At 60.8% G+C, this 57,671-nt stretch carries 46 protein-coding genes and 1 pseudogene; 28 read left to right on the top strand and 19 right to left on the bottom strand.

Going from position 1 to position 57,671, the window contains the following annotated elements; translation table 11 throughout:
* Nucleotides 1–160: 160 nt before the first annotated feature.
* The 4 genes from efeU to efeO (J1G37_RS12750) are packed head-to-tail and all read left to right on the top strand — an operon-like array spanning nt 161 to nt 4,369.
* Nucleotides 161–994, top strand: coding sequence for an iron uptake transporter permease EfeU (gene efeU / locus J1G37_RS12765; protein WP_207042125.1), 834 nt, complete (start codon nt 161–163; stop codon nt 992–994).
* A 10-nt stretch (nt 995–1,004) separates the two neighbouring features.
* On the top strand, nt 1,005–2,207 hold the full coding sequence (gene efeO, locus J1G37_RS12760) for an iron uptake system protein EfeO (protein WP_207042123.1): 1,203 nt from the start codon (nt 1,005–1,007) through the stop codon (nt 2,205–2,207).
* A gap of 14 nt (nt 2,208–2,221) precedes the next feature.
* A complete protein-coding gene (gene efeB, locus J1G37_RS12755; protein ID WP_242551561.1) occupies nt 2,222–3,523 on the top strand; it encodes an iron uptake transporter deferrochelatase/peroxidase subunit in 1,302 nt (433 codons plus the stop codon).
* A 27-nt stretch (nt 3,524–3,550) separates the two neighbouring features.
* The gene (gene efeO / locus J1G37_RS12750; RefSeq protein WP_207042119.1) at nt 3,551–4,369 is read left to right on the top strand and encodes an iron uptake system protein EfeO; all 819 of its coding nucleotides are present in this window, start codon (nt 3,551–3,553) and stop codon (nt 4,367–4,369) included.
* Nucleotides 4,370–4,415: 46 nt separating this feature from the next.
* On the opposite strand, the gene J1G37_RS12745 is transcribed toward efeO (J1G37_RS12750), so the two are convergent.
* Together J1G37_RS12745 and pssA are read right to left on the bottom strand one after the other, a co-directional pair.
* On the bottom strand, nt 4,416–7,895 hold the full coding sequence (locus J1G37_RS12745) for a hypothetical protein (RefSeq protein ID WP_207042117.1): 3,480 nt from the start codon (nt 7,893–7,895) through the stop codon (nt 4,416–4,418).
* A 355-nt stretch (nt 7,896–8,250) separates the two neighbouring features.
* Nucleotides 8,251–9,594 carry a CDP-diacylglycerol--serine O-phosphatidyltransferase gene (gene pssA, locus J1G37_RS12740; RefSeq protein ID WP_207042115.1) on the bottom strand — a complete coding sequence of 448 codons (1,344 nt, stop codon included), beginning with the start codon at nt 9,592–9,594 and terminating at the stop codon, nt 8,251–8,253.
* Nucleotides 9,595–9,719: 125 nt separating this feature from the next.
* On the opposite strand from pssA, the gene J1G37_RS12735 reads away from it, so the two are divergent.
* Together J1G37_RS12735 and J1G37_RS12730 are read left to right on the top strand one after the other, a co-directional pair.
* Entirely contained in the window at nt 9,720–10,271 is a 552-nt protein-coding gene (locus tag J1G37_RS12735) for a TetR/AcrR family transcriptional regulator (protein WP_124524505.1), read from the top strand.
* A gap of 55 nt (nt 10,272–10,326) precedes the next feature.
* Nucleotides 10,327–10,806: a nuclear transport factor 2 family protein gene (locus J1G37_RS12730; RefSeq protein ID WP_207042113.1), complete on the top strand. Its 480-nt coding sequence runs from the start codon at nt 10,327–10,329 to the stop codon at nt 10,804–10,806.
* A 43-nt stretch (nt 10,807–10,849) separates the two neighbouring features.
* Here the strand turns inward: J1G37_RS12730 and J1G37_RS12725 are convergent, their stop codons facing one another.
* The 4 genes from J1G37_RS12725 to J1G37_RS12710 form a co-directional block, all read right to left on the bottom strand.
* Nucleotides 10,850–12,007, bottom strand: coding sequence for a PQQ-dependent sugar dehydrogenase (locus tag J1G37_RS12725; RefSeq protein ID WP_207042110.1), 1,158 nt, complete (start codon nt 12,005–12,007; stop codon nt 10,850–10,852).
* An 11-nt stretch (nt 12,008–12,018) separates the two neighbouring features.
* The gene (locus J1G37_RS12720; RefSeq protein ID WP_207042109.1) at nt 12,019–12,333 is read right to left on the bottom strand and encodes a hypothetical protein; all 315 of its coding nucleotides are present in this window, start codon (nt 12,331–12,333) and stop codon (nt 12,019–12,021) included.
* A 117-nt stretch (nt 12,334–12,450) separates the two neighbouring features.
* Nucleotides 12,451–13,350: a lipid A hydroxylase LpxO gene (gene lpxO / locus J1G37_RS12715; RefSeq protein WP_207042107.1), complete on the bottom strand. Its 900-nt coding sequence runs from the start codon at nt 13,348–13,350 to the stop codon at nt 12,451–12,453.
* Between the two features lie 212 nt (nt 13,351–13,562).
* Nucleotides 13,563–14,846 carry a Wzz/FepE/Etk N-terminal domain-containing protein gene (locus J1G37_RS12710; RefSeq protein WP_347402344.1) on the bottom strand — a complete coding sequence of 428 codons (1,284 nt, stop codon included), beginning with the start codon at nt 14,844–14,846 and terminating at the stop codon, nt 13,563–13,565.
* A gap of 317 nt (nt 14,847–15,163) precedes the next feature.
* Here J1G37_RS12710 and J1G37_RS12705 point away from each other — a divergent pair, with 317 nt between their 5' ends.
* Entirely contained in the window at nt 15,164–15,550 is a 387-nt protein-coding gene (locus tag J1G37_RS12705) for a TIGR03067 domain-containing protein (protein WP_207042104.1), read from the top strand.
* 112 nt (nt 15,551–15,662) lie between these two features.
* On the opposite strand, the gene J1G37_RS12700 is transcribed toward J1G37_RS12705, so the two are convergent.
* Nucleotides 15,663–16,469, bottom strand: a complete 807-nt coding sequence (locus J1G37_RS12700; RefSeq protein ID WP_207042102.1) for a class I SAM-dependent methyltransferase — start codon at nt 16,467–16,469, stop codon at nt 15,663–15,665.
* A 155-nt stretch (nt 16,470–16,624) separates the two neighbouring features.
* On the opposite strand from J1G37_RS12700, the gene J1G37_RS12695 reads away from it, so the two are divergent.
* A complete protein-coding gene (locus tag J1G37_RS12695) occupies nt 16,625–17,863 on the top strand; it encodes an MFS transporter (protein ID WP_207042101.1) in 1,239 nt (412 codons plus the stop codon).
* 76 nt (nt 17,864–17,939) lie between these two features.
* Nucleotides 17,940–18,266, top strand: coding sequence for a DUF2388 domain-containing protein (locus J1G37_RS12690; RefSeq protein ID WP_207042100.1), 327 nt, complete (start codon nt 17,940–17,942; stop codon nt 18,264–18,266).
* 875 nt (nt 18,267–19,141) lie between these two features.
* On the opposite strand, the gene J1G37_RS12685 is transcribed toward J1G37_RS12690, so the two are convergent.
* Nucleotides 19,142–19,744, bottom strand: a complete 603-nt coding sequence (locus J1G37_RS12685; RefSeq protein WP_242551560.1) for a hypothetical protein — start codon at nt 19,742–19,744, stop codon at nt 19,142–19,144.
* Nucleotides 19,745–20,094: 350 nt separating this feature from the next.
* Entirely contained in the window at nt 20,095–21,090 is a 996-nt protein-coding gene (locus J1G37_RS28995) for a fimbrial protein (RefSeq protein ID WP_242551559.1), read from the bottom strand.
* A 748-nt stretch (nt 21,091–21,838) separates the two neighbouring features.
* Here J1G37_RS28995 and J1G37_RS12675 point away from each other — a divergent pair.
* Nucleotides 21,839–23,425, top strand: a complete 1,587-nt coding sequence (locus tag J1G37_RS12675) for an ABC-F family ATPase (protein ID WP_026137136.1) — start codon at nt 21,839–21,841, stop codon at nt 23,423–23,425.
* Nucleotides 23,426–23,571: 146 nt separating this feature from the next.
* Entirely contained in the window at nt 23,572–24,747 is a 1,176-nt protein-coding gene (locus J1G37_RS12670; RefSeq protein ID WP_207042099.1) for an MFS transporter, read from the top strand.
* Here the strand turns inward: J1G37_RS12670 and J1G37_RS12665 are convergent.
* The gene (locus J1G37_RS12665) at nt 24,741–25,778 is read right to left on the bottom strand and encodes a dienelactone hydrolase (protein WP_207042098.1); all 1,038 of its coding nucleotides are present in this window, start codon (nt 25,776–25,778) and stop codon (nt 24,741–24,743) included. The two genes, J1G37_RS12670 and J1G37_RS12665, sit on opposite strands and share 7 nt — an antisense overlap.
* A 211-nt stretch (nt 25,779–25,989) precedes the next feature.
* Entirely contained in the window at nt 25,990–26,601 is a 612-nt protein-coding gene (locus J1G37_RS12660; protein ID WP_207042097.1) for an FMN-dependent NADH-azoreductase, read from the bottom strand.
* 124 nt (nt 26,602–26,725) lie between these two features.
* Here J1G37_RS12660 and J1G37_RS12655 point away from each other — a divergent pair, with 124 nt between their 5' ends.
* Both J1G37_RS12655 and J1G37_RS12650 read left to right on the top strand, forming a co-directional pair.
* Nucleotides 26,726–27,634: a LysR substrate-binding domain-containing protein gene (locus tag J1G37_RS12655; protein ID WP_207042096.1), complete on the top strand. Its 909-nt coding sequence runs from the start codon at nt 26,726–26,728 to the stop codon at nt 27,632–27,634.
* Nucleotides 27,631–27,987 carry an MmcQ/YjbR family DNA-binding protein gene (locus J1G37_RS12650; RefSeq protein WP_207042093.1) on the top strand — a complete coding sequence of 119 codons (357 nt, stop codon included), beginning with the start codon at nt 27,631–27,633 and terminating at the stop codon, nt 27,985–27,987. Before J1G37_RS12655 ends, J1G37_RS12650 begins: the two co-directional genes overlap by 4 nt.
* Here the strand turns inward: J1G37_RS12650 and J1G37_RS12645 are convergent.
* On the bottom strand, nt 27,976–28,359 hold the full coding sequence (locus tag J1G37_RS12645; protein ID WP_207042091.1) for a DUF1294 domain-containing protein: 384 nt from the start codon (nt 28,357–28,359) through the stop codon (nt 27,976–27,978). The two genes, J1G37_RS12650 and J1G37_RS12645, sit on opposite strands and share 12 nt — an antisense overlap.
* Nucleotides 28,356–29,186: an undecaprenyl-diphosphate phosphatase gene (locus J1G37_RS12640; protein WP_207042090.1), complete on the bottom strand. Its 831-nt coding sequence runs from the start codon at nt 29,184–29,186 to the stop codon at nt 28,356–28,358. Before J1G37_RS12640 ends, J1G37_RS12645 begins: the two co-directional genes overlap by 4 nt.
* A gap of 198 nt (nt 29,187–29,384) precedes the next feature.
* On the opposite strand from J1G37_RS12640, the gene J1G37_RS12635 reads away from it, so the two are divergent.
* The 3 genes from J1G37_RS12635 (at nt 29,385) to J1G37_RS12625 (ending at nt 32,329) form a co-directional block, all read left to right on the top strand.
* Complete coding sequence (locus J1G37_RS12635) at nt 29,385–31,019, top strand: methyl-accepting chemotaxis protein (protein ID WP_207042088.1); 1,635 nt, start codon at nt 29,385–29,387, stop codon at nt 31,017–31,019.
* Nucleotides 31,020–31,244: 225 nt separating this feature from the next.
* Nucleotides 31,245–31,808, top strand: a complete 564-nt coding sequence (pnuC, locus tag J1G37_RS12630) for a nicotinamide riboside transporter PnuC (protein WP_207042085.1) — start codon at nt 31,245–31,247, stop codon at nt 31,806–31,808.
* Nucleotides 31,805–32,329 (top strand): AAA family ATPase, encoded by a 525-nt coding sequence (locus J1G37_RS12625; RefSeq protein WP_207042084.1) that lies wholly within the window; start codon nt 31,805–31,807, stop codon nt 32,327–32,329. The genes pnuC and J1G37_RS12625 overlap by 4 nt, the downstream gene beginning before the upstream one ends.
* A gap of 109 nt (nt 32,330–32,438) precedes the next feature.
* Here the strand turns inward: J1G37_RS12625 and ggt are convergent, their stop codons facing one another.
* Nucleotides 32,439–34,163 (bottom strand): gamma-glutamyltransferase, encoded by a 1,725-nt coding sequence (ggt, locus tag J1G37_RS12620; protein WP_207042083.1) that lies wholly within the window; start codon nt 34,161–34,163, stop codon nt 32,439–32,441.
* Between the two features lie 165 nt (nt 34,164–34,328).
* Between ggt and J1G37_RS12615 the strand changes: the two genes are divergently transcribed.
* Nucleotides 34,329–35,474 carry a PatB family C-S lyase gene (locus J1G37_RS12615; RefSeq protein ID WP_207042082.1) on the top strand — a complete coding sequence of 382 codons (1,146 nt, stop codon included), beginning with the start codon at nt 34,329–34,331 and terminating at the stop codon, nt 35,472–35,474.
* A gap of 62 nt (nt 35,475–35,536) precedes the next feature.
* Here the strand turns inward: J1G37_RS12615 and J1G37_RS12610 are convergent, their stop codons facing one another.
* The gene (locus J1G37_RS12610) at nt 35,537–39,967 is read right to left on the bottom strand and encodes a hypothetical protein (RefSeq protein WP_347402342.1); all 4,431 of its coding nucleotides are present in this window, start codon (nt 39,965–39,967) and stop codon (nt 35,537–35,539) included.
* Nucleotides 39,968–40,286: 319 nt separating this feature from the next.
* On the opposite strand from J1G37_RS12610, the gene J1G37_RS12605 reads away from it, so the two are divergent.
* Nucleotides 40,287–44,690 (top strand): DUF6543 domain-containing protein, encoded by a 4,404-nt coding sequence (locus J1G37_RS12605; protein ID WP_207042081.1) that lies wholly within the window; start codon nt 40,287–40,289, stop codon nt 44,688–44,690.
* Between the two features lie 49 nt (nt 44,691–44,739).
* Here the strand turns inward: J1G37_RS12605 and J1G37_RS12600 are convergent, their stop codons facing one another.
* The 4 genes from J1G37_RS12600 to J1G37_RS12585 all read right to left on the bottom strand — a co-directional run bounded on the left by J1G37_RS12600 (nt 44,740) and on the right by J1G37_RS12585 (nt 47,537).
* A complete protein-coding gene (locus J1G37_RS12600) occupies nt 44,740–44,955 on the bottom strand; it encodes a TOBE domain-containing protein (RefSeq protein ID WP_003173733.1) in 216 nt (71 codons plus the stop codon).
* Nucleotides 44,956–45,103: 148 nt separating this feature from the next.
* The gene (locus J1G37_RS12595; protein ID WP_207042080.1) at nt 45,104–46,012 is read right to left on the bottom strand and encodes a FecR domain-containing protein; all 909 of its coding nucleotides are present in this window, start codon (nt 46,010–46,012) and stop codon (nt 45,104–45,106) included.
* A complete protein-coding gene (locus J1G37_RS12590) occupies nt 46,009–46,515 on the bottom strand; it encodes a sigma-70 family RNA polymerase sigma factor (protein WP_026137138.1) in 507 nt (168 codons plus the stop codon). The genes J1G37_RS12595 and J1G37_RS12590 overlap by 4 nt, the downstream gene beginning before the upstream one ends.
* 92 nt (nt 46,516–46,607) lie before the next feature.
* The gene (locus tag J1G37_RS12585; protein ID WP_207042079.1) at nt 46,608–47,537 is read right to left on the bottom strand and encodes a LysR family transcriptional regulator; all 930 of its coding nucleotides are present in this window, start codon (nt 47,535–47,537) and stop codon (nt 46,608–46,610) included.
* Between the two features lie 117 nt (nt 47,538–47,654).
* Here J1G37_RS12585 and J1G37_RS12580 point away from each other — a divergent pair, with 117 nt between their 5' ends.
* From J1G37_RS12580 to J1G37_RS12535, 10 genes and pseudogenes are all read left to right on the top strand, one after another.
* Complete coding sequence (locus J1G37_RS12580) at nt 47,655–48,950, top strand: MFS transporter (protein WP_207042078.1); 1,296 nt, start codon at nt 47,655–47,657, stop codon at nt 48,948–48,950.
* 16 nt (nt 48,951–48,966) lie between these two features.
* Nucleotides 48,967–50,151, top strand: coding sequence for an L-rhamnonate dehydratase (gene rhmD / locus J1G37_RS12575; protein ID WP_207042076.1), 1,185 nt, complete (start codon nt 48,967–48,969; stop codon nt 50,149–50,151).
* An 11-nt stretch (nt 50,152–50,162) separates the two neighbouring features.
* The gene (locus J1G37_RS12570; RefSeq protein WP_207042075.1) at nt 50,163–50,963 is read left to right on the top strand and encodes an HpcH/HpaI aldolase/citrate lyase family protein; all 801 of its coding nucleotides are present in this window, start codon (nt 50,163–50,165) and stop codon (nt 50,961–50,963) included.
* A 10-nt stretch (nt 50,964–50,973) separates the two neighbouring features.
* Entirely contained in the window at nt 50,974–52,407 is a 1,434-nt protein-coding gene (gene aldA / locus J1G37_RS12565) for an aldehyde dehydrogenase (RefSeq protein WP_207042074.1), read from the top strand.
* A 70-nt stretch (nt 52,408–52,477) separates the two neighbouring features.
* On the top strand, nt 52,478–53,353 hold the full coding sequence (locus tag J1G37_RS12560; protein ID WP_207042073.1) for an amidohydrolase family protein: 876 nt from the start codon (nt 52,478–52,480) through the stop codon (nt 53,351–53,353).
* On the top strand, nt 53,353–53,673 hold the full coding sequence (gene rhaM, locus J1G37_RS12555) for an L-rhamnose mutarotase (protein WP_207042072.1): 321 nt from the start codon (nt 53,353–53,355) through the stop codon (nt 53,671–53,673). The genes J1G37_RS12560 and rhaM overlap by 1 nt, the downstream gene beginning before the upstream one ends.
* Nucleotides 53,674–53,713: 40 nt before the next feature.
* Nucleotides 53,714–54,772, top strand: coding sequence for an L-rhamnose/proton symporter RhaT (gene rhaT, locus J1G37_RS12550; protein WP_207042071.1), 1,059 nt, complete (start codon nt 53,714–53,716; stop codon nt 54,770–54,772).
* Between the two features lie 28 nt (nt 54,773–54,800).
* Entirely contained in the window at nt 54,801–55,571 is a 771-nt protein-coding gene (locus J1G37_RS12545) for an SDR family NAD(P)-dependent oxidoreductase (RefSeq protein ID WP_207042070.1), read from the top strand.
* Between the two features lie 191 nt (nt 55,572–55,762).
* The gene (locus J1G37_RS12540) at nt 55,763–57,064 is read left to right on the top strand and encodes a carbohydrate porin (RefSeq protein ID WP_207042069.1); all 1,302 of its coding nucleotides are present in this window, start codon (nt 55,763–55,765) and stop codon (nt 57,062–57,064) included.
* A 240-nt stretch (nt 57,065–57,304) separates the two neighbouring features.
* Nucleotides 57,305–57,671 (top strand): annotated as a pseudogene (locus J1G37_RS12535) (ribonucleotide-diphosphate reductase subunit beta); the annotation flags it as partial.

The raw sequence follows: 57,671 nt of genomic DNA, 5'->3' as shown, positions 1-57,671 counted from the left end.
GGGCGTTCCGGCGGCACACAAGATGGCGTGCATCATAAGGGCGGTTGCCCTTCGCCACCACCGTTCAGCCACTGTTCAGCAAACGTCAAGAATTGTTGTTTAGCAATGAGTATCATTATGTTACAACTTAGCCTCCTATCTAGTTGCGACGCGGTGCCGAATGCTTGTTCCTTTTCTCATCATGTTGCGCGAAGGCATTGAAGCCGCACTGATCGTTGGCATCATCGCCAGCTACCTGCAACAGACCGGCCGTGGCCAGTGGATGCCGGCGGTATGGGTCGGGGTATTCCTCGCCGCTGCCCTGGCGTTGCTGGTGGGTGGTGGCCTGGAGTTGGTCAGCGCCGAATTCCCGCAAAAGCAGCAGGAATTGTTCGAAGGTGTTGTCGGACTGGTCGCCGTAGCCATCCTCAGTTCCATGGTGTTCTGGATGCGCAAGGTGGCGCGTTCCATCAAGCATTCCCTGCATGAGTCCCTCGACCACGCCCTAGCCGGCTCCAAGCATCAGGTCACGGCGCTGATCCTCATGGTGTTTTTCGCCGTGGCCCGTGAAGGCCTGGAAACCGTGTTCTTCCTGCTGGCCGTGTTCCAGCAAAGTGAAGGCCCGGGCGCACCGATTGGTGCCCTGCTCGGCTTGATCCTGGCGATCATCGTCGGCTTCCTGATCTACAGCGGCAGCATGCGCCTGAACCTCGGTGCGTTTTTCCGCTGGACCGGCCTGTTCATCCTGGTGGTGGCCGCCGGCATCCTCGCCAACTCGGTGCAGGCCCTGCATGAAGCCGGCGTGTGGAACCACCTGCAAGCCGTGCTGTTCGATTTCAGCGCCGTATTGCCGATGGACAGCCCGCTGGGCTCGGTACTCGCCGGCATGTTCGGCTATCAGGAAGCACCGACCGTGAGCACCCTGGGTGCCTACCTGATTTATCTGGTGGTGGCGCTGGCGATGTTCTTCCTACCCTCGCCCGTCGCCCAACCTTCCTCCGTTTCCAGCCAGTAAGGACCGCCCCTTGTCCAACCCAACTCCCCAACCGGCCCTGCCGCCCCGCGCCCTGCGCTGGGCCGTGGCGGGCTCGGTGGTCGTGATGATCGCCGCCGGTGGCCTGTTCTACTATGCGTCGCAACTGGCCGCGAGCAAGCGCCAGGCCAACCACAATGAAATCGCCGTGACCATTCACGGCCACGCCTGCGAGCCGAATGCGCTGACCGTACCCGCTGGCCGTGCGAGTTTTCGCATCATCAACCGCTCCGACCGGGCGGTGGAATGGGAAATCCTCGATGGCGTGCTGGTGGTCGAAGAACGGGAAAACATCGCCCCCGGCCTGAGCCAGGTGATCAACGCCAACCTGCTGCCGGGCGACTACGCGATCACCTGCGGCTTGCTCAGCAACCCGCGCGGCACCTTGCATGTGACGCCGACGGCGGAGTCGGATGCGCAAGCCAAGGCCAAGCCATCGATGGTGGCATTTATCGGCCCGCTGTCGGAGTTCCGCGTGTACCTGAGCAGCCAGGGCAGCGCGCTGGTCAAGGCGGTGACTGCGTTGCAGCAGGCCATCGACGCCGGTGACCTGGCCCAGGCGCAAGCGCTGTACATTCCGGCCCGTGAGGCCTACCAGCGCCTCGCCCCGGCGTCCCAGCGCCTGGCGGAACTGGATAACGCGATCAACGCCCGTGCCGACTACTTTGAAAAACGCGAGCAGGACCCGGCCTTCAGCGGCTTCCACCGCATCGAATACAGCCTGTTCCAGCAGCGCAGCCTCGATGGCCTGGCGCCGATTGCCCAGCGCTTGCTGACCGACGTCAGCACGCTCAAGCAACAGTTGCTGGCCCAATCGCTGCCACCGGAACAGTTGGTCAGCATCGTGGTGCGCAATCTCAACAGCCTGGCGGATGTGCGCGCCCTCAGCGGTGAAGAAGAACGTTACAGCCACATCGACCTGAACGGTTTCGCCGCCAACCTGGAGGCCGCGCACAAAGTGGTCGACTTGATGCGCCCACTGCTGGGCAAATCCGCCGCCGAGCTGTTGCCAAACATCGACAGCGCCCTCGCTGCCTTTGCCAGTGAACTCGCCGGATTCAAGACGAGTACTGGTTATACCCCCTACGACAGCGTGACCGCCGATCAGCGCAAGCAGATCGCCGACAAGGCCAAGGCTCTGGCCGCCGCACTCGATGGAATCGATCCCGCCCTTGGCCTTTCCCGCCTGCAGTGAAGACGACCGCACACATGAGTGATTCCGCACACACCAACCTCCAGCGCCGCCGTGTCCTGCTGGGCATGGCCGCCACCGGCGTCGCGCTGGCGGGCAGCAGCCTGAGCTGCCCGGCCATGGCCGCTGCCGAGCAAGTCACCAGCGCACCGCGCAGCGACAAGACCCAGGACCACCACGACTTCTTTGGCCAGCACCAAAGCGGCATCGTCACCCCGCGCCCGGCCTGCGGCATGCTGGTGGCGTTCGACGTGCTGGCCAGCGACCGCGCAGACCTGGAGCGGCTGTTTCGCACCTTGAACGAACGCATCAGCTTCCTGATGACCGGCGGCGCCGTGGCGCAAGTCGATCCAAAGCTGCCGCCCACCGATTCGGGGATCCTCGGCCCGGTGGTCACGCCGGACAACCTGACCATCACCGTGTCCGTCGGCGAGTCGCTGTTCGATGAGCGCTTCGGCCTCGAACACGCCAAACCCAAGCGCCTGAGCCGCATGGTGGGTTTTCCCAATGACGCGCTGGAACCGGCGCAATGCCACGGCGACTTGAGCCTGCAATTTTGCTCCAACACCCCCGACACCAATATCCACGCCCTGCGCGACATCGTGAAAAACCTGCCCGACCTGCTGCTGGTGCGCTGGAAACAGGAAGGCAGCGTGCCGCCCCAGGCGCCGAGCAAACCCGGCGAGCCGGCGCAGAGCGCGCGCAACTTCCTCGGCTTCCGTGATGGTTCGGCCAACCCCAACTCCAACGACAACAAGGCCATGGACCAGATCGTCTGGGTCCAACCGTCCAGCGACGAACCGGCCTGGGCCGCCCAAGGCAGCTATCAGGCGGTGCGCATCATCCGCAACTTCGTCGAACGCTGGGACCGCACCCCGCTGCAAGAACAGGAAAGCATCATCGGCCGCGTCAAGACCACGGGCGCGCCCATGGGTGGCCAGCAAGAAAGCCAGGTCCCCGACTACAGCCAGGACCCCGAAGGCAAGTTGACCAAGCTCGATGCCCACATCCGCCTGGCCAACCCGCGCACGCCGCACACCCAGGGCAACTTGATCTTGCGCCGGCCGTTCAACTACTCCAACGGCGTCAATAAAAACGGTCAGCTGGACATGGGGCTGTTGTTCATCTGCTACCAGGCTGACCTGGAGAAAGGCTTTATCAGCGTGCAAACCCGGCTCAATGGCGAGCCCCTGGAGGAATACCTCAAGCCGGTCGGCGGCGGGTATTTCTTCACCTTGCCGGGGGTCACGGGCCCCAAGGATTTCATTGGCCGCACGCTGCTGGCCGCCACGCACCCGCACACCACTGCCAACACCTGAAACCCACCCCACAGCGGAAACCGTCCCATGAAGAAGTCGACTCTCGCGTTGTCGTTGCTACTGACCCTTTCGCCGTTGGCTGCGTTTGCCGCCACGGCACCGCTGGACCTGGTAGGCCCGGTGTCGGACTACAAGATCTACGTCACCGAAGAAATCGCCGAGTTGGTTACCCAGACCCAGGCGTTTACCGATGCGATCAACAAGGGCGACCTGGCCACGGCCAAGAAGCTCTACGCGCCAACCCGCGTGCACTATGAGTCCATCGAGCCGATCGCCGAGCTGTTCAGCGACCTCGATGCGTCCATCGATTCGCGCGTGGACGACCATGAAAAAGGCGTGACCGCCGAAGACTTCACCGGCTTCCATCGCATCGAGTACGCGCTGTTCTCGCAGAACACCACCAAAGGCCTGGAGGCGCTGACCGCCAAGCTCAACACCGACGTCAACGACCTGAAAACCCGTGTGGATGGCCTGACCTTCCCGCCAGTAAAAGTCGTCGGCGGTGCCGCCGCGTTGCTGGAAGAAGTCGCCGCCACCAAGATCTCCGGCGAAGAAGACCGCTATAGCCACACCGACCTGTATGACTTCCAGGGCAACATCGACGGCGCGAAGAAAATCGTCGACCTGTTCCGTGGCCAGATCGAGAAACAAGACAAGGCCTTCCTGGCCAAGGTCGACAAGAACTTCGCCAGCGTGGACAAGGTCCTGGCCAAGTACAAAACCAAGGACGGCGGCTTCGAGACCTATGACAAGGTCAAGGAAAACGACCGCAAGGCCCTGGTGGGTCCGGTCAATACCCTGGCAGAAGATCTGTCCACCTTACGTGGCAAACTGGGCTTGAACTGATCGAGCCAGTGCGCCTTCGTCCCTCGCGGACACGAAGGCGCATGCCTCAGCCGCCCGCCTGCGACAAGGCGGCTTGCGGCACAAACCCTTGCAAGGGTGCCCCGCCGGTTTCGAAGGTGTGCGGGTTGACCCCATACCAGTGATTGTTTTTTTGTACTGCGTAGAGTTCCTGCCCGTCGTAGATGCCTTGCTGCGCGCCCGCCGGTTGGCCTCCAGCGACGGAGCCGTAGACGCCCGCCCCCCAGCGACAGCGTTCAAATGCGGTAGCCGGCAGGTAAATGCCCGAGTCCAGCAATCGCAAATCCCCCTTCAAAAAGCTCTTTAGCAGCCCTGGCGCCTTTTGCCCTGATTTCAATAGGCCAACGGTGCCGTCCAGTGGGTTGAACAGGCTGCGAAAGAACGGTGCGGCGCCCTTCAAGCCCTGCATGGTGAACGCACGGCCGTTGAAGGGCAGCACCATCTTCAACCCCCTGAAGAAGTTTTTGGTCACACCCACGCCACCGGTCACTGCAAAGGACGCAAAGTCGATCAGCAGGCCTTTCAGACCTTGGGCGACGTTACCTTCAGCAATGTCTGCAACAGCCCCGACAAACGGCAGCAGCCCCAGCACCATACGCAGGTTCTCGCTGCTGAATACGTCGTCAGCACCAAACGGAAACTCGCGTTGGCGCTGCAAATTCGTGGGCTGGTTGGCATAGGCGGTCAACGCGTCGCGTCGCTCGTCAAAACTATTACCCAGTATGCCCTCGACGATACGCGCGGTTTTATCACTGGCGAAGCTGTTGGGTACGGGCACTCCCGTATGGCTGACCCCAGGCTTTTGCAAGGTGGCTGCCAGGTCGGGCGCGGCTTTTTCAATGATGACCGGCGATTGCACCCCCGCACGCGGCTCAGTCCCGGAGGAATAGGCCTGGAAATCAAACGCCTCGGTTTTCTCCCGGCGAACATCCTCGCGGGTGTAAGCGAAGGGCCCCAACGCTCTCTGCTCCTTTTTGATCTCCCCCCCAAGCGACAGGGAGTACGGCAAGTCGTCGCGCTTGATCATGCGCATAGAGCCCGGAAACACTTCGTAATAGCCAAACCGCGGCTCGACGATCCCCGTCTCATAGCGGATCAGGGTGCCCTGTATGCCTTTGCTCTGCGCCACTTTCGATTCGTCGCCGTTGTCTTCTTCAAGTGTTTCTCCGGTGGCCTTGCGCAAGCTGAAAAACTCGATCTGCCCGACTTCCAGTGCCTTGCGCTGCGCCAATGGCAGCTGAGCGATCATCAGCTTTAACGCGCTGGCTTGGGCCCTACGTGTATCGGCCACGTAGCGATCGATGGCTGGGGCAACCAAGGGCGCGATCAACGGCAGTTGCTTGATTCGCTCATCAAACGTTGCCTGGGAGATCCTGCCAGGGGGCAATTCGTACTGAACTTTGCCGGTGGAGTTCTCCGTCATCCAATTGGTGACCTGCGCCAGCAAGCCCAACTTCGCTTGCCCGGCCAGTAGCACTTCGGTCAACAGCACTGGCGGCTGCGTCCCTTGCATGGTGTGGTAGACCCGCTTGAGTTTGAAGTCGCGAATTTCCTGCTCGGTCAGCTCTGGAAACAGCCGTGCCAGTTGCTGGACCAACAGGCTGGTCTGAGTCGGTGGCTCGCTCGTCAAGGTACTAAACGCTGCATCGGTGAGTGCTTGCTGGGCAGTAAAGGCTTCGCTGGCCTGTCGGTAATGCTGCGGCGCATATTGGCCATTCGCGGGTGTGGGGAAAACGCCGGCCATTACCGCCCACTCCAGCAACGGCCTGGCGGCCAGGCTTTTGATCAAGGTTTCCTGCTCGGGAACCTGGGCCTGCAATTGGGTCAGCGCCAACAATTGCGTGCGGCTCATCAAACGTGAAGCCCCCGGGCCTGACAGCGTGTCTGCCAAAGCGCAGCCCAGGCGCAAGCCAAGCCAGGCGGTTGAACCAAGGGTGATGTCATCGCTGCTTTGCTTGAGCAGTGCCGCCCCAGGTGCCGCCGAGTCAGCCTTGACCAATAGCTCGGGCGCGGCCTGCGCGAGGAACATATGGGCGAGCAACGGCGCACTGCGGGCACTGGCGCCTTTGCCTTGCAGATGCAGTTCGATATCGCTGCGCAGCGCTTTCTGGCTACGCCCCAGGTTGTTCGGCGAGTACACCTCATACCCGGCCACAAAACCCGGCCGGCCAGGCACATCGCCGCCGACCTCAAGCTTGAGGGCCGTCGCCAGTAATTGATGACGCATGGCTTTGGACAAGGGTTGGCCGCCAGCCACTGCATACAATTGCAGAGCCTTCGCCATGGCGTCCGCCTTGGCCACAGCGGCGGGCGAGTCAAAAAAAGCGCCCAGCCGATGGTCCGCGTCGGGCAGCGAATGCCATGGATCCGGCTGCGCGAGAAAGCTGTCCAATAACCCTCCCATACCTGCCGCGAGGCGCTTGAGTGCCCCACAGTCAGCGGTGGACAGTGCCCCCGGGGCCCAGGCAGACGGGGTCAGTTGCGCAAAGTCGGCGGCCAGCGGTGCCGGGGCCAGGCGGGTATCCAGCCATGCCATGGCGACCTGCACTTGTGCGTGGGTCTTGGGTGCGCCCAGACAGAAAAAGTCCAACGCCTGGCGTACGTCATACGTCTCCGTTGAGTAGAGTGCGTTACCCGTCTTTTTACTCTGTACAACCAGTTGGCGAAGGCCATCGCGCAGGGTATCGCCCTGCGGGTGTGGGTGTTCGCTGAGCTCGGCGTCGAGGCTGGCTTGCAGGGATAGCCATCCACCCTCAGCGGTCCGCAGTTGGAGATCGCCTTGGCTGATCCTGAATTGATCGTCATGGGCCACAAGGTTGTTCTTGGCGAGAAACGCCTTGAAGAACTGCGACGCCAAGAGCTCGACAAATGCATTGCGAGGGGCCTTGCTGCGCCGCGCCAACGAGGCGCCCGGCTCAGCGATGAAGGGCTGTTGATCAAGGTTGAGATCGTCGTCCGCAGCCTTGTTCTTGAGCTCGCGCCGCAGGTGATCGAGCAGTCGTGTACGTTCCGTTGCATCACCGCGGGCCTGGGTCAATTGGCTGTATTGCTCGCGCCAGCGAACCCGCTGCGCGGACAAAATCGGCGGCCAGCCATCTCTCTTGAGCTGTTGACCAAGGGCTGACGACGACTGCTCATTCCGGGGCGGTTGTACCCCATAGAAATCCAGGATGGCATGGCGCGGCACCGGATTTTCAGTGACCGCAAGCCCGAAATTACTCGGCGACAGGGCCTGCTGCGCAGCAGACAAATGGGCACTGACCTCACCCCAGCCAGAGCCGTCGCTGGTGGTAAAGCGCACCAGTGTGTCTTTGCCATCTTGGGTGACCACACCCGTCACATGGTCGTTGAACACCCGCACAGTGGCGAGTTTAAGACCCTTGGCGCGCAACCAATCTTGCAAAGGTTGCTCACTCAGTGCCTGGGTATACACGCTGATAAAGGGCGCGATGCTGGCATTGCGCGGTATGACGGGTACAGACGTGATGCCCTTGAGCAGTCCGCGCATCAGGCGCTCCTGCACGTTGGCATCCCCTTGGGTCGCGTTTTCCTCGGATAGAAAACGCTGGGGTATTGCATTGCTCGTTGTCGACGCATCGCGCCTGACTCGCGGTGCGCCAGAGGCCCAGGGGCCGGGTTGCAATGGAAACGGGAGTTGAGTGGCAAGGTTGAACGCGCGGTCATGACCGCCTACGCTGATCATCGACATGGTCTTTTCTCTCTACCAATGGAAACGGCAAGAGTCCTTGTCCCTAAGAACTGTCGAGAGAAAATCTACCGAGCCATTCTTGACGCAAGCGTCAGCAAAGTCCGAAAGCCTTGCAGGCAATCAGTGGGAATTATTTGGCCACAGTCAACACGCGTCAGAGTATCCGGTACAGCAACCGCTCAATCCGCACCCGGCTGACCCGCCGCAGGAACTTGCCGACCGCTTCGGGGTAGTCCACCAGGGTCTGCAATTGCTGGTAACCGTCGATACGCGTGGCGTGCTGGAAAATCTGCGCCAGCTCGGTGCGACGCGGCTCCAGCCACTGGCCCTGGGGATCGTCGATCAACAAGGCGTTTTCCAGGTCCAGGCGGAACGCCCGTGGGTTGAGGTTGTTGCCTGTCAACAGCGTATAGCGCTGGTCCACCCACATGCCCTTGAGGTGATAGGTGTTATCGCCATCGCGCCACAGGTGCAGGTTCAACTGGCCGCTGTCGAGCATCGGCTGATGGCGCTTGGCAAAGCGGCGCAGGCTGATTTCATACAGGTAAGGCAGCGCCGCGATCACCTTGAACGGCTCGCTGGGCGGGATGTAGAAGTCGTTGGCGGTCTTGTCGCCGACGATGATGTCGATTTTCACCCCACGGGCCAGCGCGCGGTTGATCTCGCGGGTCACCGGCAACGGCAGGTTGAAATACGGGGTGCAGATGGTCAGTTGCTGCTGGGCACTGGCGATCAGCTCCAGGATCACCCGGCTCAACGGGTTGTTCTTGCCCACACCCAGCAGCGGGCTGACCGACAGATGACCATTGGGCAACTGCCCTGCCGTGGTGTCATAGGCCGCGTGCTTCAGGCGGCTGCGCAAGTCGCCGATGTCGTTGCGCAGGCTGCGGGTGGTCGGCGGGTTCGGCAGGTCGAGGCGATGCACGGCCTTGGATGCCACCAGGCCATGCTCGATCAGATGCTGCATCGAATCGGCCAGCGGCTGGTTGTGGATCAAGTGGTAACGGTCGAAGCGGTACTTGTCGAACTTGTGCAGGTACACATTGTTCAGGCTCGCGCCGCTGTACAAGACGGTGTCGTCGATCACAAAGCCCTTGAGGTGCAACACGCCGAACAGCTCGCGGGTCTGCACCGGCACGCCGTACACCGGCACTTCACTGGCGTGGCGCTGGGTCATGGCCTGATACCAGGCGCTGTTGCCCGGTTGTTTGCCCGCACCGATCAGCCCGCGTTGGGCGCGCAGCCAGTCAACCACCACCACGATGTCCAACTCCGGGCGCGCAGCCTTGGCGGCGTGCAGGGCGTCGTAGATCTCCTGCCCGGCTTCGTCGTGCTGCAAATACAGCGCAACAATGTAGATGCGCCGGGTCGCCTGGGGGATCAGGGCCAGCAGGCGGCGGCGATACGCATCGGCGCCAGACAGCACGTCAATCGCGTCGGGAGTGAGGGGAAAACCGCGCAGTTTTGGCAACAGGGAGCGTTTGAAGAACGACGGCATAGGGCTCGCAATGGGTCGAATCCGAAGAGGCACCGAGCTTACACCATGGGGGTGCTCAGGTCTTGCTGCGGCGCATGGAAAAATTTTAATTGACCAAGAAGAACGATCGTTCTACTGTTTGCCACATGAACGACATGACCCGCGACATCATTCTCGACGTGACAGAAAAGTTGATCTATCGCCATGGCATCGCCGCCACCGGCATGGACTTCCTGGTGAAAACCGCCGGTGTATCGAGAAAAAGTATCTACCGTTACTTCGCCAACAAAGATGAGTTGGTGATTGCCGCCTTGCAGCGCCGCGACGAGCGCTGGCTGCAATGGCTGCGCACGGAAGTGGAGCGCCAGGAAGGCAGTGGCGAACGCCTGCTGGCGCTGTTCGACGCCCTCAAGGCGTGGTTTGGCTCAGCCGACTTCCGTGGCTGCGCCTTTATCAATACCAGCGGTGAAACCGGCGACCCACAAGACCCGGTGCGCCTGCTGGCCAAGGCCCATAAACAGAAACTGTTCGAGTACGCACTTGAACTGTGTCAAGCACATGGCACCCCCGACCCGCAGCAGCAGGCCGCGCAACTGCTGATCCTGATCGATGGCGCCATTACCGTTGCCCTGGTGATGGGTGATTCAACTGCGGCCGATAATGCGCAATGCATGGCGCGAACGTTATTGGCGCTTTGAGCCCATAGGCCAGGCAACTTTCCGATAATCCCTTATTGTTTTAAGGAGCATGCCAATGTCATCCAACATCGATGTACGCCCACCCTTGCCACCCTTTACCCGCGCATCGGCCATCGAGAAAGTGCGCCTGGCCGAAGACGGCTGGAACTCCCGCGACCCGCAACGGGTATCCCTGGCCTACACCCTGGACACCCGCTGGCGCAACCGCGCCGAATTTGCCCACGGCCGCGAACAAGCCAAGGATTTCCTCACACGCAAATGGGTCAAGGAGCTGGACTACCGGCTGATCAAGGAGTTGTGGGCCTTCACCGATAACCGCATCGCCGTGCGTTATGCCTACGAGTGGCATGACGATTCGGGAAACTGGTTCCGCTCCTACGGCAATGAGAACTGGGAGTTCGACGAAAACGGCCTGATGGCCAATCGGTTTGCCTGCATCAACGACCTGCCGATCCAGGCCAGCGAGCGCAAGTTCCACTGGCCGCTGGGCCGGCGCCCGGATGATCATCCGGGGCTATCGGACTTGGGGCTCTAGCCTGTAGCCGCAAGCTTGAAGCTTCAAGCTTGCGGCTGGCTGCTCAATCCTGATTCAAGCCCACGCGGTACAACACGCCATCATCCTCATCCGTCAGCACATACAAGTAGCCATCCGGCCCCTGGCGCACATCGCGAATGCGTGCTTTCAAACCGCCCAGCAACCGTTCCTCATGGATCACCTTGTCGCCATCGAACTGCAAGCGGATCAGCTCCTGACTGGCGAGTGCGCCGATAAACACGTTGTGCTGCCAGGGCTTGAAGCGGTCAGCGTCATAAAACGCCATGCCACTGATGCCGGGGGACTGCTCCCAGACATGATGGGGCTGCACCGTACCCTCTGCCGTCTTGCCTTTGGCCTCCGGGATTGGCGTCAGCGAATAGTTGATACCGTGGGTTGCCAACGGCCAGCCGTAGTTCTTGCCGCGCTCGATGATGTTGATCTCATCCCCGCCACGGGGCCCGTGTTCGTTTTCCCAGATCGTGCCGCTCCACGGGTTCAGTGCCAGGCCTTGTGGGTTGCGCTGGCCGTAGGACCAGATCTCCGGCCGCACACCTGCCTGGCCCACAAACGGGTTGTCATCGGGCACGCGCCCATCCGGGTAAATGCGCACGACCTTACCCTGCAATTTGTCCAGGTCCTGGGCGGTCGGGCGATCGTTGTTTTCGCCCAGGGTCACGAACAGGTAGCCGTCCCGGTCAAACGCCAGGCGCGAACCAAAGTGGTTGCCGGTGGACAGCTTGGGCTCCTGGCGCAAGATCACCTTGAAATCCTTCAAACCGCTAAGGTCATCGGCCAAACGCCCACGCCCAACCGCCGTGCCGGCGGTACCGCCCTTGCCACCGCCTTCGGCATACGACAGATACACCATGCGGTCCTGCTTGAAGTCCGGCGACAGCACCACATCGAGCAAGCCGCCCTGCCCTTTGGCCCACACCGGCGGTACGCCGCTGAGTGGCGCCGACAGTTTGCCGTCCGGGCTGACGAAGCGCAGATGGCCTGGGCGCTCGGTCACCAGGAAACCTTGCCGGTCTGGCAGAAACGCCACGGCCCAGGGATGATCCAGGCCCTGGGCGATCGGCGTGACCGTGATGCTGCCTTGCTCGCTAGGGAATTGTTGGGGGCCAGCGGCGTACACCGCCGACAACGGAAGAAGGGTGGTCGCGCAAATGGCAGCCAGGAGGGTTTTACGTAGGAGCATAGGGCGAGTCCTTACCGGCGATTGCCGTTGGCATCGTAAGTGGGGGCTTTGGTTTCGGTGGCTGGGCGGCTGGGGGCGGTGTTGCGCGTAGGATAACGATTGCCGATGCCGCCGTTATCCAGGGTCGGTGCGCGCGGCGCCGGGCCAACCTGGGGCCCGCGCACGGCCGGCGCATTGGGCTGGGTGCCCTGCATGCTGTTGGGGTTGGCCCGGTGGATCGGGCTGTTGTTGGCGTCGTTGCTGCCCGGCAGGTTTTGCGCCTGGGCACCGGCGGCAATGAAAACGCCCAGTGCCAACAGGGCCAGGTGGCGTACACAACTGTTCATGACAAAGCCTCTCAAGGGCGAGTAGTACGTGCTTTCGATAACACGCTACGCCCAGGGTTCGGCTTTGGTAACTAAATAGTTTCTCATCAGGTGTAACACGATCTGTCGGCGCGCCCCTCAGATCAACAGGAAAATGGCCGCCAATGCCGCAAAGATCGCCCACTTCTCCAGGTAATAACGCGTGCGGTTGCGCTTCTTCAGCGCCTTGCCGCGCAGGCGAATCTTATAGAGCCGGGTAAAGGCGCGGTTCAGCCCTCCGGTCTTGTCGCCTGCGTCATTGGGCGAGCCCGCCGCCGCCATCACGTTGCGGCTGAACCAGCGGTTGAAGGCCGCCGCCCAGCGGTATTTCATTGGCCGTTCGATATCGCAGAACAAAATGATGCGGTTGTGCTGCGTGGCGTTTTCGGCGTAATGGATGTAGGTCTCGTCAAACATCACCGCCTCGCCATCGCGCCAGGCGTAGCGCTCGCCATCCACGTTGATGTAGCAGGCCGCATCGTTTGGCGTATCCAACCCGAGGTGGTAACGGTAGGAGCCGGCGTAGGGGTCGCGATGACGCACCAGCTTGGAGCCTGGCGGCAACTCGGCGAACATCGCCGCCTTGATCGAGCCGATGCCCTGCACCAGTTCAGTGGTGCGCGGGCACAGCTTCATCGCCGAGGGATGGCTGTCGCCGTACCACTTGAGGTAGAAGCGCTTCCAGCCAGACTTGAAGAACGAGTTGAAACCCACGTCGTTGTACTGGTCCGAGCGCTTGATCGCGCCGGCGCGCATCAGGTTCTGCCCTTCCTGGCGAATTTCTTCCCAGTGTTCCTGCAGGGGTCTGAGGTCTGGAAAGTCGCTGGGGGCCAGATAGGGTCGGCTGGGCAGTTTTGAGAACAGATAGAGAAAGCAGTTGATCGGTGCCAGGAAGGTGGAATGGTCGCTCAATTGGCGGCCCAGTGTGTGGCGCACTCGACCACGCAAATGCACATACGCAATGGAGGCAACGTAGAGAACAACAATAATGAGTTTCACGGAATTTCGTCACACGTCAGGAGACAACAGGCTGCTCCTGCGTGCCCACGACGGCCGAGGTTTGGATAAGCAGCAGCTGAAATCACAATTCACAGACAGGTAGCGCGGGCGGCTCAATGACAAGCCGCTGCGTGACCATTTGGCAGATATTTAGCCACAAGTTGTAACTAAAGGTTAGCGAAGAATTGTGAAAAGCTGTCCACCCAGCCTACTTATTGAGGCGCATATCGTCCTCGCGGATGGCCCCGGCGCAGGCTCGCAAAATGTCGCACCACCGCCACCAGCACGCCCAGCATCAAGCCAGCCGCCAGGCTCAACGCCACCACGAACGCCTTGCGGGGTTTGATCGGGGCCAAGGGTTCTTGGGCCGGGCGGTCGATCGCCGCCAGCTTCAACCCGTCCAAATCAAGATTGAGCGCACGCAGTCGGGCGGCTTCCGTGCGCAGCCATTCAACATCCTGTAGGAACATATCCTCGCTACTGCGCGCTTTCAGTGCGTCAACCTCGCGATTGACCTCCAACAAACGTAGCTTTCTGGTGATTTGGGCGACGCGCTCATCGGTAACGTCGTCACTGCTGCGTTGTTGCAATACCGCGCGCTCAGCTTCCAGCACTTGCGTCCCCATGAAAAACAAAGGAACCGTTTGCCGGGAAATCTCCGTCACCTGGCTTGCCCCACGCAATGCCGCCGCACCCATTGCCGAGGGCGTGGTTGGCCTTGTGATACCCACGGATCGGGCAATGGCAATGGCTTCAGCCAGTCGCGCCAAGCGATGGGAGCGCTCCTTTCCCATCTCCTCGCGCAGGGCGCCGAGTTCATCCTGCAGTTGGCCGCGCTTGATGGCATCACCTTCCAGCAGCCTGGCGATTTTCGTGGCCTTCTCGTTCTCATAGTTTTCACGGACGGCATCGATCTTACCGCCGAGCTCCGCGAGACGATTGTTGACGATCACCTCGACGTCAGCTGCCACAAGGTCACGTTGGCGGGCAATCGCGTAATCGACAAACCCATTGAGGAGCGCCACTCCGCCGCTGCCCTGGGGGTACTGCATTTCCAAGCGTATATAGGTGCCGGGGGCGGTGCTGTTTTTCGGATCGGGCAGCACCTGGCTGACGAGGCTGCGGTCAAACACGTCAAAGCTTCGCTCCTGGCTTTGCCCTGGCCGCTGATACGTTTCGAATAGCGTGGCATTGGCCTTGAAAAACCCAAGCCGGGTGTCATAGGAGTTCAGTTGCAACGCCACTTTGCTCAAGGCGTCGGCTGGCGTCAGTGGGTAGACCTCGGAGCGGTTGAGCGCATCCAACTCATTGAGCTCGACCGCCCTCAGCACGCTGCTGGCCTGGTACACCTGAGGCGCAAGCAACACGTAACCCACACCCAGGATTGCCGCGATGGCTGCGCACGCGACGACCAGTACGCGTTGCTTCCAAATGCCATGGGCCAGTTCAAAAAGATCGATCTCATCCGAGGCCGGATGCGCAATAGTCGGGGGGATTGTGTTCAACGTAAGTTCGCCCTGAAGAGTGGTTAGTCAGCGCCCGACAACACAGACCTGAATAACGACGGAATAAACAGGGGGCAACGTCAAGGGCGAAATAGGCGCCCTTTGGTACACGCGAAAGCATAGATGGTTGCGTGAGTGACGTTGCCCGACGGCGAGAAAATAGCGCTAATACATTGCCTATGAAGGAGAAAATTTCCAACGCGCGAAAATTTGAGACAAGTCCTACGTTCTTTGGAAGATTAATTGACTGAACTCAGCCCGTTACCGCTAACTAGCGTCGATTAGCCCTTCAGAAAAAAGGAATTTGTATGTCACTTATCACAGATCCAGACCTGCAAGCCCTGCAAGGCATTTGGGAACAAACCGCACTGGAAGACAGCGGTGTGCTCAATCCCATCGATGCCCACAGCGCGCCCGGTGCCATTACGACGATTGCAGATGATCGATTCGAAGTGACGACCGTCAGTGGCGAGGTGTTGCTCGCCGGACGGTTTTTCCTCGACAGCACAACCACCCCCAAGCGCATCACCTGGATCGACAGCATGGGCGATGACGCCGGCAAGCACTTGCCCGCCAGCTACCGTCTCGAAGGTGATGAGTTTGTATTTATTGCCGCGGATGAGCACATGCCGCGCCCGACTGAATTCCGCACCGGCCCAGGCCAGACCATGCGCACTTTCGTACGCAGGGCGTGAGGCGTTTCACACCGCCTTCACATGGTGGCCTATAGGGTGAAGCCTACCTACTCCTGTAAATCCCTTGGCCCGCCTCTTCTCGCGGGCCTTTTTTTTGCTCGCGCGAACCGGCTCAGCGCTTCGTGGCGGTCAAGGTAAAGCACAACGGCAATTGCGCAGGCTGGTGCTCATATTGGTCATAGAGTTCCTCGCGGTTGGAGTGCGGGTATTCCTGCAAGTGGCAAATCTGCAGCCCCGCCGCGATCGCACCACTGACCAGGCTGCCCATGGTGTGCACGTACCAATAGGACGTCGGTCCCGCCACCTCGCTCAACCCTTCATAAACGATGGATTCCTGCAACACAAAGGGATCGCGCTGAAAGTACGAACTGGCGGGCAGCAACGGGTTGCTGGCGTGCGGGTCAAACATCTCCAGGAACGGGTGGGTTTCATACATCACCAAGGTGCCACCCGGCTTCAAGGTGCTCGCGACGTGACGCATAAACAGCGCCACATCCGGCATCCACCCCAGTACACCGATGGTGACCAAGGCAACGTCAAAACGCCCGTGCAACCGCTCGGGCAACTGATGGATGTCGGCTTCGATGAACTCGGGATGGTGGGGCGAGATCGCGGCCAGTTCCTGTGCCTGCTGCAAAAACGCCCGGGATTGATCGACCCCCACCACCGACCGCGCGCCCAGGCTGAACAACGACAGGCTCTCACGCCCGTTGTTGCAGCACAGTTGCACCACGTCTTTGCCGGCGACGCCGACGTCTTGCAGCAACGCGGTGATGGTGGGGTCCAGGCGCGAGAAGCCTGGGTCGGCGACTGAGCGCAGCAGGGCTTTCCAGTTGTCCGTATCTTTGTGCAACTGAGCGGATTGATCCCAGGCGTGCTTGTTGCTGGTGATAGCCTCTTGGGCTGAGGGCATGTCCATTGCGTCTCCAGAACATCGTTACAATCGGGCTCAGAAAATAAGCCAAGCGCCCACCAAATAAAAGCCCGTCAACCCCGCGAAACTTATCGCAAACCCCGCAGGTCATTAACGCAATAGGTGTTCAGCCGTTGAATGCCGCTCCCGAAGCCTGCGCCGTGACCCCACCCCCAGACCTGCGTAACACCCTGCCCCTCGACAGCCTGAACTTCTTCCTCGCCGACGTGCGTGACGGCCTCGGCCCCTACCTGGCGATCTACCTGCTGGCCGTGCACCAATGGGACCCGGCGAGTATTGGCGTGGTGATGACCCTGGCCGGCATCGCTGCGCTGATCAGCCAAGGGCCGGCGGGCGCGCTGATCGACCGCACCCGTAGTAAACGCGCGGTGGTCGCGATTGCTGCCATCCTGGTGACCGCCAGTTGCCTGCTGTTGCCCTTCGTCAGCTCATTCAGCCTGGTGGCCTTGACCCAGTCGGCCAGTGCGGTCGCTGCGTCGGTGTTCGCCCCGGCGATTTCGGCGATTTCCCTGGGCATTACCGGACCCCGCGCCTTTACCCGGCGCACCGGGCGCAACGAGACCTTCAACCACGCCGGCAACGCCACCGCCGCCCTGCTCGCCGGCGGCCTGGCGTATCTGTACGGGCCGGTGGTGGTGTTCTACCTGATGGCGGCCATGGCCCTGGCCAGTGTGGTGGCGATCACTTGCGTGTCGGCAAACGCCATCGACCATGACGTCGCCCGCGGCTTCGACCCCGACCACGTCACCGACCACGCGCAACCCTCCGGCATGGGCGTATTGCTGACTAGTCGACCCCTGCTGGTATTCGCCGTCTGCTGCGCGTTGTTCCACCTGGCCAATGCCGCGATGCTGCCGCTGGTTAGCCAGAAACTCGCGCAAATCAACCTGCACCTGGCCACGCCGCTGACCTCAGCGTGCATCGTCGCCGCGCAACTGGTGATGGTGCCAGTGGCCTGGCTGGTGGGCATAAAGGCGGATAGCTGGGGACGCAAACCGCTGTTGCTCGCCGGCTTCATGATCCTGCCGTTGCGCGGCGTGCTGTATACCCTGTCCAACGACCCCTACTGGCTGGTTGCGGTGCAAATGCTCGACGGCATCGGCGCGGGCATCTTCGGCGCGCTGTTCCCGGTCATCGTCAAAGACCTGACCCAAGGCACCGGCCGCTTCAATGTCAGCCTGGGCGCCCTCTCCACCGCCTTCGGCCTGGGCGCGGCACTGAGCAGCAGCCTGGCGGGATTTGTCGTGCAACAGGCTGGCTATAACGCGGCGTTCCTGACGTTGGCGGGTGTGGCAGCTGTAGCGTTGGCGATGTTGGCGTTGGCGATGCCGGAGACCTTGGCGAAACCAACGCTCGCACGGCAACCGGCAGTGGCCTGACAAAGGCGGTGATGTGCGCTTTGGCGCCTATACCCTGTTATGGTAGCGCCCTCAGATCGCAATGGAAGCGTCACGAATGTACCCATGGAAGACGCTAGCCATAGCCGTCATGGCTTTGACCGGCACTCAGGCAATGGCAGCAGAAAACGCCAATCCTTTTGATAAAGGACTGATGATTACCACCTTTCTGCCGACCATCCTGATCGGCGGAATCACCTCCCTCACGACCGAGCCACCCAAGCTATTCAAAACCGCCAAGTCCGATGCCTTGGCGTTTGTTGGTTCAGGTGGTGAGATCCGCGGTGCGGAGTTTGAGCAGGCGTCCCGGTATTACCGTGCGACCTACGCAGCGCCCCTGATGTCAGATATGCAACTGGCGGAGGCGATTGCTAGCTTGTTCTGACTTGAGGCGCAGGTTGTACATCGGTCTTGTGCCTGTATTTTCTTAACGTGCTGGCTCGTTAGGGTATTGATTCAGGGATCAAGCTGCGTCTCAGAAACAAATTCGTAGCGTCTTTCGCCGCTGTCTTCGAGTACCGCTTTCAACGCCTTGGCCCGTCGCTCCAGGCAAGCATTGAAGCCCGGACTCTGAGGGGCGCCGAAATCCAGGCAAGGATCACGGTTATCCAGCGGTTTTCGTGGGCTGGAGCATCCAATCAACAGTAGCGCCGCCGCTAGCGCAGTTATCAAAATCCGCATGTCATTCCTTCTTTGGGGTGTCACTGTGCCTTTGTCGAGTGCTTGATCAGCAAGACGCCAATCAAAATAAACACCGCTGATTTTGCCGCAGAAAAAAGAGCATCTTTTCCGATAAACAACTCAACGGCCGAAAAGAGCAGTGCAAATATTCCCACTATCGCCAATCCATAGCCAATCGGCCGCATAGCCCTATGAAACATTTTTCGTCCCCCTGAAAAACTGAAGTTGTAAATTTTCGCACCCTGTAGCGCTATCAATCATCCGAGATCACGGAGGGCTGCGCCTAACGCTTTCCATTCGTAGCAGGGATGAAGCTGCCAACAAATAAAACGCTCGCAGGTCCTACAAGCCAACTGATGGATGTTCCTGGACTGACAACTGGCACAGCGAAAGTAACTGCAAACAAGCCTATTGCTGCCCATATCCGCCTACGCGGCGTGAGCCATTTTCGAATCCCTTCCAACCTTTTGCCCATTGGCACGTTCCCTGTTTGAGAAGCGGCAAAGCATATCACTCACGTTCACGAACCACGCCGGCCGACGGGGTGAGACGCGAATACCGTCCGGCTTTAGCCTGCTTTCACTTGTCGAGATCTATCAGCTCGCACATTCGCTCTCCTAACATTCCACGCAACCACGCACCATGAAACTCAATATTTTCCAGAGAAGTACCGTCCCCGAGAAGATGCTCAAGAATCTTGCCGTTCGCTGCGCGATACACGATGCGAAAATGTCCATCATGAGCAGACGATGTCATCACATAAGGCCGAATGGAGATGATTTCGCTAAACGGTACACGTACTTCAATGGGGCTTCGACAACGACGCGTGATGGTGAGGGTCAACATCTGCTGGTTTTCGTCGAACGTGAAGGCCTGGACTTGAGGCTCAGAGACGACCCACGCAAAGAACGCACCAATGAACGCTGCACTGGCCAGCATTAGCAGAATGAAGGATGACGCTGTGAGGCTCTCACCCTGTATGACGCCCGGCCCTGTGAAAAGGAACGTCGCAAGCCCGTAGGCCGGAAAAAGCAGAAGCAGCGCAAGAGAGAAGCCAAAAACGCCCATACCATTGCTTCCGATAATTGGTATTTCAGGGCCGTAATACCAAATAGTTGGGTGGGCAGTGCTTGGCCCGCCAGCAGTTGTTGCTGTGGCGCTAGCGGGTCGTTGATGATTCATCTGGCCGTCTCGAGGGATTGCAGCGCAGACGTTACCACTACTATCGGTCAGCCTGGAAACGGATCACAGGGCTTCTGTCTTGGCGCTACGGACTTCGATTACTCACGTTACCTCGCTCTACCTCTCCCCTTCAAAGTCAGCCGCTGCGGAGCCACGCTGCTCAATTCAGTTCGACAGCTCCAGGGTGAAAGTTAAGAAGGAACCTGATTTTCGTGCAGCCTTGAAAGAAAAAAGAAGCACGCCTGAATTAATCATAGTTGACCACTCGGCGGAGTGAGTAGGCCAGCAGTTAGTTAGCATAGCTATTCAACTCTAAGGACATGACCAGAAAACCCTAAGCTCTCAAGATGCTACAGATAACTCACTGTGAACGTCACTGATGCGCTTGCAGTACCGGCCTCCAGCGTACTATTAGGCAATCGGTAAAAGGCGGCCGATAGCGGTATTTTAAAGTTCTTGTCAATCGTATTGAACCCATAGAATCGGTAAGTGGAACCTAGCACGACAGGCTTACCATCCTCGCCCATCAACTTCAACCCAATTCCTTTAGCTGTTGAACTGGGATTAAGTGCCACGACCCCCTCCTGCCGGCTTATAATTTGAGAAGTCGCTTGGAGCGAATAGGTGACCTTCTGGATACTGGCCTCGCACTGATTGAGACCAATGTTAAATTTAATATCCCTCGACGTATCACCGGCCTTTTTGAATTCTCCGAGCTCGTAGTCATCGCCCATATTAACCGAAACGCCAGGGGACTGGCAGGACGCGGAATTCAAGATGATGGGCTTGAGTAGATTGACCTTGAACAAATCTAGACCACCTACTCCATGCACCCCTATGTAGCCTGCGGACAGTATATTTTGCGATAACAAGTTATCAGACTTGAAAATTTGAATTTTCAAGCTTCTGTAAGGGTAGTCGGTATTCGCCAGACCTATTACCTCCTCCCTATTAATGAGTCGGTCGTTTGCGTAGATCCTAAAAGACATTCCTGAATTACCTAGGGGGAAAGTGCTTCCGCTAGCTACGCTCCCCAAGGCAGGATTTAAAACAAAAACCAAATATGACGGGAGGGCTGGACAGTAAAAACTCTGTGCAGGCACCGTGACGACTTCTTCATAAACAACCGTCCCGATTGGCGCGTCTTTAGGGATCGCAAAGCCACCCCTTATATTGGCGCCAAAGTTTACAACCTGCTGGTTCGTGCCGTTAGTAAAGGCACAGGTACCAGCAGCCATTAAATTCGATGAAAAAATAAGCGCAGTCGCAGCAACCATAATTAGGCATTGCTTCTGACACGACGTCTTGATGCGTTTAATAAACAAAATATCGCCCTCAAAAAGCAAGGAGCACCTTATTAGTGATGCACGACTGCGGAAATCATATCTTTAGCTATCTGACAGTAAGATACCGAAAAACCATAACCATTGCTTACTCCATATACCCCTCATGGATCGACCAACGATACGTCACGACAATCGTACTTCCCTATAAGACGATTCTTATAATGAGAATTATATAAATATTTCTTATGCCTCATCAGCGACTTACTTCGATTAACAGGGAACGCTAACGGCTGTACATTGAACGCTACACGCCACTCAGGTGCGCAGGCCTTTTTGGTATATGCCTGGCAGGCGCGCAGCGTAATACGCTGGGCATCGTATAATTTCTTGGTGGGTTGTTGATCAGAGGCGGCCAGGGTCTTCTCGGCCATCCGCCGCTTGCCCTGTTCGATCTCGATTTGAGCTGAAACGGCGTCGCTGATACGTGCCGTTCCCCTATCACCCCACACAGAAAGGAATCAAGTCTGCCGCCCAGGTTGATGGGGGCGCTCAATGACGACAAATACACCGAACACATCCAGCAAACGCCCGACCTGCACACACAAACCGCCCCTTCCCCCAACCCACCCAACATCCATCATCGCCTGCCATACAACTGTCGCCTCACATATGCGACAATGCGCGCCAAATTCCAACACACATCCCCCATTTTCTGCTCAGCGACCGGGTTTCGCGCCTTGATGTCGCTGTTGATGCACGCCTGAAGGCTCCTGCCGCCACGCTCGCAACCCATTGATAGGTAAAGTAATTGATCTCCACAGCTAACATCACCATGCAGTTCGGCGCCAAGCCGCTCTTCGAGAACGTCTCGGTCAAGTTCGGCGCTGGCAACCGTTATGGTTTGATCGGTGCCAACGGTTGCGGCAAGTCGACCTTCATGAAAATCCTTGGCGGTGACCTCGATCCGTCTGGCGGCCAGGTCATGCTGGAGCCGAATGTGCGCCTGGGTAAGCTGCGCCAGGACCAGTTTGCCTATGAAGAATTCACCGTGCTCGACACCGTGATCATGGGTCACGAGGAGCTATGGAAGGTCAAGGCCGAGCGTGATCGCATCTACTCGCTGCCGGAAATGAGCGAAGAAGACGGCATGGCCGTGGCCGAGCTGGAAACCGAGTTTGCCGAGATGGACGGCTACACCGCCGAATCCCGTGCCGGTGAGTTGTTGCTGGGCCTGGGTATTCCGCTGGAACAGCACTTCGGTCCGATGAGCGAAGTGTCCCCAGGCTGGAAGCTGCGTGTATTGCTGGCCCAGGCGCTGTTCTCTGATCCTGAAGTGCTGTTGCTCGACGAACCGACCAACCACTTGGACATCAACACCATCCGCTGGCTGGAGAACATCCTGACCCAGCGTTCCAGCCTGATGATCATCATCTCTCACGACCGTCACTTCCTGAACAGCGTGTGCACCCACATGGCTGACCTGGACTACGGCGAGCTGCGCCTGTTCCCGGGCAACTACGACGAGTACATGACCGTGGCGACCCAGTCCCGCGAGCAACTGCTGTCGGACAACGCCAAGAAGAAGGCGCAGATCACCGAGCTGCAATCTTTCGTCAGCCGCTTCTCGGCCAACGCCTCGAAAGCCAAGCAGGCCACTTCCCGTGCCAAGGCGATCGACAAGATCCAGCTGGCCGAGGTCAAGCCTTCGAGCCGTGTGAGCCCGTTCATCCGTTTCGAGCAGACCAAAAAGCTGCACCGTCAGGCAGTCATGGTCGAAAAAATGGCCAAAGGCTTCGATGGCAAGCCGCTGTTCAAGGACTTCAGCTTCCAGGTGGAAGCCGGCGAGCGCGTGGCGATCATTGGCCCGAACGGTATCGGCAAGACCACCCTGCTGCGCACCCTGGTCAGCGAACTGACACCGGACGCCGGTAGCATCAAGTGGACCGACGCCGCGGAACTGGGCTACTACGCCCAGGACCACGCCCACGACTTCGAAGACGACGTGACCCTGTTCGACTGGATGGGCCAGTGGACTCAAGGCGAGCAGATGATCCGTGGCACTTTGGGTCGCATGCTGTTCTCCAACGACGACATCCAGAAGTCGGTCAAGGTGATTTCCGGTGGTGAGCAAGGCCGCATGCTGTTCGGCAAGCTGATCCTGCAAAAGCCGAACGTGCTGATCATGGACGAACCGACCAACCACTTGGACATGGAATCCATCGAGGCGCTGAACCTGGCGCTGGAAAACTACCCGGGCACGCTGATCTTTGTCAGCCACGACCGTGAGTTCGTATCGTCCCTGGCCACCCGCATCATCGAGTTGAGCGCCGACGGCGTGATCGACTTCAGCGGCACCTATGACGACTACCTGCGTAGCCAAGGCGTCGTGTTCTAAGCACCGCTCGCTGCACACAAAAGCCCCGTCCACTGTGACGGGGCTTTTTGCATTTGATGGCACGCCATCATTAATAGATAGCCTGCTTTCTTTTCCCCCACGCCCTTGCCATGATGGCCGCACCGCCCGCCCGCGAACGAGTGCCCATGTCTGCCGCCGCCCCCAGTTCCCTGTCGATCACCTTGCAGATCGTCTCCATCGTTTTTTATACCTTTATTGCCTTTATCTGCATCGGCCTGCCGATTGCGGTGATCCCGGGCTACGTGCACGAGCAGTTGGGGTTCAGCGCGGTGGTAGCCGGGATCACCATTGGTTCGCAATACCTGGCCACGTTGCTCAGTCGTCCGATGGCCGGGCGCATGTCGGACAACGTCGGCACCAAGCGTGCGATTGTGCTGGGGCTAGCCGGGATTCTGCTCAGTGGCGTGCTGACGTTGCTGGCGACGTTGATGGAAAGCATGCCCGCCGTCAGCCTGGGCATTTTGATCGCGGGCCGCCTGTTGCTGGGCGTGGCGCAGGGCCTGATCGGCGTGGGCACCATCAGTTGGTGCATGGGCCAGGTCGGCGCCGAGCACACCGCGCGTTCTATCTCCTGGAATGGCATCGCGTCCTACGGTGCCATCGCCATCGGCGCGCCCTTGGGCGTGGTGATGGTCGCCGAATACGGCTACAGCAGCCTGGGGATTGCGCTGTCGGTGCTGGCGGCGTTGGGTTTACTGCTGATCCGCAATAAACCGTCGGTGCCGGTGGTGCGGGGCGAGCGCTTGCCGTTCTGGGCGGTGTTTGGGCGCATCGCACCGTTTGGCGCCAGTTTGTGCCTGGCCTCGATCGGCTACGGCACCCTGACGACCTTTATCACCTTGTATTACCTCAACCGTGGCTGGGCCGGTGCGGCGTATTGCCTGACGGTGTTCGGCGTGTGCTTTATCGTGTCGCGCCTGATTTTTATCTCGGCCATCAGCCGCTTTGGCGGCTTTCGTGCGGCGATTGCCTGCATGACCATCGAGACCCTCGGCCTGACACTGCTGTGGCTGGCGCCGAGCACCGGCGTAGCCCTGATCGGCGCGGGCTTGACCGGTTTTGGCCTGTCGCTGGTGTACCCGGCGCTGGGCGTGGAGGCGATCAAACAGGTGCCCAACAGCAGCCGTGGCGCCGGGCTGAGTGCCTATGCGGTGTTTTTTGACCTGGCCCTGGCGATTGCCGGGCCGTTGATGGGGTTTGTCGCCTTGAACCTGGGCTACGGCTGGATCTTCTTTTGCGCCGCCCTGCTGTCGGTCGGTGCGCTGGGCCTGACCCTGCTGCTCAAGCGCCGCGCTTACTGATCAGCGGTCTGCAAACCGGCGCGGGTCGATTGCCCCAAGGTGTGGCTGAAGAAGCGCCCCGCTTCGGAGATCAGGTTGCGATGGATGCCTTCGCGATCGACCCCGTCCGCATCGGTACAGATGGCCGGCATGGCCAGTAGTTGATCGCTGTCGCACGGCGCCATGAACACGAAGTGCCCCGCTCCGGCCAGCAGTTTGAAGTCCGGCGGTTCCGGCAGTTTGCGCGCGAGGGCGGCGGCGTTCTTGTCCACGGCCACCAGCTTGTCGCCATCGCCGCTGTAGAGCAGCACCGGCACGTGCACATCGGCGAGGGTCTGGCGACCAAACATCAGGCTTAGCGGTGCCATCAGCATCAGCGCGTGGATGCGTGGGTCGGCTTGCGGTTGCAAGTCGTCGCGGTCGACCACCAACTCGCCTTTGGTGGTGCAGGCGTCGCGGTCTTCAGGACGTTCCTGGCAATAGCGGCGCAGGCGGTCGAAATCCGGCTTCGCGCCCGCGAGGATCAGCGCCGTCTCGCCCCCGGCCGAATAGCCAATCACGCCGACTTGGTCGATATTGACGAACGGCGACAGCATGGGGTCGCCCAGGGTCGCGGTGATCGCTTCGGAGATCTGGATCGGCCGCCCATACAGATTGCTCAACGTGCCCAGGCGGCTGTGGTCCTTGTAGTTGTCGCCGGGGTGCAGCACCGCGACCACCACAAAACCCTTGCGCGCCAGGGACGTGGCCAGGTCATGCAGGGCCAGCGGCGTGCCGGTATTGCCGTGGGACAACATCAACATCGGGAAGCGGCCGATAGCCACCTTGGCGTCTTCGCCGGCGCCCACGCGGTAAGCGCCCAGCTGCGTGCTGTGCTCGACATCGGTGGACGGGTAGAACGCAATGGCCTTCATCGGCTGCAAATCCAGCGGGTCGAGAAAGGTCATGCGATGAAAGCCCACGCTCCAATGCGGATGTGGCGCAGGCGCGGCGTGCACTGAAACCAGGCCGCCGAGCAGGGAAAGAACCAAAACAGCACAAAGACGCATCATGGGGATGTCCACCTTTGTTGCGTGAGAACCGACATGTCGAATTAAACGTCCAGGGTGTTGAACCCGAGCTTGCATAACCTGGGCCATATTAAAAAGACAGCGGGTAAACGAAAAAACTCCGTACTCCGATCGCGTTCCAGGCGAGCAGAATACAGAGTTTAGGCGCCCGTTTTCAGAATGAAACGGGGAACAGTGAACTTTTACATAACCCTTACGCGGCAGCGAACAATTGTTCGTTGATGACTACGTTGGCGTCGCTCAACGACTTGTTGCGCACTTCATCACCGTAGGCCAGGCCCTGGGCGCGGACGAACTCGATATCGGTGATGCCGAGGAAGCCAAATACCAGCTTCAGGTAGTCTTCGTGGCCGACGTTGCTGGCCTGGCCAGCGTGCAGGCCGCCGGCGGTGGAGACGATGATCAGTTTCTTGCCACCGCACAGGCCTTCAGGGCCGGCTTCGGTGTAGCGGAAGGTCTGGCCGGCGACGGCGATGCGGTCGATCCATGCCTTGAGTTGGGACGGTACCGAGAAGTTGTACATCGGCGCGCCGATCACCACTGCGTCCGCCGCGATGAATTCGGCCAGCGACGAAGCACTCAGTTGCGCCTCATGCTGTTGGACCGCGTCGCGCAGTTCGGCAGCGGTGCCCAGTGCGCCCAGGGTCAGGCCGGAGAAGTGGCTGATGCCTTCGCTCGCCAGGTCGCGGTAGGTCACTTCCACACCCGGCTCAGCCGCTTGCCAGGCCTTGACCACGCCAGCGGTGAGCTGACGGGATGCCGAGTTGTCGCCGAGGATGCTGGAATCGATGTACAACAGTTTCATGTGAGTGCTCCGAGTAGGATCGTCAGTGGCGATCAGATGGTGGTGATGCTACGCATGAAACCAATAGCCGATAAGCCAGCTGAAATGCGATAGTTTGTCCTACTGACAGGACAATAGGCCGACCATGCAAGACCTCAACGACCTCTACTATTTCGCCAAAGTCGTCGAAGCCGGTGGTTTCGCGGCCGCTGGCCGGCTGCTGGGGATTCCCAAGTCGCGGCTGTCGCGGCGCATTGCCGAGCTGGAAGAGCGCCTGGGTGCCCGCTTGCTGCAACGCACCACGCGGCAGCTGACCCTCACCGCCGTCGGTGAACGCTACCTGCGCCATTGCCAGGCCATGCTGCTGGAAGCCGAGATGGCCGACGAGGCCGTGGCCAGTATGTCCAGCGAAGCCCGTGGGCGCCTGCGGGTCAGTTGCCCGGTGGGCATGGCCCAGCACATCCTGCCGGAACTGGTGGCCGGGTTTCTCGCCGCCCATCCCCATGTGCAGCTGGAAATGACCCTGGTCAACCGCCGCGTCGACCTGGTGGCCGAAGGCATCGACGTGGCCCTGCGCGTGCGCGAGCTGGGGGATGAAGACCCGCTGCTGGTCACCAAGCGCCTGCGCCAGGCCCAGACGGTGCTGGTGGCCAGCCCGGCCTTTGTCTACGGCAAGCAGATCAACAGCCTCGACGACCTCAAGCAACTGCCCATCCTCGGCGCGCTGGAACCGGACCGCATGGTCCATCAACGCATCCTCGACCCCGAAGGCAACCCCCACGAACTGGTGATGGAGGCGCGCCTGGGCATCGACGACTTTATCGTGCGCAAGGCCAGCGCGATCATGGGCCTGGGCTTTACCGTCCTGCCGATGATGTATTGCGAAGAGGAACTGGCCAGCGGCCGCCTGGTGCAACTGCTGCCGCAATGGTCGTTGCCGGGGGGGTGGCTGCAAGCCGTGTACCCGCATCGGCGTGGCGTATTGCCGGCCATTCGGGCGTGGATCGACTACCTTGAAGAAGGCTTCAAAGGTTGCGGAGACCGCCTGCTATGAAGATCACCGAAGAACAAGTCGCCAGCTTCTGCCTGAGCCTGCCCGGCGCGCGCGAGGACTACAAATGGGGCGGCGTACGGGTGTTTTCGATTGCCGGGAACAAGATGTTCGCCCTGCAAAACCTGCGCGGTGAGTCGCTGGCGTTCAAGGTCGACAAGGATTTGTTCCTCGGCCACGTCGACCGCCCCGGCATCCACCCGGCGCCGTACCTGGCGCGTGCGCAGTGGATCATCATGAACACGCCCTACCCGCTGGGCGCAGAGGAACTGCGTGGCTTGTTGCAGCGCTCCCACCAGTTGGTGGTGAGCAAACTGCCCAAGCGCACGCAGGTTGGCTTGCTGCTAGAGGATTGACAGCAAGGTGCCGCCCAGGAACAGCTGGTCCAGCCAGAACACCTGATGCAGCAGCACAATCGCCCAGAACAGCACCTGATAAGACACCTTGCGCGTCTTGTGTCGGAACACTTGCTGGGCAAGCAACGCCCCCGGCCAACCGCCTGCCAGCTCGACGGCATGCAGGATGTTTTCCGGGGTGCGCCGGCCTTCGGTTTGCGCCTGGCGCTTGTCGCGCCAATACAACACGAATGCCAACACACTGACCACGCCGTACGCCGCCAGCGGCAGCACCGTCTCGCCGCGATGCCACAGCAGCACCGAGCCCAGCAGCGGCGCGGCGCACAACAGCAGGAAAATCGCGGCCTTCAGGCGCGGGTGCTGGATGTTCATGGCTTGACCGCAGACCAGTCGATCCAGCCGAACTGCCAGGTCGACAGGATCACCAGGCCAAACGCAATGCGATACCAGGCAAACGCTGCGTAGCTGTGGCTGGCGATGAACTTGAGCAAGGCCTTGACCGCAATCATCGCGAAGATGAACGAGGTCACAAAGCCGATGGCAAACACCGGCAGATCGGCTGGCTGGAACAGGTCGCGGTATTTGTAGCCCGAGTACAGCGCCGCACCGACCATGGTCGGCATGGCCAGGAAGAACGAGAACTCCGTGGCGGTCTTGCGCGACAGGCCAAACAACAGGCCGCCGATAATCGTCGCGCCGGAACGGGAAGTGCCCGGGATCATCGCCAGGCACTGGGCCAGGCCGACCTTGAGCGCGTCTTTCCAGGTGATGTCATCGACTGTTTCGGCGTGCACCGCATGTTCACGTCGCTCCGCCCACAACATGATCACACCGCCCACCACCAACGCCGCCGCCACGGTAATAGGGTTGAACAGGTAGTGCTTGATCGCGTCGGCAAAGATCACCCCCAACACCACCGCCGGCAATACCGCGATGATCAGGTTCACCGTGAAACGCTGGGCCTTGCGCTGGGTCGGCAGGCCGATGACCACGTCAAGGATCTTGCGCCGGAACTCCCAGACCACGGCGAGAATCGCGCCCAATTGAATAATGATGTTGAACGCTTCAAAGCGCTCGCCGCCGAAGCCGATCAGGTCGGCGACAATAATCTGGTGGCCGGTGCTGGAAATCGGCAGGAACTCCGTCAACCCCTCCACCACGCCAAGAATCAATGCCTGTATGGCGGTCCAAAAATCCATGCTTCCCCCAAAAGGTCCTGCGCGGGGCAGGCCTCGATAGTATTTTTCAAGTGGTTCACTGACGCCGGGTGTTTGAAAAAAACCCGTGAAAAATCAGGCAGTACTCAGGTTTTCCGATTACAGGCCGAAAGCCTATCAGACAAGGCGTAAAAGTCGATGCAGCGCCCACAATTATAAAAAGCACGGAGTGACAGGACGATGAACAGTTTGCGCAGCATGTCGATCAGCCGCCGCCTCTGGCTGATCCTGATAGTCGCCGTGTTGATGTTGTTGACCTTGGGCCTGTTGATGCTCAAGCAGATCCATGGCGACCTCTACCAGGCCAAGCGCCAGCAGACCCAACATGTGGTGCAGACCGCCAGCGGCGTGCTGGCCTACTACCAGAACCTCGAGAAAACCGGCGCCCTCACCCGCGACGCCGCGCAGAAGCAAGCCTTGAGCGTGGTGCGCGGCCTGCGCTACGACCATGACGACTACTTCTGGATCAACGACCTCACGCCGGTGATGATCATGCACCCGGCCAACCCCAAGCTGGACGGCCAGAACCTCTCGGCGATCCGCGATCCGGACGGTTTTGCGGTGTTCAACGAGTTCGTGATCCTGGCCAAGGCCAAGGGCGCTGGCATCGTCAACTACCGCTGGCCGAAGCCGGGCGCCGATGCGCCGGTGGCGAAAACCTCGTATATCCAACTGTTCGAACCCTGGGGCTGGATCATCGGCTCCGGCGTCTACGTGGATGATGTGCAGGCCGAGTTCACCGGCCAAGTGTGGAAAGCCTCGGTGATCGGCCTCATCATTGCGGTGGTGATGGCCTTGCTGGTGGCGCTGATCGCCCGCAGCATCGTGCGCCCGCTGCAAGCGGCGGTGAATGCGATGGGCAACATCGCCAGCGGCGAAAGCGACCTGACCCGCAGCCTCGACACCCACGGCCACGACGAAGTGACCCAGCTGTCGCACCACTTCAACAGCTTCACCGCCAAGTTGCGCCAGGTGGTCAGCCAGTTGCAGGTGTGCGCCAACGCCCTGGGCCAGTCATCGACCGAGCTGGGCAGCAACGCCACCCAGGCCCATGACCGCAGCCAGCAGCAGTCCCAGCAGATGGAACTGGTGGCCACCGCGATCAACGAAGTCACCTACGGCGTGCAGGACGTGGCCAAGAACGCCGAACACGCCGCCAGCGAAATGCGCGACGCCCAAGTCCAGGCGCAGCAAGGCCAGGTCAATATCGACGGCAGCTTGCAGCAGATCGACCAACTCTCCAGCACCATCAGCCAGGCCGTCGAGGTGATGCGCACGCTGTCCGCGGAAAGTACCCAGATCGGCAGCGTGCTCGAAGTGATCCGCTCCATCGCCGACCAGACCAACCTGCTGGCCCTCAACGCCGCCATCGAAGCTGCCCGTGCTGGCGAACAAGGCCGTGGGTTTGCCGTGGTGGCTGATGAAGTACGGCTGCTGGCCCAGCGCACGCAAAAATCCACCGCCGAGATCCAGGGCATGATCGAACGCCTGCAAGGCCACTCGGAAGCGGCGGTCAAGGTGATCAGCGACAGCCACAGCGCCTCGCAACTGACCATCGAACAAGCCGGCCAGGCCGGGGCCAGCCTCACGGCCATCGGCCAGGCGCTGCGTAATCTCAATGGCTTGAATGCGTCGATTGCCAGCGCCACCTTGCAACAGGCCCATGTGGTGGAAGACATCAACCAGAACGTCACCCAGGCGGCGGGGTTGTCCCACAGCACGGCGTTGGCGGCGCAGCAGTCGAGTGTAGCGAGTACCCACCTGCGCGCACTGAGCGAACAACTGGATGGCCTGCTGCGCCAATTCAAGGTCTAACACCGTTCTATTGTCGAACGTGGCTCATGTGGGAGCTGGCTTGCCTGCGATGCAGACACCTCGGTCTTTCAGCCAGACCAGGGTGATGCCATCGCAGGCAAGCCAGCTCCCACATAAGAGCAGCTCCCACACAAGTCCAGGTCCCGCAGACAGTGCTCAGTGTTTTGTAGATTGCACGCCTCTGGTTACAATCCCCGCCCTCTCCCACTCCTCCAAGGAACCGCCATGTCCGGGCTTGAACTGTTCGCCGCCGCCCTGGGGGTGATCGCTGTCTGGCTGACGGTCAAACAAAACCCTTGGTGCTGGCCCATCGGTTTGATCATGGTGCTGCTCTACACCTGGGTGTTCTACGACGTAAAACTGTATTCCGACATGCTCCTGCAAGTGGTCTACGCCGTGTTGCAAATCTACGGCTGGTGGCAGTGGACCCGCGCCGGCGAGGTCAAGCAAGGCCGTCAGGTCACCAGCCTGGGGGCTCCGGCGATTGTCACCAGCTTGGCGATAGGCGCCGTGGGCAGCCTGCTGCTGGGCGCCGCCATGGCCCACTGGACCGACGCCGCACAACCCTGGCTCGACGCCGCACTTACTGGTTTCAGCCTGGTGGCGCAGCTGTGGATGGCACAAAAACGCGTGCAATGCTGGCCGCTGTGGATTGCCGTGGATGTGATCTTCGTCGGCCTGTTCCTCTATAAAGGCCTGTACCTCACCGCCGCCCTCTACGCCTTGTTCACCGTGATCGCCGTGCAAGGCTGGCGTGAGTGGCGCGCCGACCCGGCGTTGCAATCATGAAAGTGGTGGTACTGGCCGGGCCCGAATCCAGCGGTAAAAGCTGGCTCGCCGCTGAGTTGCACGCGAATTTCGGCGGCCTGATGGTCGGCGAATACGTGCGCCACTTCATCGACCATCATCAACGCGACACCACCCTGGCCGACATCCCGGCCATCGCCCACGGCCAACTGGCCTGGGAAGATACCGCCCGCGCCCAACAGCCGCGCCTGCTGATCCTCGACACGCATTTGCTGACCAACAAGCTCTGGAGCCAGGTCCTGTTCGGTGACTATCCGACATGGCTGGACAGCGAACTGCTGGCCCGGCACTACGACCTGCACTTGCTGCTGTCGCCGGATGATGTGGAGTGGACTGCTGATGGGCAGCGTTGTCAGCCGCAGTTGGAGGATCGCCAGGCGTTTTTCCAGGGCAGTCTGGAGTGGATGCAAGAGCATCAACAGTCGGTGTTGGTGATTCGCGGGGATTGGGAAGAGCGCAGGCGGACGGCGTTTTCAGCAGTCGAACACCTGCTCCAGCCATAACACGGGGCTTCATTGGGGGAGCGGGCTTGCTCGCGATTGCGGTGGGCCAGTGAATACATCTTTGGCTGACACACCGCCATCGCGGGCAAGCCCGCTCCCACAGGGTTTGTTAGTAGCCCAAGGACAGGCCGGTGTTACGACGCGGATCGTTGGCGCCGTAGAAACGATTGTTCCCCACCGGCTTACCCCCCAGCGACGGCGCGCCGACCAGGATCGCCGCCAAGTGGTTGGCATCCTGCGGCCCGGCAAACTTATGGCCCCAGCTTTCAAGGATCTTCTGCGTATCCGGGCTCACCGCAAAGGTCTCAAGGTTGGTGGTCTCCGGCATCCACTGCTGGTGGAAGCGCGGCGCATCCACAGCTTCCTGGATGTTCATCTTGTAGTCGATGACGTTCAGGATCGTCAGCAACGTCGCGGTAATGATGCGACTGCCACCCGGCGTGCCCACCACCATCACCGCCTTGCCGTCCTTGGTCACGATGGTCGGGCTCATCGACGACAGCGGCGCCTTGCCCGGGGCGATGGCGTTGGCTTCACCCTGCACCAGCCCGTACATGTTCGGCACGCCGACCTTGACGGTGAAGTCGTCCATTTCGTCGTTGAGGATCACCCCGGTCTTGCTGGCCATCACGCCCGCACCGAACCAGTCGTTGAGGGTGTAGGTGACCGAGACCGCGTTGCCCCACTTGTCGACGATGGAATAGTGGGTGGTGTTGTTGCCTTCATGGGGCGATACGCCCGGCTTGATCGCCTGGGAATCGCCGGCCTTTTGCGGCTCGATGGCGGCGCGCAGCTTGGCCGCGTAGCCCTTGTCCAGCAGGTGGGCGATGGGGTTCTGCACGAAGTCCGGGTCGCCAAGGTAGCTGTTGCGATCCACGTAGGCGTGGCGCATGGCTTCGATCTGGTAGTGCAGGCCCTGGGCCGAGTGATAACCGAGGTCGGCCATCGGGTAGCCTTCAAGGATATTCATGATCTGGCAGATCACCACGCCACCGGAGCTCGGCGGCGGTGCCGAGACCACGTGGTAGCCACGGTAGTCGCACTCGATGGGCGCCAGTTCACGGGTCTTGTACTTGTCCAGGTCGGCCTGGGTGATGATGCCTTTGCCCGCCTGGCTGGAATCCACCAGCGCCTTGGCCACCCAGCCTTTATAGAAACCGTCGCTGCCCTTGGCCGAAATTTCCTTGAGGGTCTTGGCCAGGTCTTTCTGCACCAGCTTCTGGCCGACCTGCATCGGCTGGCCGTTGTGCAGGAAGATCCCGCGCATGTCCTGGTCTTTTTCAAACTCGCCGGTGGCGGTGTGCAACAGGTCGATATCGCCCTGCTCCAGGGCAAAGCCGTTTTCCGCCAGCTTGATCGCCGGGGCAATCACCTGGGCGCGCTTGAGGGTGCCGTATTTGCTCAGGGCCAATTCCATGCCCGAGACAGTGCCGGGTACGCCGACGGCCAGGTGGCCCTTGGCGCTGAGGCCCTCGATGACGTTGCCGTCTTTATCCAGGTACATATTGGCCGTGGCGGCCAGCGGGGCTTTTTCGCGGAAGTCGAGGAAGGTCTTGCGCCCGTCCGCCAACTGCACGGTCATGAAGCCGCCGCCGCCGAGGTTGCCGGCTGCCGGGTACACCACCGCCAGCGCATAACCCACGGCCACGGCCGCATCCACTGCATTACCGCCGGACTTGAGCACATCCACGCCAACATGGGTGGCCAAATGCTGGGCGGTGACCACCATGCCATTTTCGCCCGCCACGGGGGCTTGCGACGCGGCTTGCACACCGCTGACTGTCAACACCAGTGCGGTGGCAATCAAGGTACGGCTGAAGGGTTGGTATTTCATCCATGGCTACTCTGGTTATTGAGATGCACCAAAATAGCCCGGTGTAGATGTAATCCCCAGTGCAGTGGCGTTTTTATTACAGAACTTGTCGGTCACAGAACGGCCGCGGAAAAGCCCATGGTATATTTCGCGCCACTTCCCGCCAGCCGCCCTGACGAGCCCGCCATGAGTTTTGATTTCGACACGATCCAACCCCGCCTCGGTACCGGCAGTACCAAGTGGAACCGTTACCCGGCCGACGTCCTGCCGATGTGGATCGCCGACATGGACATCGCCGCCCCGCCCGCCGTGTTGCAGGCCCTGCGCGAACGCCTCGACCAGCAGATCCTCGGCTACAGCGTGGCCGGCCCGGATGTACGTGAAGCCATCGTCGCCGACCTGTGGGCCAAGTACGCCTGGCGCGTGCAGCCCGAAGACCTGCTGTTCCTGCCGGGTGTCGAGCCGGGCTTCAACATGGCACTGCATGCCTTTGTGCAACCGGGCCAGCCGGTAGTGTTGCAAACCCCCAACTACCGCCCGATCCGCCTGGCGCCGGGGCACTGGAACCTGCCGAAGATCGAAGTGCCGTTTGAACTGAAAGACGGTGAATACCTGACCCCGCTGCCCGCAATGCGCGACGCCCTGGCCGGCGCCGGCGCGCTGCTGCTGAGCAACCCGCACAACCCGATGGGCAAGGTGTTCCCCCGCGAAGAATTGCTGGCCGTGGCCAACGCCTGCCTGGAACAGGGCGCGCTGATTATCAGTGACGAAATCCACGCAGAACTGTGCTTCGATGGCCGTCGTCACATCCCCACCGCCAGCCTCAGTCCGCAAATCGCCGAACGCACCATCACGCTGATGTCGGCGAGCAAGGCGTATAACGTCGCCGGCCTGAAGACCTGCTTTGCCGTGATCCAGAACGCCGAGATCCGCGAGCGCTTCAACAACGCCCGCTGCGGCATGGTCGACAGCGTCAGCCCCCTGGGCCTGGAAGCCACCCGCGCCGCCTACAGCCAGTGCGGCGAATGGCTGGAAGCGCTGAAGGAGTACCTGCAAGCCAACCGCGACTACCTGCTCAATGCTGTGCAAACCCGCTTGCCCGGCGTAGTCATGCATGCGCCCCAAGGCACCTTCCTGGCTTGGCTGGATTGCAGCGCCCTGGGCCTGGAAGACCCGCAGCAGTTCTTCCTCGAACAGGCCAAGGTCGGCTTGAGCGCCGGGATCGAATTCGGCGATGACAGCCAGCAATTCGTGCGCCTGAACTTCGGCTGCCCACGCGCCATGCTGGAGGAAGGCCTGCAACGTATCGAGCGCAGCTTGAAAGAGCGCTGAGATGGGCTGGCACCTTCCCGCTGCCAGCCCGCCGATGGCATTGCCACGCCCTTGGGCATGACTTAAGCCGTGGGTTTATCGGTTTCAACCTTCGTGCTCGTCACCTGCGGTACACGAACGGTTGAATCCGCCTGGCGTGGGGCGGTGACCGTCATCATCACGCCGTCGTTGGTGACGAATATAGGTCGCGCCCTTCCATCCTCCGCCGCGCCGGTAAAAGCATTCTGGATAATCAGCTTACGCTCCTCTCCAGGCTTATCACCCTTCAGGTTTACGGTTAAATCACCCGAGGGTGAAACACTCCAACTCGAGACTTGCGTGGCGCTGTAATCCAGCCTAACCGCGCTGTCATTCGGGTCTTTGATGGTCACATCCTTATTACCCTTGTTAATTAAATAGGTATTGGAACCGCCTTCTCCGACAACGGTAGCGCCACCATTAATTACAACAACATTGTCACCCTTGCCGGTTAAAACCACGTCCTTCTCACCGTTCAGGGTAAACACATTATTCTGCTCATCACCCACGATATAGCTCTTGCCATTTTCAACCGTGACGGCGTTAGAAAATGAGTGAAAGCGCGCAATGGGCGTCGCACCGCGCGTTTGCGAGTCTTCATAAGTGACCGCAATGGTTCCCGTTCTGAAGTTGATGAGATGCCCCGCATAACTGTAACTTCTGGTCGTATTCCGTTCAGTATGGGAGGTCGTTAGCTCACCATTGAACATCAGCGTATTGCTGCCGCCTTCCCCCCAGAGTTCGGTTGACCGTTTGCCGAACCCATTCGTCTTGTCATTCCAGACCGCCCCCACTTCCGCCACTTGCTGGAGTGTCTGACGGGCATCAGCATTGAAGATGAACGTATCGTCGGCATCACCTCCGCTGATCAATTTCTTACCGCCTCCCAACAAGAAGTAGTTGGGCTTCAGCTGCACGCCCTTCACCACGTCATCACCGTCGCCCATGTCCCAAAGCGTGGCTTTGTTTGGCCCTAACTCGCCTTCCACGGTGTAACGCTTGCCCGCCCATGTTTCACTATCACGGGCGATAACATAATCGTTGCCACCGCCCTGATTAACGATCGGCTCGTAGCCAGGCATGCCACCAGTAATGACCTCCGCTACGCCAACACCCGGACTAAAAATGAAATAAGCCGGATAGGGAACCCTTGTCGATTTTGATTTAACGTCTACATCCAGCGAGCCATAGACAACCCGTTCAAAAGACGCTTTTCCCGGCCCTTCCAAAAACACCTTATGCTGCTTCTCTTTATCGCGCTCATACGCCTTGCGGTACTTAGCCTCCAAATATGGCTTCATGACATTGAATGGTGTTTGCAAACCCAGGAGCGAACCCAACCCAACCGTAAACTTTTGCCCCCCCGTCAACGGCGTCAGTTCATCAATGTCTTCCACCAAACGCACAGCCGAATAAATCGCCTGCCCCACCATCAACACAGCAGCCACGATGAGCCCCGCAGGGCCGGCAGAACTGACTCCCGCCATGAATGCCGCCGACAATGCGATTGATGTCGCGGCGCTAGCCACGGAAAACGCACCGCTGACGTAATGGTCTTGAGCTTCTTTACCCGTACTATTTGCCGCTTTGTTAAACGAATCTACAGCGTTGTAGACATCAAAAGGCACACTGAATACGGCCCCGGCACCTCCGGCGGCTTTACCGAGCATCTTGCCGATGGCGCTCGCCTTGAACCCCAGGATGGGCGAAGCCACTTTACTGATCGTGTGTTTCGCAAGCTTGTTAGCGCCGGCTTCCACCCCCATTCCAACGTAGTCCGACGCCACGCTGCCCAAACCGATGGCCCCAGCCGTCGTATCCCCTCGTTGAAAAGCCTCGATAGAGGCCCGCAACCCCTGGTACGTGCCGAACGCCTGGAACCCAAGCCCAGCGGCTTGAGTCTTGCTCCCGGATCCGTCAGCCGACGGCGAGGAGAAGAGATTTGCAGGCGGTGGTTTACCGCCACGCGCCATTTCCCGTATCGCTGCAGCCTGCCGCGACGTTTCATCGAGTTGCTGTTGAAACTGCTCAGGTACGAGGCCACCGTCCCCGCGGGTAGCCAAAGGTGTATCGCCAGGTTTTCGCGTGGCCGCTATCTCACTGACAATACTGGTTGCGCGCGCACCGATATCCGGCGATGTTCCTTTCAGATAAGCCAGAAAACGGTTGTAGTCGATTTCCACGTCTGCGCTGATGTGCTTGTCTGCATCAATGGTCAACGCGCTCTCAATCGGCTTGCCCTTGGCATGAACACCCATTTTGTAGAGTTCGACCCGACTGACTTCCAACTCGCCGATTCGGATCGGGGGATGACTGTCATCAAGTGCTTGCAGACGGTCTATTTCAGCTTCGTCAATTGCCGTCACTGTGGGGGGCGGTGAACTTGGCGCACTCGGCAACGGCTTGCTGGGAGCCTGCGGTGGAGTGGGCGGCAACGGCTGGCTGGGTGGCGCGGCGGGGGTGGACGGCGAGGCAGTGGATGCGGGAGAGAAAAGTCGCCTGAGTGAGGCATCGGTGTCGCTGTCGAGCGTTCCATCATAGAGACGCGCGGTGAAAGACTCCTCCAAAAAGTCACCAGGGCTTCGGGTCGCGCGGGGGCTTATTTTGTCGCCACCATCGCGAAAGGTCTCTTTATTGTTCACGACCTCCAAAAAACCCCCGGAGTCCGCTTTGTAATAACCGAGCATGCCCAACTTGCCCGCAATCAACGCCCCTTGTTTCTGGGCTTGAGCGTCGCCCCCAGCGGCTTGAGCCCGACCACCGATTCGATCGGCAACAGTGGTGTCATGCGCAGACGGTGAGGCAAAAAAATCATCACCTATGACCAACATCGGCGGGGAGTCAAACAACAGTCGTGTTTCTGGTTGATCACCAGGGTTGGCAATAATCACCCTGAGTTTGTTGCCAACCGCCTGGGCGGCGGCCGGGTCGCTTTGCGAGAGTTTCGTCAATGCTTCTTTCAAGGCATCGCCCACACTCGCTATCCTGCCGGGATCGCCCCCACCCCTGGTCTTTATATCAACGGTCTTGCCGTCAATAACGTCACTCTGAAAATGCTTCGGCTTACCGACTTTGTCTTCGGCCAGTAGCACCCGATCGCGTTCCATGCGCTCAAATACAAAGGGGTACTCAACGGGCGCAGCCGCCTCATTGATCACCTTCTCCAAGCGCTGCTCGAGTGTCTGCATGGCCGGCATGACGCTCGAGGTAGGGTGCTTGGCGATGAAGATCTTGACGGCCTCCCGTGCGGCCTTCACCTCATGATATTGCGCTAGTCCGCGACTGGCCTGCATGTTGTCCAGCTTCTGCAGCACATAGTCATAATCCCCTTCCGCGGTTTTCTCAGGGGTATAGGTTTTAAGGCGAGAATCATCCACCGTCGGCAACCCTGCCCCCTTCAACACACGGATATCGTCCAGCCCACCCAAGGGCCGCTCATACATGAACTTGATGTCGTTGCTGGCGCCGGAAATCTCCGGAATATAGTCGCGGTTAAAAACACTGATGAGGTATTTCTGTTCGCCCGGAAAATCCTTTAAAGGTTGAATGAAGCCTTTCAACCTGGGATCGGTGAATACTTTGTCCAACACGCCTTTAAATGACTGCTCAGTAACAACCTCAGTAAAACTATGATTGGGATCGCTGAAGTAATACGTTCGCCCTCCCTCTGGGTCAACGATAACGCCAGCGGTCAGACGATGCCCCTCACTGCTGATCAGGATCGTCTTGGTGGTTGGCGAATTAAGCAGCTGGGGGGCGATATCGGTATAAGGCGCGAACTTTACAGTGGCAGGATCATGTGCAATCCCACGGTTTTTTACCCGGGCTTGTACCTCGGCAATTTTCATGAAGAACGCCTGGGACTCCGGTGTATCCGGGTTGGCAACGGCATAGTAGAGGTTACCCAGAAACGTGTGCTGCTTACCCTCTGCCACCGCCAAAGACAGGAGATGTGACAGCCCTGCACATTCCCCTCCCGCCAACTGGTTCACCATGGACAGGTAGTAGCTTTGTGGTGCAGGCGTAATCTTTATGCCACTGCCTGAAACCACTTTCGTGAAGGTCCTCACATTGTTTTGCGCACCGTTGATAACACGCTGCTCCGCGATACGCAGCAAGGCACCGGTTTGCTCCGGACTGAGTTTGTGATCCAGTACTATCCGCATGAGCGCCACGTCACTCATTGACGCGGAATAACCAGGTAGCGTTACTGACGTGGGCGCGTTGTAGCCTCGCATGAACTCACTGCGGGTGAGTTCATGCTTGGCCGTGATCACTTTCGCTTGAAATAGCTCGGGAACATCGGAATCCGGAATACCATAGGAGGGGGCGTTGGGATCCTGCCCCGAAGTGTCCCTAGGCACGCGGCGAGGCGCTGGCGTGTGCGCGCGTTCAGGCGTGTGTACGTGGGTGTCACGAACAGGAAAGGTGAAAAAACCAGGCGACGACGTGCTGACAGGGGACGGTATTTGCACAATGGACCTCTCGGCAGAGTTGTAAAACCTATCGTCCCTGTGGCTGGCAGTCCTGTTCAGGCCAACTTACCAAGCCGGTATTCAGGGCGAGTATCAGACTTTTCCGCGCAGGGCCTCATCAGGTCGTTTAGGTCGAGTGAATTCGACGCCAGCGTGTGTGTGAATTTCGACTGCCCACGGGCCCTGCTGGAGGAAGGTTTGCAGCGCACAGAGCGCTGCTTACAAAACCGCCGAAACCAAGCGGAACCGCACGAGCGTTTTGCGAGACACAAAGGGGCCCCCTTTGCCTCTCGCACACCTACGCGGAGCCAGTCATCCCATGTCGTTATCGGTCAGCACCATCACCCAACCCACGCAGTACGTCATCGAATCCTACGCCGGTGACGTACCTGCCAAGCTCCCGGCGTACACCACCCACGATGACCCAAGGGTCGAAGGCGATCGACAGCTGGCGCAGCGTCTTGGCCCCGCGCCCTTTCAACACCCACTGTCCGGCCCGGACGCGGTGTTCGACATCCCGCCGCATTCCACCTTGGGCGTATGGCTGAACCAGTTGGACAGCGCCCTGCGCCACCCAGACTTCCAGCGCTGGATGAAAGACCACAACATTTCACCCTCAGCGGTGCGGTTCGAACCCGATACCCACCGCCTGCATGTATTTATCAACGGCCAGCCCCGCCAGTTTGCCCTGGACGATGACTCCGGGTTCGCCGCTGTCGCGGGGCCATTGATTCAGGCCGTGCGGGCATTGGGGTTCTGGCCACCGTCCAGCGGACGGTTTCTGAACTACCCATACAAGCCCTACAACGTCGCGCATTTCTATGACGTGCTACGGTTCTACGGGATCAACCCATCCGCCCCACCCGACGGCCTCCAGGACTTGACCACTGTGCCGCGGAGCGACGCCTTGCGCGGCGATGCGGCCCTGGCCGAACAACAACGGATCATCGGAGACATCCACGACCGCCACACCCTGCTCGACCACCTTACGCGCCTGATGGCCAAGCTGCCGGCACCCCCCGTTGCGCCAGCCGTCCTGGTGCGTGACTTGAGCGCCCTGCCCGTCAGCGTTCACCCTGGCTCCACATTCGCGCAGGCGCACCCCGGCGCAATCTCATCCAAAGTGAGTGCCGCGCGCTTCATCACCGGCTCCGGCGCGGCCCTGCCAAAAACCCTGGAAGCCTTGAAAGGCATGATCCGGGCGTTACATGACACGCCCCTGGAACAGGCCCGCATGCAACGCGAAAAAAACCGCTACAGCCAGCTGATGCGTGCCACCCACGACGCACTCCCCAGGGTGCGCGAAGAAGCCAAGAAATGGGCCGAAGCAATCCTCTTCAAACTGACCGGTACCCACGTGGATGCCGACACGGTCTATCTGAATCGATTCCAGGGCGGCGGCAATTCGGCAGATACCCTCAACGGCTGGGAGTGGACGGTGCAAGAACCGTGGCGCTCCCAGAAGTTGCCGGATGCGCTGCTCAGCAACTTCAGCGAGGACGATTGGTTACCCGGCAACATGGATGCGCACTCGGGCCTGTATACCGTGGGCGCTGGGCAAAGCACCAAAGGGGGCTATGGCGCGCACAATCAATTCCCAGTGCTCCCTTCGGCCGTGATGCATGCCGCCTGGAAAACCGACTTCCAGGCGCTTTTCACCCACAAGCAGCAGGTGTTCTGGGCCGATCACGGTCAGGACTACCGCGCCACCCTCAAGGGCGAGTTTGTTGCCCAGGCGCGCCAGCAACTGCAGGCGGGTGAACCGGGCTTTACGCGCGACGACTATCAGTGGGTGATGAGCGCCGTGGCCAATCTGCCGCTGGATGAAAAGGCACCGCTGACCGTTGAACAGTTGCAGGCAACCACGCCGGTCAAGGGCGTCGTCCGCACCCATCTGCTTGATATCAATGGCCGCCCCTCTACCGATATCCTGCGGTTCAGCGCGGCGGATCACACCACGCAGATCCTTTACATACCCGGGCATGCACCGGCGTTTATGCGCTTCAACTCCATCGCCGAAGTGGATGAATGGGTCAAAGTGCAAGGCAGCGACCCGGACAAGCGCAAGGCATTGGCGTCGCACTTTTCGCTGCGCGATCGCCAGGATGAAGACGTGGGTTTCTGGAGCGATTTCGCCGCGTTCATCAGCGGCGACCGCCAGTCGCGCAAAGGCGTGGACAGCGCGCTTAAATACCTGGGCAACGACTATTGGAGCCATCATGAAGGCGTGGTCATCGACAGCGGGCACCTGCTGGTCGAGGGCGATATTTTCAGCGTGATCAAGGACAACACACAACGGCGCATGGCCAGCGATGCGGACGTCGCGATCAAGTCCAACAGTGAGGTCACCCGTGACACCTGGCTCAACGACCTGACAGCAGCGGCTGGGCTGATGGCCAAGTTTGCCGTGATCGGCGAGCCTCTGGTCGTGGGCACGGCCGTGGCCGTCGGGGTGGCGCAAACTGCATTGGGGACGGAGAAAGCCATTTCCGGTGATACCCAGGCAGAGCGCCAACAAGGCACCTCAAGTGCCCTTGATGGCGCCCTCAACACCCTGTTTTCCCTCGGCGGTGGCATCAACGAGGCAGAGGTGTTTGAAGCGCCCGTCACGCGGCCGCTGCGTCGGGAAGTGTTCGCCGATGGCCGCCAGGCCCGGGTCCTGGAACACCCCATCAGCGACAACGCCTACACCCTGCCCCGCAGCAACGGCTACGACCTGGTGGACGGCGACAGGGTCTTTCGCTACCAAGACACCAAGCCCGGCGAGTTGACCGAGCTGGAATCGGGCCATCCCGCCGCCGCCCTGGACGATGTCGAGGCGATTTGCCCGGCGCCCACCACGGGCAGCCGAGTCCGGCGCGGCACCAACGCCGAATGCTTCGCCAAACTCATCGCCGACTTGCCCGGCGATGCGGCGCAGCTGCAGGCGCTGGAACATGTGCGGCTATTCCCGTCCAAGGTCGGCCTGTTCAACAAGGAACGCCAGGTGGTCTACGAGAAACGCCTGTACAAGATGGTCGATGGCGAAACCGGCCCGCAACTGATACCGGTGCCCAGCACCGAACGTATCCTCTACAAGAACCGCATCCGCGGCACACTGGTCAAGGAACCGGGGTTTGGTTTCAACGCCGGCAAGCCCAGCGGGCCGTTCGAACAACAGACCCGTGTGGTCAAGCTGAACAAGATCAGCAACGCCAGCGATGACCAGCGCCAGCTCCGAGGCGTGGTGGTGACGCGGGGCGCGCGGCAATACCTGGTGATCGAGGCCGATACAGCCGAGTTCTACTACGCGCCACTGGGCAAAGGGAACAGCGCCGAGCTGACGTTCAAGAAATGCAGCACCTTGGACTTGTCCCTGGTGCAGGACTATCGCGCGTTCATGAGCCTGTACAAGGGCGCGCAAAACCTGGACGCCGACCTGGTCGCATTACCCAAGCTCAAGGACGCCTACACCCAACTGGAAAAAGCCGGCTACACCCCAGCCGATCTCGATCAATTAAAGCAAGCCTGCAAAGGTTTGACCGAGGAACAACAGCGCGAGGTGGTCTACCAACTGCAACGCGCCAGTGCCATTCGCACACCGGATATCGCCTTGCGCCCCAACAAGGTAACGCCGCTGGAGAAACCGCCTGGGTTCGCCGGCTGGCCGATCAAGCAGCAGAATCAGTTCTATGCCGAAAAGGCCAAGGCTGCGGTGGACCAGGCCCTCACGGCCACCGGCCTCGGGCCTGGCAACCAGGTGCGCTCGCCGGCCGACCTGGCTCGGGCCGATGCAGCGCACATGACCCGTGAATGGTTGCTGCGCACCGCCAACCTGCGCGCGTCCAATGCCGGTGACCTGATCATCAAGACCGGTGCCGGCAACTGCGGCGAAATGGCCCTGCTGTCCCGGGACATCATCCAAAAAAGTGGTGGCCGGGCCTACGAATGGGGCGCCGGCGACGCGCACTCGTTCACCGTGGTCGGCGGCCCCAGTGGGGCTGTCAGTGGCACGGTGGACTTCGCCGAAGCCGCGTGGGCCGATGCGTGGATTGTCGACCCCTGGGCCGGTATCGCCTGCCCCGCCGCCGACTACACGCAGCAACTCAAACGCACGCTGGCAGAGTGGGACAAGGCCGGCTTGAGAATCCGATCCGGTGCCAGCCCGGACATGAGCCCGCTGGACCCTGAATGGATGGATACCCTCATCAACCAGCCCAAACGACCTTACGGCTTACCCCAGCCACCAAACCCCATCGCACCCCACTTTGTCGCCATGGGCGAGTCGGTCACCCTGAGCGAAGGGAACGCCCCCTTGTCTACCCGCAGCTTGAGCGACTGCTCGGCCCTTGCCGTACTCACCGACTGGAACGGCAGCACCTATCAGACGCGCACGCTGCTGCACCTGACTGGCAGCAACCTGGAGTTTGGCCTATTGGATGGCAGCACCCGGCGCGTGCTGGATCAACTGCAAGACTCATTGAAAAACGGCGGCAAGGTGATCCTGGTGGGCGGTGTCGATACCCAGTCTACCCAAGGCATGGCCACGGTGATCGGGCAAACCTTCCACGGTCGACAACCGCTCAAGGCACTGCTGGAAGAGCGCCCCGGCGTGTCCGTGAGCATTGCCGGTTCGTCAGGGGTGCAGGTCAACGCCGATGGTACGTTCACCCTGATCGACGGCACCGGCAAAGGCGTGTTCAGCCCAGCGATGATCAAACAGATCTTTGAGCGCATCGACTGATCAACGCCGCTGCAAATGCCCCCGCCTGTTCGCGGGGGCCATCCTTTATTTACAGCTTGGCGATGGACACTTCGGTGGACTTCACAAAGGCAATCACTTCGCTGCCCACTTTCAATTCCAGGTCCCGTACCGAACGCGTGGTGATCACCGAAGTGACAATGCCGGATGCGGTTTGCACGTCGATTTCGGACACTACTTCGCCCAGCAGGATTTCCTTGATCACGCCCTTGAACTGGTTGCGCACGTTGATCGCTTTAATGGTCATGTCGGCTTTCCTTTTGGCTGTTGGGTCAATCCGCACGAATGCGCAGGCCCTCAAGATGCCGCAGCGGACAAAAACTTAAAAGGAATAAATAACTCTTTATTTATATCCTATAGATATATGGAGAGTACCCGTGGCCAACCCACAGGATTCAACTGAGGGTGACCCAATACTTCGTGCGCGCCTGCACCTTGAAGCCCAGGGTCGACGCCAGCAGGTTGAGGATGCGGTCCGTGTCGTCCAGGCGAAAACTGCCGGTCACCCTCAACGTTTCCAGGCGCGGTTCCCAGCGCAACACGCCAGGGCGGTAGCGTTCCAGCTCGCGCAAGAAATCCCCCAGCCCTTGGTCCTGTGCGGTCAACACGCCGTCGCGCCAGCCCAGTTGCAGCACGTCAAACGGCAGCCAGGCGCCGAGGCCGCGGGGGTTCAATGGCGCTTGCTGACCAGCCTGCAACGTCGCCAACTGCCCGTTGAGGTCGCGTACCTGCACCACGCCTTTAAGCACCGACACCCGGCACCCCGACGCCAGTTGCCGCACACACACTTCGGCCTGGCTCAACGTGAGCTCGCCGTAGCGCGTGTGCACGGTCAACGGCTTAGTGCCCGGCACGTTCAAGGCCAGTTCGCCGTCCACCAGGGTGATGCGCCGCTGCGCCAGGTCCACATCCACCGCCGTGGCGGTATTGAGTTGCAGGCTGCTGCCATCGGGCAACGGCAGGCGTTTACGTTCGCCCGTAGCGGTGTGCACATCGGCCCGCCATGCCTCGATGGGCAACTGGCGGCTGATCAGCCACGCCGTCGGCAGCAGCGCCGCCACGCCCAGTGCACGCTTGAGCACGGCACGCCGGCCCGGTTGCGGGCGGTCGAGGCTGGCCATCGCCAGCGCCTGGGGCAAGCCGCCGAAGCGCTGGCGCAAGGTCTGGGCTTTTTGCCAGGTCTGTTCGTGCTGCGGGTGGCTGTCGCGCCAGTGTTGCAACGCCGCGTGGTCGCCCTCGGTGGCGGTGCCGGACTCCAACAGCGCCAGCCACTGGGCCGCCGCGCGGGCAACGTCGCGGCTCACAGCTCCACCAGCAGGCAGTGTTCGTAGGCCTGGGCCATGTAGCGTTTCACCGTGCGCTCGGACACGTCCAGGCGCTCGGCGATCTCGCGATAACCCAAGCCCTCCAGTTGGCTCCACAAAAACGCGCGGCGCACCAACACCGGCAAGCCATCGAGCAATTCGTCCAGGGCCTGCAGGGTTTCCAGTAGCAGCCAGCGTTGCTCGGGGGACGGCACGCACGCCTCAGGCAAGCTGGCGAGCGCATTCAGATAGGCCTGTTCCAGGCTGCGGCGCTGATGAAAGTTGACCAGCAAACGCTTGCCCACCGTCACCAGGTAAGCGCGGGGCTCCTGCATTTGCGCAATCGGCTGGGCACTGGCGAGCACCCGCAGAAACGTATCCTGGCTCAGGTCCGCCGCATCCCAGGCATTGCCCAGGCGCCGGCGCAGCCAGCTTTCCAGCCAACTGCGGTGGTCGCGGTACAGGCTCGACAGCGTCAGTTCGGGGGCGACAACATCATTCATGGCAAGCAACCTGCGCGGCGCGATTGTGTCTCAAATGAGATTCATTCTATTTAATATCGCTGCGGCATACCACGATCTTTTCAACACGATGTTTAGAGCAACGCCGCCTTCTGCCGCAGCAAGTCAATAAAAAACGCCAACTCACGCCCCACCCCTTCGCCCTTGCGCAACAACAGGCCAAACGGCGCCAGGCGCACATCCAGCGCCACCGGCAGGGCCACCACCAGGCCCATTTTCAGGTAGTCGCGCAGGGCACTTTCCGACAACACCATCACGGCGTCCGTCAGCTGGATCAGCTGCTGCATGGAATACACCGAGCTGCATTCAATGATGTCCGCCGGGCTCGGCAAGGCCAGGTCTTGCAGCGCCTGATCGAAGCCGATCCGCGCCGGGCTGCTTTGCGGTTGCAGAATCCACGGCCAGTCGCGCACCAACTCTGCCAGCGGCACGTGCTCGCGCTGGGCCAGCGGGTGGCCGGCGTGCACCACCACCAGCATGCGTTCGTTGCCCAGGGGTTCGAAGCTGTAATGCTCGCTGTCAGTGGCGGCGTTGCGGCGGGTGATGGCCAGGTCGATGCGGCCCTGTTCCAGCAGTTGGATCACCTGGTCGCTGGTGTCCCCCATGATGCGGATACGCAGTTGCGGGTTGAGAGCCTTGATCTGCGCGATGCAGTCCATTACCAGGTCCGGCGCGGCGCCCATGATGGTGCCGATGGACAGGTAGCCATAACCGCCCTGCTGGCGCGCCATCAAGTCTTCGGCGCAACGGTCAAGGCCGCTCAGGGCCGATTCGGCAAAGCGGATCAACTCCTGGCCCAGGGCCGTGGGGCGCATGCCCCGTGGCAAGCGCTCGAACAGGTCGCAGCCAAACATGTCTTCGATCTCCCGCAGCATGCGCGTGGCCGCCGGTTGCGACATGTTCAGGGCCTGGGACGCCCGGTGCAGGTTCTGGCTGGAACTGAGGGCCACCAGCATATGCAGGTGCTTGTAGCGCAAACGGTTGAACAGGCTGGGACTACGCATTTTCACCTTTCTTATCGATACCCTGAGGTTATCACTTGTAAGCGAGATTCGATTTGTAGCGCATTGCTCGGCCGCCGTACAGTCCGGCCCATAAGAACAAAACACTGGACTGCCCCTATGAAAACCCTGCCCGCGCCCCTGCTCGCCAAGATTTCCTGGCGGCTGCTGCCCTTTCTGCTGCTGATGTACATCATGGCGTTTCTCGACCGCGCCAACGTCGGGTTTGCCAAGCAAGCCTTCCAGGCCGACACCGGCTTGAGCGATGCCGCGTTTGCCTTTGGCGCCGGTGTGTTCTTTGTCGGCTACGCGCTGCTGGAAGTGCCGAGCAACCTGATCCTGCACCGTGTCGGCGCCCGCCTGTGGATGTGCCGGATCATGGTCAGTTGGGGCCTGATCTCGGCGGCGATGGTGTTTGCCCACAACGAAACCAGCTTCTACGTCTTGCGCTTTCTTCTCGGCGTGGCCGAAGCCGGCTTCTTCCCCGGCGTGATCCTCTACCTCACCTACTGGTTCCCCCAGGCCGTGCGCGGCAAGGCCATGGGTTTCTTCTACTTTGGCGCACCGCTGGCGTTTATCTTCGGCAGCCCGTTGTCCGGCCTGTTGTTGGAAATGGACGGCTGGGCCGGCCTCCACGGCTGGCAATGGCTGTTCGCCGTCGAAGGCTTGATGGCTTCGGTGGTGGGCATCTGGGCCTACTTCTATCTGGACAACCGCCCCGCCGACGCCAAGTGGCTCAGCGTGGATGAGCGCCAGCAAATCCAAACCCTGCTGGACCAGGAAGACCAACACAAAACCTCCCACGGCCGCAGTCTGCTCAACGTGCTGTGCCAACCGTCGGTGCTGTACCTGTGCCTGGTGTACCTGCTGATCCAGGCCAGTGTGTACGGCGTGGTGTTTTACCTGCCGACCCAAGTCGGTGGCCTGCTCGGCACCAAAGTCGGCCTGATGGTCGGGCTGGTCTCGGCGATTCCGTGGGTGTGCGCGCTGTTTGCGGCCTGGTGGATTCCGGCCTATTCCGACCGCACCGGCCTGCGTCGGCAAACCGCCTGCCTGACCCTGCTGATGGCCGCCGCCGGCATCGCCTGCTCGGTGACCTTCGCCAGCCCGCTGCTGGGCATGCTGGCCCTGTGTTTTGCCGCCTCCGGGTTTATCGCGGTGCAGCCGGTGTTCTGGACCTTTCCGTCGAGCTACCTGGCCGGCAGCGCTGCTGCAGCGGGCATTGCCCTGATCAATTCCTTCGGCGCCCTCGGCGGCTTTATCGCGCCGGTGCTCAAACACTGGGCCGAAGGCGCCTTCCATTCCCCGGCGGCCGGTCTGTACCTGCTGTCCGCCACCACGGTACTGGCTGCGTTGCTGGTACTGGGCATCCATTCACCTGGCCCTAAAGCGTCGAACACGCCGGCCACTGTTTAACTCCAGGAGTCACACCATGGGCAACCTCACCATCAAACACGTACGCGCCTTTGTCTTGCGCGGCGGCGGCGCCGATTACCACGACCAGGGCGACGGCCACTGGATCGACGACCATATTTCCACACCCATGAGCAAATACCCCGAGTACCGCCAGAGCCGCCGCAGCTTCGGCATCAATGTGCTCGGCACGCTGGTGGTGGAGATCGAAGCCAGCGACGGCACCGTCGGTTTCGCCGTGACCACCGGCGGGGAACCTGCAGCCTATATCGTCGAGAAACACCTGGCGCGGTTCATCGAAGGCGCTCGCGTCACCGACATCGAAAAGATCTGGGACCAGATGTACCAGTCCACCCTCTACTACGGGCGCAAGGGCCTGGTGATCAACACGATCTCCGGTGTCGACCTGGCGCTGTGGGACTTGCTCGGCAAGATCCGCCAGGAACCGGTGCACCACCTGCTCGGCGGCGCGGTGCGTGACGAACTGCAGTTCTACGCCACCGGCGCCCGCCCGGACCTGGCGCAGAAGATGGGCTTTATCGGCGGCAAGATGCCCCTGCACCATGGCCCCAGCGAAGGCGAAGAAGGCCTGCGCAAAAATCTCGAAGAACTGGCCACCATGCGCGAACGGGTCGGCCCGGACTTCTGGCTGATGCTCGATTGCTGGATGAGCCTGGACTTGAACTACGCGACCAAACTGGCCATCGGCGCCCATGAATACGGGCTCAAGTGGATCGAAGAAGCGCTGTCGCCGGACGATTACTGGGGCTACGCCGCCCTGCGCAACAACGTGCCCAAGGGCATGCTGGTGACCACCGGCGAACACGAAGCCACGCGCTGGGGCTTCCGCATGCTCCTCGAGATGGGTTGCTGCGACATTATCCAGCCGGATGTCGGCTGGTGCGGCGGCCTCACCGAACTGGTGAAAATCTCCGCCCTGGCCGATGCGCACAACGCCATGGTCGTGCCCCACGGCTCGTCGGTGTACAGCTACCACTTCGTCGCCACCCGCCATAACAGCCCGTTCGCCGAGTTCCTGATGATGGCGCCCAAAGCCGATGAAGTGGTGCCGATGTTCCACCCGCAACTGCTCGGTGAGCCGGTGCCGGTAAACGGGCGCATGCGCCTGTCGGCGTTGGACAAGCCCGGTTTCGGCGTTGACCTGAACCCGGATTGCCAACTGCACCGTCCCTACAACCGCTGAGGAAACCTGCCATGAACATGCCCCGCAACGGCTTCAAGGCCGCCTTGGCCAACGACGCCACGCAGTACGGCATCTGGGCCGGTTTCGCCACCGGCTACGCGGCTGAAATCGTCGCCAGCCTGGGTTACGACTGGATGCTGATCGACGGCGAACACGCCCCGAACACCGTGCCCAGCGTGCTCAACCAATTGCAGACCGTGGCGCCCTACGCCACCGCGCCGGTGGTACGCGCGGTGAATGGCGACGCCAACCTGATCAAGCAACTGCTGGATGTTGGCGCGCAGACGCTGATGATCCCCATGGTCGAAACCGCCGAACAGGCCCAGGCCCTGGTGCGCGCCATGCGTTACCCGCCCCACGGCATCCGTGGTGTCGGCGGTGGTTTGACCCGCGCGACCCGTTGGGACGGCGTCGACAATTACCTCACCACCGCCCATGAAGAGCTGTGCCTGATCGTGCAAGTGGAGTCGCGCCTGGGCGTGGAAAACGTCGCCGCGATTGCCGCCGTCGAAGGGGTGCACGCAGTGTTCATCGGCCCGGCCGACCTGTCCATCGGCCTCGGCCACGCCGGTAACCCCGGCCATCCCGAAGTGCAGGAGCGGATCAAGCACGCAGTAGACGCGACCCTCGCCGCCGGCAAGGTCTGCGGCATCCTCGCGCCCAATGAAGACGACGCTCGCCGCTACCAGGCCTGGGGTTGCCGCTTTATTGCGGTGGCCATCGACATCAGCCTGCTGCGCCAGGGCGCCCTGGCCACCCTCGCCCGCTATCGCCCGGTTGGCGAAAACAAAGCCCCGTCGCGTACCTACTAAGGAGCTGCCCATGTCATCCGTTCCCGTGTACCAGAACTTTATCAACGGCCGCTTCGTACCCAGCGAAGCGCACCTCGATGTACTCAACCCGGCCACCGGCGCGCTGCTGTCCAAGGTGCCGGCCTCCACCGCCGCCGATGTGGACCAGGCCCTCGCCGCCGCCCGCCAGGCGCAAAAAGACTGGGCGCGCAAACCGGCCATCGAGCGCGCCGGGCACCTGCGCCGGATCGCCGCCAAGCTGCGTGAAAACGTGGCGCACCTGGCGCGCACCATCACCTTGGAACAAGGCAAGGTCAGCGGGCTGGCCGAGGTCGAGGTGAACTTCACTGCCGACTACCTCGACTACATGGCCGAGTGGGCGCGGCGCATCGAAGGCGAGATCATCACCAGCGACCGCCCGAACGAAAATATCTTCCTGTTCCGCAAACCGCTGGGCGTGGTGGCCGGCATCCTGCCGTGGAATTTCCCGTTCTTCCTCATCGCGCGCAAGATGGCGCCGGCGCTGCTTACCGGCAACACCATCGTGATCAAGCCCAGCGAAGAAACGCCGAACAACTGCTTTGAATTCGCCAAGCTCGTCGCCGAAACCGACCTACCCGCCGGCGTGTTCAATGTGGTGTGCGGCGACGGCCAGGTCGGCGGCGCCCTTACCGCGCACAAAGGCGTGGACATGATCAGCTTCACCGGCAGCGTCGCCACCGGTTCGCGGATCATGGCCGCCGCCGCGCCGAATATCACCAAGCTCAACCTCGAACTGGGCGGCAAGGCACCGGCCATTGTCCTGGCCGACGCCGACCTGGAGCTGGCGGTCAAAGCCATCCGCGATTCGCGCATCATCAACACCGGCCAGGTGTGCAACTGCGCCGAGCGGGTGTACGTGGAGCGCAAAGTCGCCGACCAGTTTATCGAGCGCATCAGCGCCGCCATGGCCGCCACGCGCTACGGCGACCCGCTGGCCCAGGCCGATGTGGAGATGGGCCCGCTGATCAACCGCCAAGGCCTGGACAACGTCAACCGCAAGGTGCGCACCGCGCTGAGCCAGGGCGCCAGCTTGATCACGGGCGGGCAGATCGCCGACCTGGGCGCGGGCTTTCACTTCCAGCCGACCGTATTGGCCGGTTGCCGCGCCGACATGGAGATCATGCGCGAAGAGATCTTCGGCCCGGTGTTGCCGATCCAGATTGTCGACGACCTCGACGAAGCCATCGCCATGGCCAACGACTGCGACTACGGCCTGACCTCGTCGATCTACACCCGCGACCTGGGCAAGGCCATGCACGCGGTGCGCGAGCTCGACTTTGGTGAAACCTACGTCAACCGCGAGAACTTCGAAGCCATGCAGGGCTTCCATGCCGGCGTGCGCAAATCCGGGATCGGCGGTGCCGACGGCAAGCATGGCCTGTACGAATACACCCATACCCACGTTGTGTACCTGCAGAGCTGATCTGGTTAAACGGGCCCGGTCACGGTAGCGTGCGGGCCCTTCCCAATGTGCTTCCGATAAGGACTGCCCCATGCCCTTGACGCCCTACAGCGGCCCGATCATCGACAGCCACCTGCACCTGTTCGACCCGCGCCGGCCCCAAGGCATCCCATGGCCCGAGCCGGGCAACCGCTTGTACGCCGCGCATCTGCCGGCGGATTACTGGGCGCTGGCCGCACCCCACAACGTGGTCGGCGCGATTGCCGTGGAAGCCAGCCCCTGGCGCGACGACAACCGCTGGCTGCTGCACACCTTGCGCAGCGACCCGCGCATGCTCGGCTTTGTCGGCAACCTCGACCCGTTGCACGCGGACTTCGCCAGCGACCTCGAAGCGCTGGCCGACGAGCCGCTATTCCTCGGCCTGCGCTACGGCAACCTGTGGGACCGCGACCTGCTGCTGGACCAGACCCGCCCCGGCTTTATCGACGGCCTGCGCCAACTCGCCGCCACCGGCCGCAGCCTGGACAGTGCCAACCCTAACCCGCGTCTGATCAAGGGCCTGTTGCACCTCAGCGATGCCTTGCCCGAGCTGCGCATCATCGTCGATCACTTGCCCAACGCCCAGGTGCCAGCCGGCGAAGAAGCGGCCTATCACGCCGACCTGTTGCGCCTGGCTGAGCGGCCGAATGTGTTCGCCAAGCTGGCAGAAATCCCGCAAGTCGGCCCCCAGGGTTTGATCCGCGACACGGCGTTCTACAACGACCGCCTGGCCGTGCTGTGGCAAGCCTTTGGTGAAGACCGTTGCTTCTTTGGCAGCGACTGGCCCAACAGCGATCACCTGGCGGACTTCGCCACCACGTTGGGCCTGGTCAAGCACTGCATGGCCGAAAAACCCGAACCCGTGCAAAGCAAATTCTTCGTGCACAACGCCGTGTGGATCTACACCCCCGCCCCTGGAGCCCAGTGATGCAGACCCGCGCCTTTCGCATGAACCTCAACCCCGGCCAGGCCGACGAGTATCGCAAGCGTCACGACGAGATCTGGCCCGAGCTGGCCCAGGCCCTGCTGGACGCCGGCGTGGTGGATTACCGGATTTTCTTCGATGAATCGACCAACGCGCTGTTCGCCGTGCTCACTCACGAAGACGCCCACGGCCTGGATGAACTGCCCGGCACCGCGCTGATGCAGCGTTGGTGGAACCACATGCAAGACATCATGCCCAGCCACGCGGATGCCTCGCCGGTGAGTGTCGATCTACAGCCCATGTTCCACCTCACGCGCCCCTGACCAACAGAGCCCACAACAACAATAAAAAGGATTCGACTACGTGGAAATCATTCTCTTCGGTGTGATTCTGCACTTTATCGGCGGCTTCGCTTCCGGCAGTTTCTACATCCCCTACAAGAAGGTCCGCGGCTGGGCCTGGGAAAGCTACTGGATCACCGGCGGCCTGGTGTCCTGGTTGATCGTGCCGCTGATTGCCGCGCAATTGACGGTGCCGGGCTGGGTGCAGATCCTGCGCGATGCCGACACCAGCACGCTGCTGTGGACCTATATGTTCGGCGTGTTGTGGGGCATCGGCGGGCTGACGTTTGGCCTGACCATGCGCTACCTCGGCCTGTCCCTGGGCATGTCGCTGATCATGGGCCTCACCTCGGCCCTCGGCGCCTTGATGCCGGCGCTGTACCGCGACCTGTTCACCGACGCCACCGAAGGCACGCTGACCTCGATGTTGGCCTCCCAGGGCGGCCATTGGGTGCTGTGGGGCGTGGCGGTGTCGCTGGTCGGCATCGCGGTGTGCGGCAAGGCCGGGCTGATCAAGGAACGGGAAGTGTCCCAGGCGGTGAAGTTCGCCAGTGTCAGCGAGTTTTCCCTCGGCAAGGGCATGTTGGTGGCGGTCATTTCCGGCGTACTGAGTGCCTGTTTCAGCTACGGCATCTCCGCCGGGCGCCCACTGGCTGCCGCAGCGGTGGAGCACGGCGCCAACAGCCTGTTCCAGAACAACGTGACCTTTATGGTGATCATGTGGGGCGGCCTGACCACCAACGGCCTCTGGTGCCTGTGGCTGAACTGGCGCAACCGCACCTTCCACAACTACACCGACCGCAGCACCCCGCTGCTGGGCAATTACTTGTTGGTGGCGATCGCCGGCACGCTGTGGTTCTTGCAGTTCTTTTTCTACGGCATGGGCGAAAGCCGCCTGCAAAACGACGCCAGCTCGTGGGTGCTGCACATGTCATTCATCATCATCGTGTCCAACTGCTGGGGCCTGTATTTCCGCGAATGGCACGGCACCAGCGCCGCCAACAAGGGCGTGCTGGTGGCCGGGATCGCGGTGATCCTCGGCGCCATCGCCATGGTCGGCTACGGCAATTACCTCGGCTGAGGCCGCTTACTTTTGAAGGAGTGTTTTTATGTTGCTTGCAGATAAAACCGTGATCATCACCGGTGCCTCCCGTGGCATCGGCCGCGCCGCCGCCCGTGAATGTGCGCGCCAGGGCGCCCGCGTGGTGATCGGCCACAGTGGCAGCGGCCAGGGCACCGAGGCGGCGTATTCGTTGATCGAAGAGATCAAGGCGTTTGGCGGCGCAGCCATCGAAGTGGGCGGCGACGCGGCCGACCCGGACACCGGCGATAAGTTGGTCGCCGGCGCGGTGAAGGCCTTCGGCAGCGTCGATGTGTTCGTCAACAACGCCGGCATCTGCCCGTTCCACTCATTCCTCGACATGCCCCGCGAGGTCTACCTGAAGACCGTCAACACCAACCTCAACGGCGCCTACTTTGCCGTACAGGCGGCGGCCAACCAAATGAAAAACCAGGGCCGGGGCGGCGCAATCATCGCGGTCAGCTCCATCAGCGCCCTGGTGGGCGGCGGCATGCAGACCCACTACACGCCGACCAAGGCCGGGCTGCATTCGTTGATGCAATCCTGCGCGATCGCCCTGGGGCCGTATGGGATTCGTTGCAACTCGGTGCTGCCGGGGACGATTGCCACGGATATCAACAAAGAGGATTTGGCGGATGCGGAGAAGCTCGCCTATATGACTTCGCGTACGCCGTTGGGCCGCCTCGGTGAGCCGGATGATGTGGCTGGGCCGATTGTGTTCCTGGCCTCGGACATGGCGCGTTATGTGACCGGCGCGTCGTTGCTGGTCGATGGCGGGTTGTTCGTCAACCTCCAATAACACCCCGCTCGCCCCCCAACACCACAGTTCCAATGTGGGGCAATTCCAATGTGGGAGCGGGCTTGCCCGCGATAGCGGTGGGTCAGACATGAATGTGCTGACTGACACACTGCAATCGCGGGCAAGCCCGCTCCCACAGGGGATCGCTGTGCCTGAAATTCCATAAAAACAACAATCCAAGGAGCTTTCCCATGCGCACCACCTACCCCCTGGCCCTGCTCTGTAGCGCCCTCTCCACCTACGCCTACAGCGCCCCCGCCATGCTCGGCGACTGGAACGGCCTGCGCCCGCAACTGGCCGAACAAGGCTACGACTTCACCCTCAAATACGTCGGCGAAGTCGGCTCCAACCTCGGTGGCGGCTACAACTCCCACACCACCGCACGCTGGAGCGATCAACTGATCCTCGGCGTGGACATGGACCTGCAAAAACTCCTCGGCTGGCAAGACGCGACCTTGCGCATCGGCATCGGCGAGCGCCATGGCAAGGACATTACCAACGACCGCGTACACCAGCCCAACGCCACCGGGCTGACCTCGACCATGGAAGTGTTCGGCGGCGGCAATGCCTGGCGGTTGTCGCAGTTCTGGTACGAGCAGAAGTTCTTCGACAGGAAATTCGCCCTGAAACTCGGGCGCTTCGGCCACGGCGAAGACTTCGACCAGTTCCCCTGCGAATTCCAGAACGTGACCCTGTGCGGCTCCCAGGAAGGCAACTGGAACGGCGTATGGAACAGCTTCCCCATCAGCCAGTGGGCGGTGCGCGCCAAGTACCAGTTCACTGACGAATTTGCCATGCAGGTCGGCGCCTATGACAAAAACCCGGGCAACGCCGAAGCCAGCAACGGTTTCAAGCCGTTTATCAGCGGCTCCCAAGGCACCAGTTTTCCCATCGAAGCGATCTGGAAAGGTCGGATCGACGGACTGAGCTCCGAGTACCACGCCGGCTATTACTACGCCAACGCCGACACCAAGGACATGCTCAAGGACGCCGACGGTAACTACGCGGCCAGCTCGCAAAAGCCTTACCGGATGTACTCCAGCAACAGTGGCTGGTGGCTGTCGGGCCAGCAGCAACTGACCACGGTAGACGGCAATAACAAGCGCGGGCTCAACGTGTTTGCCAACCTCACGGTGAATGACCCGGACAAAAGCGTGATCAAGAACCTGATCCAGGTCGGCCTGATCTACCGTGGCCCGTTCGATGCCCGCCCGGATGACACCTTCGGCGTAGGTGCGTCGAAGCTGCAAGTCAGCGACCGCTACACGCGCAACACACAAATGCTCAATGCGGCGAATGGCGTGACGTCCCTCGACGACCCGCTCTATGTCCCTGAGCAACGCCGCGAATACAGCTACGAGATTAACTACGGCGTGCAGGCGACCAAATGGCTGATGGTGCGGCCCAACCTGCAATACGTGAAGTACCCGGGTGGGCTGACGCAAACCCGGGGTGCGGTGGTGGGTGGGGTGCAATTTATCGCGGATTTCTAACCCCTGGTCCTGACGTAACGTAAGACTGGCAGCGACCCAAGACCGCACATCTTGTGCGTTGACCAGTCTTGTTACACACCATATAGTGTGCCCACAAACAAAACAGACCACTACATAGTGTGCAGCATCGGTATTTACCGACCACACTCTGCGCAGTATTTCAATGCCTAGTAGCCTGCAAATCGCATATTTTTGGACGGGTTCACACGCCGTCAGAACAGACCAGGAAGGAGTATTTCAATGCTGAGTTGGGATGAAGTCGACAACGAAGACACCGGTGCAGCGGTGATCAAGGGCGCCAACGCCGGCCACGCCACCGAAGCCAACATGGACCGTCTCGACGGTGCCGGCGCTGCCGCCGCGCTGGAAGCCCGTAACGTCACCGCCAACGACTCCGCCGCCATCGTGCGCGCCAAGGCCGCCCTCGACAAACTCGACGTTGCCGAAGGCCTCGCCGAACTCGAAGGCGCCTCCGCCCGTGTCGCCGTTGACGAAAAGCGCATGATCAACTGCCGCGCCGACCTCAACCAACTCGTGCCGTTCAAGTACGACTGGGCCTGGCAGAAGTACCTCGACGGCTGCGCCAACCACTGGATGCCGCAAGAGG

It is taken from the genome of Pseudomonas sp. Marseille-Q1929, assembly GCF_017316265.1.
Lineage (GTDB): Bacteria > Pseudomonadota > Gammaproteobacteria > Pseudomonadales > Pseudomonadaceae > Aquipseudomonas.
Note: the sequence above shows the minus strand (reverse complement) of the source record. Positions and strands in the feature narration are given on the sequence as shown.

Coding starts and splice junctions, on each gene's coding strand:
- efeU (WP_207042125.1), top strand. CDS start 161: ATGCTTGTTCCTTTTCTCATCATGTTGCGCGAAGGCATTGAAGCCGCA.
- efeB (WP_242551561.1), top strand. CDS start 2,222: ATGAGTGATTCCGCACACACCAACCTCCAGCGCCGCCGTGTCCTGCTG.
- efeO (WP_207042119.1), top strand. CDS start 3,551: ATGAAGAAGTCGACTCTCGCGTTGTCGTTGCTACTGACCCTTTCGCCG.
- J1G37_RS12745 (WP_207042117.1), bottom strand. CDS start 7,895: ATGCGCGGACTGCTCAAGGGCATCACGTCTGTACCCGTCATACCGCGC.
- pssA (WP_207042115.1), bottom strand. CDS start 9,594: ATGCCGTCGTTCTTCAAACGCTCCCTGTTGCCAAAACTGCGCGGTTTT.
- J1G37_RS12735 (WP_124524505.1), top strand. CDS start 9,720: ATGAACGACATGACCCGCGACATCATTCTCGACGTGACAGAAAAGTTG.
- J1G37_RS12730 (WP_207042113.1), top strand. CDS start 10,327: ATGTCATCCAACATCGATGTACGCCCACCCTTGCCACCCTTTACCCGC.
- J1G37_RS12725 (WP_207042110.1), bottom strand. CDS start 12,007: ATGCTCCTACGTAAAACCCTCCTGGCTGCCATTTGCGCGACCACCCTT.
- J1G37_RS12720 (WP_207042109.1), bottom strand. CDS start 12,333: ATGAACAGTTGTGTACGCCACCTGGCCCTGTTGGCACTGGGCGTTTTC.
- J1G37_RS12705 (WP_207042104.1), top strand. CDS start 15,164: ATGTCACTTATCACAGATCCAGACCTGCAAGCCCTGCAAGGCATTTGG.
- J1G37_RS12700 (WP_207042102.1), bottom strand. CDS start 16,469: ATGGACATGCCCTCAGCCCAAGAGGCTATCACCAGCAACAAGCACGCC.
- J1G37_RS12690 (WP_207042100.1), top strand. CDS start 17,940: ATGTACCCATGGAAGACGCTAGCCATAGCCGTCATGGCTTTGACCGGC.
- J1G37_RS12685 (WP_242551560.1), bottom strand. CDS start 19,744: ATGAATCATCAACGACCCGCTAGCGCCACAGCAACAACTGCTGGCGGG.
- J1G37_RS12670 (WP_207042099.1), top strand. CDS start 23,572: ATGTCTGCCGCCGCCCCCAGTTCCCTGTCGATCACCTTGCAGATCGTC.
- J1G37_RS12665 (WP_207042098.1), bottom strand. CDS start 25,778: ATGATGCGTCTTTGTGCTGTTTTGGTTCTTTCCCTGCTCGGCGGCCTG.
- J1G37_RS12660 (WP_207042097.1), bottom strand. CDS start 26,601: ATGAAACTGTTGTACATCGATTCCAGCATCCTCGGCGACAACTCGGCA.
- J1G37_RS12655 (WP_207042096.1), top strand. CDS start 26,726: ATGCAAGACCTCAACGACCTCTACTATTTCGCCAAAGTCGTCGAAGCC.
- J1G37_RS12650 (WP_207042093.1), top strand. CDS start 27,631: ATGAAGATCACCGAAGAACAAGTCGCCAGCTTCTGCCTGAGCCTGCCC.
- J1G37_RS12645 (WP_207042091.1), bottom strand. CDS start 28,359: ATGAACATCCAGCACCCGCGCCTGAAGGCCGCGATTTTCCTGCTGTTG.
- J1G37_RS12640 (WP_207042090.1), bottom strand. CDS start 29,186: ATGGATTTTTGGACCGCCATACAGGCATTGATTCTTGGCGTGGTGGAG.
- J1G37_RS12635 (WP_207042088.1), top strand. CDS start 29,385: ATGAACAGTTTGCGCAGCATGTCGATCAGCCGCCGCCTCTGGCTGATC.
- pnuC (WP_207042085.1), top strand. CDS start 31,245: ATGTCCGGGCTTGAACTGTTCGCCGCCGCCCTGGGGGTGATCGCTGTC.
- J1G37_RS12625 (WP_207042084.1), top strand. CDS start 31,805: ATGAAAGTGGTGGTACTGGCCGGGCCCGAATCCAGCGGTAAAAGCTGG.
- ggt (WP_207042083.1), bottom strand. CDS start 34,163: ATGAAATACCAACCCTTCAGCCGTACCTTGATTGCCACCGCACTGGTG.
- J1G37_RS12615 (WP_207042082.1), top strand. CDS start 34,329: ATGAGTTTTGATTTCGACACGATCCAACCCCGCCTCGGTACCGGCAGT.
- J1G37_RS12605 (WP_207042081.1), top strand. CDS start 40,287: ATGTCGTTATCGGTCAGCACCATCACCCAACCCACGCAGTACGTCATC.
- J1G37_RS12600 (WP_003173733.1), bottom strand. CDS start 44,955: ATGACCATTAAAGCGATCAACGTGCGCAACCAGTTCAAGGGCGTGATC.
- J1G37_RS12590 (WP_026137138.1), bottom strand. CDS start 46,515: ATGAATGATGTTGTCGCCCCCGAACTGACGCTGTCGAGCCTGTACCGC.
- J1G37_RS12585 (WP_207042079.1), bottom strand. CDS start 47,537: ATGCGTAGTCCCAGCCTGTTCAACCGTTTGCGCTACAAGCACCTGCAT.
- J1G37_RS12580 (WP_207042078.1), top strand. CDS start 47,655: ATGAAAACCCTGCCCGCGCCCCTGCTCGCCAAGATTTCCTGGCGGCTG.
- rhmD (WP_207042076.1), top strand. CDS start 48,967: ATGGGCAACCTCACCATCAAACACGTACGCGCCTTTGTCTTGCGCGGC.
- J1G37_RS12570 (WP_207042075.1), top strand. CDS start 50,163: ATGAACATGCCCCGCAACGGCTTCAAGGCCGCCTTGGCCAACGACGCC.
- aldA (WP_207042074.1), top strand. CDS start 50,974: ATGTCATCCGTTCCCGTGTACCAGAACTTTATCAACGGCCGCTTCGTA.
- J1G37_RS12560 (WP_207042073.1), top strand. CDS start 52,478: ATGCCCTTGACGCCCTACAGCGGCCCGATCATCGACAGCCACCTGCAC.
- rhaM (WP_207042072.1), top strand. CDS start 53,353: ATGCAGACCCGCGCCTTTCGCATGAACCTCAACCCCGGCCAGGCCGAC.
- J1G37_RS12545 (WP_207042070.1), top strand. CDS start 54,801: ATGTTGCTTGCAGATAAAACCGTGATCATCACCGGTGCCTCCCGTGGC.
- J1G37_RS12540 (WP_207042069.1), top strand. CDS start 55,763: ATGCGCACCACCTACCCCCTGGCCCTGCTCTGTAGCGCCCTCTCCACC.